Below are 55,915 nucleotides of genomic sequence, written 5' to 3' on the forward strand. Positions count from 1 at the left end.
AACAACGTGATCAAGGACAACAAGTGCAACAACAACACCGCCAGCGGCATCGATTTGATCTATGCCAACAACAATACCGTGAGCGGCAATACGACCAATAACAACACCGGATCCTTCAGTTGGGGTATTCTGGTGCGCAGCAACTCGAACAACAACACCGTGAAAAAGAACACGGCGTTCGGGAACGTGCCTTGTGACATCGAGAACCTAGCCGGCAACTCGGGCAACGTGTTTATTAAGAACAGCGCGGGCTGCACCAGCGGGTTCTAGGCCGCGTCGCATGGGGCATGGCGTTGGTAGAGAACAGGTAGAGACGAGTCGGCGACTCGTCTCTACAGATTTTATGGGCGCGAAGCAAATCGCTGCGCGCCCGTTTGTTGTTTTGGGCACACGCAGCGCCGGCGCTCTTTCAATCCCGGAGGGATGAAATGTGTCTAGCGTGCGTTCATCCGCTTTCGGCAAACTGCGTAAGAGTGAAATACGGATTGATCATAATGCACTTCCCCAAAACATTTCATGCCTCCAAAGTTCCGAGGGCTTTTGAATCGGCGAGCTATAAACATGGCACTCCGGAGTTTTTACCGCGCAATGCAAGCGCATGTTCATGAAGTGAATTTCGAAGATTGAGAATCGCGAATCGCGGAGCGCAATTCTCTATTTTCGATTCTCAATCCTCCAGCACACCGCGGGACACCAGCACGGGTCGAACTGCGCATGGAGTCAGCAAGAAGCTATGCTTCAGCCATTAATCACCAATCGGAGATTGTCATGCAACATGCACCGAAACGCTCTGCGGCTTTGCTCAGCGTGATAACGACTTTCGTCGTTGCGCTTATGTGCTGCGCGCCGGCTTTTGCGCAAATCACCGTCACCAATGCGACTTTCCCGAGCGCCGGCGATACGCTGAAAATGGCGGTGAATAACTCCCCTTCCGTCATCAATCTAATTTTCACCCCGCCGGGCGGCCCTCAAACTTGGGACCTCAGTGGCCTGAATGTCGATGCCACGCAAAATTTCATTTTTCGCGCGGCAAGCGAAGGTAGCGTGTCCGGACAAGTGTCCGGAGCCGAATTGGTCACACTTCCGCCCACGCCTCATGCGGAGGAGTATTACAATGTGACCGCCAACCGGTTTGAATTACAAGCCTATTATGGCATTGCGCCGTATGACCTCGTCTCAAATTCGCTCTTCCACTATAACCCGCCGCTGACGGAGCGCCAAGCGCCTCTGAATTTTTTCGACATCTACGCCAGCTCGTCCGGGATACTTGAAAGATTTCTGCCTTCCGCATTTAAGCCTGCACTCGTCGCGGCGCTACCCGCAACGCTTGACTCCTTACGCTATCGCATGGCGATTAGCCAAATCGATGTCGTGGATGCATATGGCAGCATGAGCATACCCGGCGGCACTTATGATGTGTTGCGGGAGAAGCGTACGCGGTACACGGAAACTCGCTTAGACGGCAAACATCCCATACTCGGTTGGTTGGATATTACCAATGACGCGATTCAGGCCGGCTTTCACGGTCTAGGCGTTGATACCACCGTTTTCTTCTATTTCTATAATGACGTGGCGAAAGAACCGATTGCCAGGGTAACTCTCAACGCCGCACAAAGCGCCGCACAGCAGACGCTGTTTAGGTACAACCCGGCGGTCACGAGCGTGGCGAGCAATGAAAGCAACATTCCCAGCAGCTATGTTTTACATGGCAATTATCCAAACCCGTTTAATCCCACGACCGTGATCAGTTTTCAGTTACCAGTGTACAGTGAAGTCACGCTGTCTATTTTCAACACAAACGGGCAGCTCGTGAAGCAGCTCGTCGCGGGCGAGATGAGCGCGGGTCGTCACAGCTTCACATGGGACGCGACGAACGAGCGCGGCGAGCGCGTGGCGAGCGGCGTGTATCTGTACGTGATCAAAGCCGGTGAATTCACCGCGCAACGCAAGCTCATCCTCATGAAATGATGTTCGAAGATTGCTGCGAGGGAATCGTCCCACGATTCCCTCGCAGCAAATCTCAACCTTCGCGATTTTGACCACAGGCAATAATGTCCAGCATTATCGCCTTTTTTGTTGCCGTGGTATTTGGCTCAAAGGGTTTTGGTGTTACGTTTTAAATGGCGCGGGAAGCCGAGCCTAATGCCAAACCGATTCGTATTTCCATTTCTTACGGCCATCAACCGACGCTTTGCTGCCCTTCTTTTCTTGCTTCTGGCGACGACGTCGCTGCACGCGCAGAACGAAGCCGCGCCACCGCTGCACTTTGACCACATTCAGAGTGAACTCGGCCTTTCGCAAAACAATATCACGTGCGTGCCACAAGATCACAAGGGGTTTTTGCGGCTCGGCACCTATGCGGGATTGTACCGCTTGCGTGGGCGCGAGGCGAGCATGGCGGGTGACGCGGAGATCGTATCTTTTCACCAGCCAATGCCCAAGGAAATCGATCAAACGGTGGCTTATAAGATTTTTGAGGATCGTGAAGGTGCTATTTGTGAAGATCCGTTCGAGCCGGAGAAGCATTTACGGCTCGGTACCGCGGGCGGCGGATTGAATCGCTTTGACCTCGCGACCGGGCAGTTTGCGCATTTCGCCCCCAAGAACGGCCTGCCCAATATGGCAACTCTACGCGATTCTGAGCGATGGGCAAGGCAACCTATGGACGAGCACCAATCATGGGCGGTCGCGTTGCGATCCGCGCGCGCGCGTGTTCTAGAATTTCGACGCGCGCGATGGTTTGCAGGACAACGAGTTCAGTGCCGGTGCCTATGTCAAGCGCGCCAAAGGTGAGCTGTTCTTGGGCGGCATCAACGGTTTCACTGCGTTTTACCCGGAAGCAATACAAGACCATCCGCACGCGCCGCCCGTGGTTTGGACGGACTTTCGTTTGTTCAATCAGCCGGTTGATCGCAAGTTGCCCGGAGGCTGTACATTTCAAGGTAACAGACCGCCAGCCCAACTTCTACAGTTGGGCATTCTGGGGCCGGTTTTGCCGGTCGGGTGCGGTCAACTCGCTCTTCTGTTTTCACATCCTTTGAAAAATCGCGAAAATCGCCGCGCAGTGAAGACCTGCCTCCCTGATTTCGCCCCTGGCGTGTGGTCACCAAAGGTGGAAATGCCTCGCGCAGTTCTGTCGCCACCCCGGTTTGGGCGATGAACCACACAAAGTCATCGATGAGATCCGTCAACTCAAACTTGTTGAGGCGATTCTGCCCACGTGGCAAGGTCAAAAAAACCGGCTGCCGTGCGTGCGTAAACCCGAACCCGCGCCGCAGGTCCTTTTGCAGCGACTGCACCTGACGCCGCTACATCGACTCACGAAGAATCGAGTATTGTAGTGAAGACTCCAGCCTATTCTTGACACAAACATTGAATTTAGCATATCCAACTGTCGATCTTGGACGGATGTTGGGCGTGCTCCAATCAGGCTTGCTCCATTTCGTGAAGATCGCCCTCCGCGTTTGCGAAAATTGGCCGGCGGTGATTTCATGAGAATCAACTTCCGTTGTTGTCGCATTTTTACGGATTAAACAAACAAGCGGATTTGTTGTTATTGTTCGCATGCTTTTTGGCCCTGAGTGGGCTGGATCAATTTTCAATTGCCAAGCAGAGGCGCCATGAAACTTATTTCCGTCAACGTGTCATCGCCAAAAGAAATTCAATACAAAGGGGAAACCGTGACCACTGGCATCTTCAAAAAGCCGGTGCCAGGGCGTGTCATGCTGCGCGAGCTGAATCTCGATGGCGATGGCCAGGCGGATTCAACCGTGCATGGCGGCATTCACCAGGCGGTATATGTCTATCCGTTCGAGCATTACGATTACTGGAAGCAAAAGCTTGGCCGTGAAGATTTGCCTTACGGCCAGTTCGGCGAGAATTTTACGGTGGTGGGGATGACAGAAGATCAAGTCCACATCGGCGACGTTTTCCGTATTGGCAGCGCGAGCGTGCAGATCACGCAGCCGCGCGTGCCGTGCTATAAACTGGCCATCAAAATGAATCTGCCCAAATTTCCGAAACTTTTCATGGCGAGCGGCCGCACCGGTTTTTATCTGCGCGTTCTGCAAGAGGGCGAAGTCGGCGCCGGCGATGCGATCGAGCGCATCGAGGTCGCTCCCGAAAAGATGACCGTGCAAGAAGTTTTTCATCTTGCCTTTGGCGATCACGACGATCGCGAGGCGCTCAACAAGGCGCTGCGAGTGCGCAGTCTTTCGCCAGGCTGGCACGGCATGTTTGCGGAGCGCTTGGCGGCGAGATAGCAAAGTGGGATGGACAGCTTCCATTTCAATTTCCATTCACGTCAAACCGAAAGTATCGTTTATTTGCAGGGCGAAAATGACCACTCGAAACTCTGAGCGCAACAATGCTGATTGGCTTGCCGCATTAGGCGGTGAAGGCTCGGCGGTACAGGAAACCTTGCGCGATCTCACCAGCATTCTGCGGCGCAACTTAAGCCGCGCTTTTCGGAATCGCGCCGGAGTCGACGACGCCATCGTGGAAGATTTTGTTCAGGAGGCTTTAGTGAAGATTACGAATAACCTGAACAGCTTCCGCGGCGACAGCCAATTTACAACCTGGGCGACGGTGATCGCCGTGCGCACGGCCATGACGATACTGCGCCGCGCGCATTGGAAAAATGTGTCGCTGGATCAGGTGGCGTTGGACAGGTTGGAACATGGCGAGTTGAGGCCGACGCAGGAACAAGACAGCCAGCGCCAGGAGGCCGTGGAGTTGCTCTATAAGTTGATCGAGAATCTGCTCACCTCGCGCCAGCGCGAGGCCGTGCTGGGTTCATTGGCCGGCGTTCCGCAAGCTATATTAATGGAGCGGCTTGGCCTCAACCGCAACTCGCTCTACAAGCTGGAACACGACGCGCGCAAGAAACTGAGAGCGGGCCTCGAACGAAACGGCATCTGCGCCGAAGATGTCAGAGAACTTTTTCACGAGTAGTCAGAAGAGAAAGAAGACAGCTTATGAAGCTTACCCGAGAAATACTCGATCGTCTTGCCCAAAGCCTCGCGGCTACTCATCCGGAAGAGATTGATTGCGACGAATGGCTCTCACGCGTTGGCCGGCTGCTAGAGATCGTGCAACGGAGAGAACCGGTGCCCGAGGAACTCGCGCCCGTGCTCCATCATATCGAGTTGTGCGCAGAGTGCGACGAAGAGTTCAAATTGCTCCTGGCCGCACTGAACGATGCGAAGTAGCCGGCGCATTATGCAAGTGTATTGATCGGCAGAACTCCTTCCGGCGGTGCTGAATGAAAATCTCGCTGCTCAGTGCTGCCAGTCTGGTTAGATTGCAAATTGGCGCTCTGGGTTACGACCTCACGAGGTAAGATATCTGCTCCTCACGTCGTCTATACAGATGACGCAGACAAAGGACGCGAGACCGCGCCCTCTCATCCCTCAACCAAAAGAAAGGAGCAAACATGAAACGCGTCATCACATTTTTAGCAGGCTTGATGCTATCCACAAATCTCGCCCTGGCGGGTGATCTCGTCAACGCTGATGCCCACAGCAGAATTGCGCTGCAGGGTTACGATCCGGTGGCGTTCCACACGATCGGCCAAGCGGCCAAGGGCAATCCGGGCATTGTGGCGGAATATCACGGCTACAAATATTTGTTCGCCTCCACGGAGAACAAAGCCACATTCGAGAAACAGCCGGAAAAGTATCTTCCGATCTACGGCGGCTATTGCGCATATGGCGTGTCCATTGGCCAGTTATTCCCGGTAGAAATCGATACCTGGGAGATCGTCAATGGCCGTCTCGTCCTGCAATACAACCAGGACATCAAGCGCGAATTCGCCAAGCATGAAGAGGCTAATTTTCGCAAAGCGGAAGCCAATTGGCCAAAGCTCGTGAAAAGCAACAAGAAGTAAAGTCGAAGATACCGCGCCCCGTTGCTCCGCAGCGGGGCCGGTTTGTTGAAGGGGAAGGAGAATAAGGGCAGCGAAAATCGGCTGAGCGATTCATGTGCCAAACAATGTGCGCAAATTGAGATTAGGCGTGCATTTTTTTATTTCAATTAGCTAACCGCATTTTCTGTTTGGATGAGTAGGCTATTCTGTCTACACGATCATCATGAAAACCTACTCACCAGATCTCCGTCAGCGAATTGTCAATGCGGTTGACAGCGGCATTGGCACCTTTTGTGAAATAGCAAGGTTGTTCGGCGTCCATGGATCATTCATTTACAAAATGCTGCGGCAACGCCAACAACTAGGCCATATTGCGCCTTTGCCTCATGGTGGCGGTGCTCACCAAAAACTTGATGATAGAACCCTTGACTTCTTGATTGATCTAGTGGAGCAAGTACCGTATATAACTTTGAACGAGCTTCGCTTGAAATGCCAAAGGCAGGCCAAGATCAAGGTCAGCGTCTCAACCATTTGGTATGGCTTGGAGAGACGCAAAACAACAGTAAAAAAGTCGCGATCAGCGCAAGAGGCTGATCCGGCAGATGGAGCCGCATTCAGCAAAAAGTAGGAAAAGATAGAGGCGCGGCGCACTTGTTTATCGATGAATATGGCACCAAAACGAGGATGAATCGTTCTCATGCGCGATCTGCCAAAGACAAAAGAGCACACATGTCCGAGGCCTTCGACCCTGCGGTCAGACTGTCAGTGATCAGTGCACTGTCTTTGACAGGCGTTGGTCCCACGCTCACAATCGAAGGCAGCGTTGATGGTCAAGTTTTTGAAGATTATGTCGAACATTTCCTTTCTCGCGAATTGACGCGCGATGACATTGTGATGATGGACAACATCAGGTTTCATTATAACCAAAGGATTCTCGCCAAGCTTCGCGATCTCGGAGCTCGTGTTGAATATTTGCCAGCCTATAGCCCGGATCCTAACCCCTTGGAGGAATGTATTTCAAAGATCAAGGCTATACTGCGGAAGAAACGCTCAACGACAAGAAAGAAACTTGAGACTGCTCTTAAGCAAGCCATCAATGAAGTGACGAAGAGTGACATTGCCGGTTGGTCCAGGTAGTGCAGATATCCCTCTTCATTCAATTAGAAAATGCCGTAAATCAATGATTGGTATTCCACAGGGCTCGCTCGGTGAAAGCCTTGCGTGAGTCTGAGAATCTTTCAAAGATTCGGGCGGTCGCGTTTCACCCGAAGAGATGATCAAATGATTCCAATAACCCCAAATGATCAAGATTGTCCGGAGCGCACGGCACGGACGTAGTTGGGGTCGTGCACGCCGCCGTGGGTGCAGGCGCCACCGTAGAAATAAACAACCCACGCCCCGCCCGACGCCTCTTTGTCCGCGGTCCAGATCCAATGTTGGTTCTTGTCAAACACCGGATCGATATAAAGATCACGATTCCTTTTCTCAGGCTCCATCAAAGACATCGCCTCCTCGAGCGTCGGCAAGCGCCAGTCATTATAGCCCGCAAACCTCTCGCGATTGAGTTGTTCGAGGTATTTCAACGCGTTTGCGAAGGTCATTAACTCTTCCGATCCACCTCGCTGCCAAGTGAGACCGGTAGCGTGATCAATCACCAGCTTTGCGCCATTCCGCTCGACGCTTTCATACTGATGCCGTAAGCCGCGGCCATGCTTGTTTATGTAGTAGTCAAAGAATCCCTTTTCCTTGAGCATGGCCGGCACTGCATCTGGGGAAAGATTCTCCACTGGTTTGAAACGCAGGCTTGTGACTTTCTGATTCGGCCGCAGAGACTTTGATGGTTGCGGGGGCGAGGGTTCTTGTGGTAACGGCTTCTGGTCGGCAGTTTTGGCTTTGGCCAGCTTGGGTTGGGCTTGCGGCGGTGGAGCAGTTTCTTGATTTGCAGTCAGCGGACCGTGCGGCACGGCGGCGACTGTTTCCTTTGCCGCGGTCTCAACCAAGGGTTGGGCATCCAATCCCAAAGCGCCCAGCAAAGCTGTTGTTGCTTTTGCAGCATCACGCAAATTGATATAAAAGCCTTGCTGGCCAAAATGCCCGGCAGTTTGGTGCCGTCCAGCAGGCAGGGAATGATCTTCTTCTTGAGCGAAATCGCGTTTTCCCATTCCAGCGCCACCCATTCCGATTCGCTCGCGGCCTGGTACCAAATCAAGAGCAGCGCGTCACACCGCTCGAGCGCATCACTGATGCGCCTGGGCAGGCTGTCGCCGCCGCGAATGCCGGCATGATCGACCCAAACCGCGGCGCCGGCCCGGCGCAAGGCTTCCTCCAACTCGAGCACCAGGGGCTTGTCCGTCCAGGAATGGCTGATAAAACCTTGGGTGGGTGAATGTCGGAAGCAGCCACGGTGAAATCCCGAAACTGAAAGCCCTTGCAAGCCCAAGGCGCGCTCTGGGAAAGCGCACAAAAACCTGCAGGGCGGAACAGCCGAAAGCGGAATGTTTTCCCAAATGTGCCTTGTGCCGGCGAAGATACAAACTGCCGCGGTGGAGTTCAAATGCTTTTTCCAGCCGCGACCGCGGCCGTGTTATCCGTCAAGCTAAACCAGGAAGGAGATGATCGAGCTGGCGGGCCGTCCCAACACACCACCGCCCGGGCGGTTCGGCATGCGCAAGAACGAGTTTCATTTGCCTTGGGCACGCTTCTAAGCCAAGCGCCCGGGCGGTTTCTTCATTTCTGGACTGACACTCTGGCACATCTACCTCGGCCTGATATATCTCCCTCCGCTACGGCGCATTTCAATCCTGAATAAGACTCTATAAAAACTAACCTTAAACAAGACACATTATATTTTCGAAAAGGCAAGTTTTCTCTTGAATGGTGAATTAAAGATCACTATAATTGATAAAAATGGTGTCTCTAAAATCACCTTCAAATGCTCAAGGAGACGCGATTATGCCGAAGCCATTGGAGCTGCCGAAGGGCCAAAGTGTGCTGGTGGAAGTCGATTTGCGCTATGCCGGCAGAGGCAGCCGGCTTGACCCATTTTTGATTCATTACAAAAACGAGCGCTACCGCATCCTGCGCGTGACTCGCCGCCAAAAGAAGATCATCCACGAACGGGAACACATGGTTTATCACATCAAGATCGAGCGCCAGCGCGAGGCGTATGATCTCATTCAGGATTTGAAAACCAGCATGTGGAGCTTGCGCCAAGCGATCAACCCGCGGTGAGCATTCCCGGCACCGGGCGGTGCCCTGCCAGCTTCGTGTTGCCATGGCAGGAGCGCGCGCCTCTTCTGTTTCGGGCAATCATCATCTCAATTTTCAAACGGGCATTGCCGACTTGGACTACAGCTCATGAGGTGAGAACTTGCGTGCCGAAGAAATAAACGAGATCATCGCCGTCACCACGGATTACCGCCTGGGCCGGGTGGTGCCGGTTTGCTTTGATTGGCAGAACCGGACTTACACGATCGCTCGCATTCATTTGCATTGGGAGGAAAAAGGCCTGGGCACGGTGAAGGAACATCATTTCACGGTTTCAGCCGGAAGCGCGGACATGTATGAGCTGATTTTCGAGCCGGCGGAAATGCGCTGGCGCCTCGGCCAGGTGCTCATGGAAGGATGAAGCTGAGATGGACCGGACGATTCTGCACATCAACATCCCGAACTTTGCGGTCGCGCTGGAATGCGTGCGTTTTCCCCGCTTGCACGGCCGGCCGGTGGCGGTCGCGGCTTTGGGCGGCGAGCGGGCCAGGTTGGCCTCGGTTTCGCCGGCTGCCGGCGCCGCGGGCATCGTGGCCGGCATGCCGGTTTATCGCGCCCGGCGTTTGTGCCGCGATTTGACCGTGCTGCCGCTGGATGAATCCTACTATTCCTCCGGCAACGCCCGGCTGGCCGCGATTCTGTTGAATTTTTCCCCGGTGGTCGAGCCGTATCGCTTCGGCCGCGCCCATTCCGATGTCACACACACCGCCCGCACCGCCGGCCGCGCGGTTGACATGGGATGGCAAACGCTGAAGGAAATCCACGCGCAACTGCGGCTCGCCGGCACGGCGGGCGTGGGCGCGAACAAATTGCTGAGCCGGATCAGCTCGCAAGTCGCTCCCGCCAATGCGGTGCAGGCCATCCGCCGCGGCCACGAGCAAAAATTTCTCGCGCCGTTGTGGTCGAATTATTTGCCCGCGGTGACCGCCACGGTGTGGCAGGAATTGCAGGAATTGAATCTGCTGCGCATCGGTGAAATCGCCCGGTTCGCCGCGCCCGATCTGGTGATGGTCTTCGGCAAACTGGGCGGCGTGCTGTTCGAGCAGGCGCACGGCATCGATGACACGCCGGTGGTGTCCCCGGACTCGGCGCGGGCAACCGAGATCATTCACGGCGCCGTGCTGGCGCCGGACGCCAATGACGCCGCCCTCCTGCAAACGCAACTTTTGCCTCTGGTGGAAAGGGCAAGCGAGGAACTGCGCCTGAAAAAATGCAACACCGGCAAGTTGCGCATGGAGATCACCTTCAGCGACGGCAAGAAGGCGATGGGCCAGACGCCCTTGCGTTCACCGGCGTTTCTGGCGCAGGCGCTTTATCCCGCCGCCCGGGAGTTGTTGTACCGCCTCACCCGGCGCCGGGTGCGGGTGCGCACCATTATTCTCGCGCTCGGCAAACTCTCGCCGCAAGCGCGGCAGCTCGATTTGTTTTCACCGCCCACGCCGGCGCGCGCGGAAAAGCTGCAACTGGCAATGGCGGCGGTGCGCGCACGCTGCGGGGAAAAGGCCGTGGGCTATGTGCGGGTGAATTGAAGAAAATCGCGAGGTGAAGCGATGGCTTTAACGCTGGCAGATTACGAACGCTTGATCAAATGGGGAAGCTGCAGTTGGAACTATCCGGTGGGATGGCAGGGCGTGGTTTATCATGACCACAAAAGTGAAACCGATTTGCCCTTGTTTCGCAGCCCTGCTGTCACGCCGCACGGCCTAGCCGGCACTGCCGTGATCAAACAGAAAAAAATCGGCGGTACTTATCGCGCCGACTTGCTGGCGCAATATTGTGCCTTCAAACCGTTCGCCACGCTGTGCTTTGACATGACGCATTACCGGCTGTTTACCGCCGGCGAGCTGGCGGAGTTCGCGCGCTATTTGACTCCGAATTTTCCGGTGGTGATCAAAGTCTGGCAGGGGCTTACCAAGATCGGCCATTGGCACAAGGCGGGCACCGCGACTTATGAGCGCCAGCGCAATGAAAATTTCCTCAATGCGCGGGTTTTTGCCGATCAGTTTCTCTCACCTTACCGCCGCGCCTTTGCCGGACACGCCGCCATGTTTCTGTTCGAATTCATGCGGCTGGGTTATTATGACACGGCACGGCAACGCTGGAGCAATCCTGACCCGCGCCGCTTCAACCGGGCCTTGCAGCAATTCTTTGCCGCCGTGCCCAAGGATTTCCGTTATGCCGTAGAACTCAGAGACCGCAACCTGGTCAATGCCGAATATGCTCAAGTCTTGCGTCAACACGGCGTGGCCCATTGCTTCAACCAGTGGGAGTCGATGCGGTTGCTGCGGGAACAATTCGCGCTCGTGGGCTTCACCGCGCCGTTCGCCGCGGTGCGGGTGTTGACCCCGCCGCGGGTGAAATATGCCGCGGTGCAAAAAGCCTATGCGCCCTATGATCGCATTCACCGCCGCCTGCCGGAGATGCGCGCAGACATGGAATTATTGATCGAGCACGCGCTGCAGCATTCGGTTGATCTCTCGCTGCTCATCAACAACCGCGCCGAGGGCAATGCTCCGGCTACGGTGCAAGAATTGGATGCTGCCCTGCGCCGGAAGCTCGCTGCGCCGGCGAAAACACCCGCGCCGGATCGCATACCGGCGCTTGCAACAAACATTTGAACCGCGAAAATGCGGCGATCGCCGCGCTGGAATGGAATTCTAACTTTTCTAAGCCAGATTTCAGACAAGCTGAAACCTGAAGCCCGCGGGCAGCAATAAGTCCGATTCGTACACTGTTGTCTCGCACGAGGTATCCACCACCACTGTCATCCAGTTGTCATCCAGTAAGGATCTTGTGAAGATTTGAGTACACCCCCTCGCCATTCACCTCACAAGCTCACCGCCGAGACGCGGAGACCGCCGAGAAGGACTCTCTTGATTTTGAAACTCCGCGCTCTCCGCGCCTCCGCGGTGCAAGCGGTTGCTTTGTGGTCAAGGATCTTTCAGAATTTTATTCTGACTTTGAGCGCCTGATGGCCTTATCACCACTGATCGCAACAACCCAACAGATAAAAAGCGCTTTGCGCAGTCGGGTTGTTTCAATCCGTTGAGAAATCTCCGTGCAGCGCGAAGGGCCAAGCGTGCAGCTTGTCTGAAATCTGGCGTAGCCAAGTGAGTCATCTGTTGTCTTCATTCGCAGCATCATTCTGCCGCCAATCATTCTCATTCATCCGGCTCAGTCTTGCTTCGGCTTGATGCAATCCTCGACCTCATTTTTCGGACTGTTGACGAGCGTCGAGACTTCGTAAGCCGTCAGCTCCTGCGCCGGATAAGGCACGAGCAGGCCTTGCAGTTGATCAATGTCTTCGCTCTTGAGCCAGGCCTCTTCAAGATCAGGCGGAAGGATCACCGGCATGCGGTCGTGGATCTGCTTCAGCAACGCGTTGGGCGTAGTGGTGAGAATGGTAAAGGATCTGATTTCCTTGCCGTCCGGCCCCTGCCACTTCGCCCACAGTCCGGCCATCGCAAAAAGCTGGCGCGATTTCAGCATGATGCGCAGCGGCTGCTTGGTTTTGCCGGTTTTTTGCCATTCATAGAAGCCATCGGCCGGCACCAGACAGCGGTATTTCTTGAAGGATGACCTGAAGACCGGCTTCTCCTGAATGGTCTCGCTGCGGGCATTGATCATGCGATTGCCAATGCTGGCGTCTTTGGCCCAATGCGGAATCAAGCCCCAGCGCATCATCTCCAGCCGCCGATGGCCGTTTTGATCGAGGATGAGCACGGGCGCGTATTGCGTCGGCGCCAGGTTGTAGCGCGGCACAAAATCCGTTTCCTCGGTGTCGAAATCAAAGCGCATTTGCATCGCGTCCAGGTTGGCTGTGTTGGTGTAACGTCCGCACATAACCACCTCTCTTGGCAGCTTGGTGAGATCCGGCAACGATTTTGACCGGCTAGTTTAACACCGCCGGCGGGAAAACTCAATCCTTTTCTCACCGGCTGACAGGATGATCCCGGGGCTGCGGGAACGAAAGCGCCTGTCCCCAGCGGGGACAAATGTGATAGCAAAGGGCAACGCCCTGGGAAACAAGAAATCGCCGGGTTTTATAGCCCGATCAGGGCGAAATGAAATTACGTATGCGGCCTCGCCTCATTCTATTTCGCGCCGTTGGCACTCCGAGTTTGGCTTGAACTTTATCTTGGGGCGTTGCCCCAAGCTTTCATAGGCCGCCCCATTGGGGCTTTTGCTTTCTCCCAAATACTAAACTTGACACCGAGGCCCCTCGTAGGGTATTGTGGCAACCGCGAATTTATTGACCTTGGCAGCCGAGCGGGGACTACAAACCTGCTCACCCAATTGAAAACCGCTGTAACCTTCGCGGGCAAACCTTCATGCAGTTTTATGCGGCTTTGCAAACCCACGCACTTACAGCATTTTTCAAATGCGTGTGCAGATTTATGGTCCTGCCTCCTGGTGGGGCACTGTTGCACCCGCGAATCCATTGGCTTCAACAGCCGCCCACAAGGGGCGGAGACTACAAACCTTTTGATTCAGTTGAAAACGGCTCTAATGGAAATCATGCAGCATGTTTCCCCTGCTCACCGCGCATTCCCATTACTCCTTTGGCAAGGGCGTGCCCTCGTTGCGGGAGTTGTGCGCCGCCGCCCATGCGCTGGGCTATGCGGCCCTGGCCTTGACGGACAGCAACGGCATTTATGGCCTGGTGTGGTTTTTGGAATTGTGCCGGGAGTACGGCTTGCAACCCATCATCGGCGCGGAGATTCAACACCGCGAGCGCGCCGTGTTGCTGGTTTACCAGCGTGCCGGCTACCATAATCTTTGCCGCATGCTCTCGGCCCGCCATCTTGACAAAAATTTCTCACTCACGCAGTTGTCCTCGCATCGTGAGGGCTTGATTGTGTTGAGCGACTCCCTGCCCTTGCTGGAAACGCTGGCGCAAGCGGGCGGCACGGAGAATCTTTTTATCGAGCTGCGGCCCTGGTCGAATTTCAGTGACGCGATGAGACAAAGCCGGCGCACCGGCATACCCGTGGCCGCGGCGACGGATATTTACTTTCTGCGCCCGGAAGATTTCAAATTGCATCAGTTCCTGGTCGCGATTCATGAAAACGCGGCGCTCAGCCGCGTGCCCAAGGATCATTTCGTCTCAGCCGAGGCTTTTCTCAAAAGTCCAGCCGCGCACGCGCGTGAATTTTCCGCCTGCCCGCCGGCAGTGGAAAACGCCGGCCGGCTCGCGCAGCAGTGCGCGGCCTTTCAACTCCACCTCGGAATGACGATTTTCCCCACCTATGACACCGGCGCAACCCACAGCAGCGTCGAGCTTTTGCGCGAGCTGTGCGAGCGTGGGGCGCGGGCACGCTATGGCGAAATGACCGCAGCCGTGCGCGACCGCATGGAGCATGAACTGCAGGTGATCATCAGCAAGGGGTTTGCGGATTATTTTCTGGTGGTGCGCGAAATCGTGCAGCAATCTCCGCGCACGTGCGGCCGCGGCTCGGTGGCGGCCAGCCTGGTGAGTTATTGTCTGGGCATCACCAACGTCGATCCCATTGCCCATAATCTCTATTTCGAGCGCTTTTTGAGTCCGGGCAGAAAAGACCTGCCCGATGCCGACATTGATTTTGCCTGGGACGAGCGCGATGACATTTTGAATTGGATTTTCGCGAAGTATGGCGAGGCGCAGGCCGCGATGATCTCCAATCACGTCACGCTCAAAACCCGCGCCGCCATTCGCGCCGTGGCCAAAGTTTACGGCCTGCCGCCCGGCGAAATCTCACGCGTCACCAAAAAACTTTCCGGTTGGGAAAGTGAGCGCATCGCCGAAATGGTGGCCAAGCATCCGGTGTACCGCCAGGATGATTTCCCCGAGCCCTGGCCGGAAATCTTCGCGCTGGCAGAACGTTTGCGCGGCACGCCGCAGCACCTGAGCGTGCATGCCGGCGGGGTGGTGATCGCGCGCGAGGGGCTGGATCACCATGTGCCCCGCCAGCGCGCCGCCAAGGGCGTACCCATCATTCAATTTGAAAAAGACCAGGCTGAGGATTTTGGCCTGGTGAAAGTCGACGTGCTGGGCAATCGCAGTTTGGCGGTGGTGCGCGATGCTCTGGCCGAGCTGGAGCGGCAACATGGCCTGGTTTTGGATTATCAAATCTGGAATCCGATCGACGATCAGGCCACGCAGGCATTGATCCGCGACGGCAAAGCCATGGGCTGCTTTTACATCGAATCGCCGGCCATGCGGCTGCTGTTTCACAAAGCGCGGCGCGGCGATTTTGCAACGCTGATCGCCCTGTCCTCGCTGATTCGTCCCGCCGCCAACAAATACATCAACATGTACGTGGAGCGCTTGCACGGCCGGCCGTACGCGCCGCTGCATCCCCTGCTGGCCGAGGTGCTCAAAGAAACTTTCGGCGTGATGGTCTATCAGGAAGACGTCAGCAAAACCGCGATTGCGCTGGCGGATTTCAGCACCGACGAGGGCGAGCAACTGCGCAAGGTGTTGACCAAGAAACACGCCGAGAAGAGGCTGGCGGATTTTCGCGAAAAATTCTTCAGCGGCTGCGGCCGGCGCGGCCTGGCTCCGGCCAAAATCCGCGAAATCTGGGACATGATTCTGAGTTTTTCCGGTTACTCCTTTTGCAAGCCGCACAGCGCCTCTTATGCCATGCTCAGTTTCAAATGCGCCTGGCTGAAAGTGCATTATCCCGCCATTTTCATGGCCGCGGTGATTTCCAATCAAGGCGGCTATTATTCCACCCAGGCCTATTTGAGCGAATGCCGGCGCCTGGGTTTGCAAATTCTCCCGCCGGATATCAATCGCAGCGACTGGCAGTATGTGGGAGAAGGCCAAACCGTGCGCGTGGGCTTGATGCAGTTGAGGGGAGTTGCAACCGCGGCAGTGCGCCAACTGCTGGAAGAACGCCGGCGCAACGGCCCTTATCAAAGTTTTTGGGATTTTCACCGGCGCGTGGCCCTGGCGCCTGCGGATGCGCGCCTCATGATCAAGGCCGGTTTGTTCGATACCGTCGAACCGGAGCTGTCACGGCCCGGCTTGATTTGGCTCCTGCGCTGCCTCACCAACGCCGGCACGCTCGCCGCGGGTGATGAAGCCTGGTATCAAGCGCAACGGCGGCAAGCCCGGCAACTCCAAGACTACAGTCCCGGCCTCCGGCGGCAGCACGAGTTCAATGCACTGGGCGTGCTTTGGAGCGGCAACATGCTGGAGCTGTTCCAGTCGCAGCTTGCGCCCCTCAAAAGGATCTTTGCCAAAGACCTGCCGCGCTCGGTCGGCAAACACGTGCAACTGGTGGGTTGGCTGGTGACGAGCAAGCTGGTGCGCACCGTGAAGGATGAAATCATGGAATTCTACAGCTTCGAGGACGAGACCGCGATTTTCGAGACGGTGTTTTTCCCGAGGGTATACCGGCAGTTTTGCCATTTCATGGTGCAGAATCACCGGCCCTTTTTGCTGCGCGGCTGGGTGCAGAATGACCGCGGCGCGATTGCGCTCAATGTGACGTTTGTACAAGCGGTGTAGCAAGATTTTGACTAAAGCGGTTTGCAATTGGGTGAGCAGGTTTTTAGTCCGCGCCCCTGGTGGGCGGCTGTCGAAGCCAATAAATTCACGGTTGCCACAGTGCCCCACGAGGGGGCAAGCCTACGATTCCTGCGCACGCATTTGAAAAACGCCATAACGCTCTTCTCCGCGCCACCCGAGGGCTTCCGCCTTCCGCTTGTCTGAAATCTGGCGCAGCGTATTCCTTTGGCAAAGCGAGCACGCCCGCGACGTTTTTTCCAGCTTGGTTCATTGGCAGTCCGGCAGACGGCGTTACGGAGGCACCGCGGGTAGACACGCTTGCAGCCGGAGCCGGCGCTGAAAAACTGCCGACCTCCCTCACGCGCCCGCAAGCGCCTCACTTGACTTTGATGACCAGAAACGTGACATCATCGTCTTGGGGACGATCACCGGCCCAAGCCTTTCCGCCCGCGACCAGATGCGCGATGATTTGCTCAGGCGACCGCTGCGCTGCTTCAGCAAACAATGCTTTCGCCGGCTCTTCCCCCAGCATTTCTCCTTGCGCGTCAAACGTCTCCATGAAGCCGTCGCTCATCAGAAGAACGGTGTCATCCTTATGCAACACGAGTTCTTGCTGCTGATATTGGAAATCCGCAAAACTCCCCAACGGCATGCCCTTGAGCATGACCTCCTCCACCTGGCCGGTGGCGGCGCGGTAGAGCAGTGCGAAAGGCATGCCTGCCGCGGCGATCTGCAAGCGCTGCTCTTTGAGCTTGATAACGGTCAAGGCCATAAACAGCTCGCGAAACCCCATGGCTTTGAGCGCTTTGGCAGCTTTTCGCAAAATCTGAGCAGGCTCGGGTTCCTCGGCCAGCGCGTTGAACAGACTCTTGGTTGCGGTGACCATCGTGCCCGCACGCAGGCCGTGACCGGTGGCATCTCCGAGGGCGGCGGTTAGTGTACCGTCCTCGTGCAGCTTGAAATCGTAATAGTCACCGCCAACTTCAGTGGCGGTTTGCATGTAAACGGCAATATTGCAATGTGGAAGCTGGGGAATGGTTTGGGGCAACATCGAAAGTTGCAGTTTCCGCGCCGCCTCCAACTCTTGCGTTTTGCGTGCATTCTCCGCTTCCAGAACCCTGGCCTGTAATTCGGCCGCTTCTGCGCGCAGCTTTGCTTCACGAAATGCCGAACGCTCACGCTCTTTGGCCAACAATCGCCGGCGCTGTATGCGATCGACCGCAAACACCAGCAGCCCGCATACCAGGGCATACCCGCCATAGGCCCACCAGCTCCGATACCACGGCGGCAAAATGGAGAATTGGTACGCAGCTTCCCGGCTCGCGTGCTCATACACGTTCTTTGCCCGCACGCGAAAATGATAGTTGCCTTCCGGCAGGTTGGTGTATTCCCTCTCGGTCTTGTCACTCCAGTTTGACCATTCTTCGTCGAAACCCTCCAGCCGGGTTTGGAATTGCAGGCGGCCGGCGTCTGCATAGCTGGTGGCGGAATAAGCAAAGCGAAGATTATTGTGAACGTATGGCAAAGCCGGGGCTTCCCGGCCGGGTCTCTCCACTCCTCCAAAGATCAACGAATCCTTCCCCATCACCACGCGCCGCACGAGCGCCGGATAATCCGCGTTATGGTTTACCTCGCGGTTCGAATCATAACGAATCAACCCATTGCCACCGCCCAGCCAGACGACGCCGTCGTCCTCGGCATAAATCGTCGAGACCAGTTCAGCCGAAAAACGCTGGAACGGCGCTGTCAGCCAATGATAGCCGCCAGCGGCTTGGCGCGTGCCCATCGCGATTCCTCTGCCCAACGTCCAAACACGCTGCTGCTGGTCTTCATAGAGCACCCAACCCGGTTGCGGCGGCGTCACCATGAGCGTGCGATCCACGACAAAGCGATGACTGGCGGGGTCAAAGCGATAAATTCGGTCGGGAGAGCAAAAGTAAGTTGTGTGGTTGATTTCATAGACTCCCACCCATCCGATCGGCAAGCCGTGCTCCGGGCCAAAGCGCTCGACCTGCACGCTTTCCCAAAGGGATTGGTCGCGCGCAGCAAAGCTGAAGCGCAGAAGGCCGGTGGCATATGTGCCCGCCCACAGCTTGCCGTCCTCTGTTTCAACAAGAGTCCTGATTTCATCCTGAACGCCCCGGGCACGCCCTTCCTCCCGCCAGCCGCCGTTTTCCCAACGCAGCGAAGCCAGGCCGTTGATGCCGACGAAGACACGCCGGTCATCCCATTGCGTGCTTTGGAATACTCCGGCGTTGAAATCATTATTGCGTGAGGGGCGAACTACCTGGGCTTGCTTGTCACGAATGGCGTACACACCGGCGTTCGTTGCCACCAGGAGCTGGCCGGCGCGCGCAAAAAAATCCCAGGACTGTTCAGTCGGCAATTGAATCGTCTTGAAAGTCGCTGCTGCAGCGTCTAGATAAGAAACACCGGCATTGGTAGCGACATAGAGCACGCCGTGGTGCCGCGTGATTTTCCGGACCGAGCTTGCCAGTCCGCGTTCGGCATCAAAGAAGCTGACCGCGCCAGTCAACTCCACGCGCGCAATGCCATTGTCGAGTGCCAACCACTGCGTCTGCGGCCTGGAAGGATCGGCATAGGCGTAATACACCGCATTGTCCGGCAAACCGCTGTTGCGGTCGAGGGTTTGCAGCAGTCTACCGCTATGCTCCAGCAGCACCGCGCCGCCACTGCGGGTGTTGAGCAGGAAGTTGCCGTTGCGCAGCGCGAGACCGGGCAAATAAAGGCCGCTATTCCGCAGGTATTGGTCGGCTTCCGTTTTGAAGGGCGTGAAAGAATGCCCGTCATAGAGGAATAGGCCTCGCGGATGAGTGCCGATCAGGATGGGGTTCGGCAGGACGATTTCACCTTTGGCGCTGTTGCTGCGCACACGGGCGTTGGCTTGGAGTGGAAATGGTTGGCGTCCCCTTCCCTCCGGCATGACGGATGAGGCGGAATCTGCAGGACTCACGGGAAACGGCAGCATCACATAAATGCGTTCATCGGCAAACTGCTCACCACCTGGAACGAGTTGCAGCGCGTCCGCATGCAAACGCAAGAGGCCCTTGCCCCGCTCGCGCACATAGAGGACACCATCGACAACAAAGCCCTGATGAAAGGTATTGGCCGGTTGCCAGATTTTCATCTCTCCCAACGGCTCGCCCTCCTGCAAGGGGGCCGGCGCAGGCGTCCAGCGAAAGAGAAAGTTCTCCGTCAGAAAATAGGTGCTTTCATCCAGCACTCGAGTCACCCAGACATCCGCGAAGTCCCGCGCGTTTTCCCTCACCTGCGGCAGAAGCGAAACAAATCGCAATTGTCCGATAGGGTCGACCGCCAAGTAACCGAAATCGCCCACTCCGCCGGCGTAAATGCGGCCCTCCGCGTTCTTATCCAGGGAACGGCAGATGCTCTTGTTGGGGAATGGCATGAGTTGCCAAGCGGTGCCGTCGTACTCGAGAATGCCACTGGTATTGCCGAAATACATCACCCCGCGGTTATCCTGGACGATCGCCCAGTTGGATGACTCTGCGCCGTAATCTTTCGGCAGCCAGGCAGTGAGAAAGGGTTTCCCCAGCTCGTTGCGAGTTTGGGCTGGTGTAACGCCAGGGAGCAGAGTGAAGAGGATAAGAATTGTGCCGGCCTTGAGCAGCCTAACCCAGTTGGTGGCAAAGCCTTTCGCCGGAAGCAGAGTTCGATTCCTGTATTCGATTCTGGCTGCGCAGCGGAAGCTCTGCCTTGGGATTGTCATGGGCATGCGGGCGCCGAAGGAAATTAAGGGAAGGAAGCCTTCTATTGTCGTTTGAAAACGGCAGCGGTTATGCGCGGTGGCATACAAAAATGACTCAATGAGTCTTGAGAGTTCTCAGCAAGCCGGTGCGGAGAAATTTGTGCCAAGCTTCTCTCAAGCGCAGCTCATGATAAGCTTTTCACGTTTCAAGCGCAAGCCCGGCCTGCCTCCCACCCTTTCGTACCGGCCTTCTACCTCGCGTTTCGCCAACCCGTTTGCCTGCTTGCCAATGGATTCGGAGATTCACCACCGCCAGGGCAACAGAATATTCCACAAGCTGCGGCTGGTGATCGCCTTGAGCGAGTAGTCAGTCCCAGCAATAATCGCGCGGGCTGCCAATAGCCCACTTTCCACTGCCGGGCCAATGCCTTCGCCCATGTCGGTTGTCGCCAGTCCCGCAGCATCGCCAACCAGAAACGCGTTGCCCATGCGGCCGGTTTGAATCTTCTGTCCGAGATAGTAATTGTACCCCCGCGGCTGAAGAGAATCGTCACCGATCAGTCCGAGGCGCGACAGGCTTTGGACAAAACGCTCCCAATGATCACGAATCGTCTCCCCACGCGCTTTGAGTTCGGCAAACTTGCCGCCGATTCCGAGGTTGAGATAGCCGTTGCCCTTTGGCACATACCACGAATACCCCGGCAGGTTGTGCTCGGCAAACCAGAGATAGCAGTTTTGATCCTGATACGCGCAGGCGAACTCCTGCTCCATGGTGGTGATCAGCAGCGCGCGCGGCCGCGGGTTGATCTGCTGGAAAAAAGCCCGATACACCGGACAGTTGGTGCCGCCGGCGCCCACCAGGTACTTGCAGCGATACGCGTCATCGATGACATAACCTCCCTGTTCAACGCGAATGTGTTGGGCAGTGTGCTGATACACCGGCACATTGGCGCGCTCGAGCAGCCAGTGATCGAATTCATATCGTCTGATGGAATACTGGCGGGTTCTGATCGCCAGCTTGCGCCGATGAATCCGGAAGTGCAGCCGGTCAAAGGTGAGCAGGCTGTGGGGATAGGTGGCCAAATCAATCTCGAGATCGCGGATGACTCGCGGCGTAATCCAGCCGGCGCACAGTTTCATGCGCGGAAACTGCTGCCGGTCGAGAATGATTGTTTCAATCCCAGCCTGCCGCAATTGCCAGGCGCAGGTCGAGCCAGCCGGTCCGCCGCCGATGATGATGACTTCAGAATCGATCATTTGCGTTTGTGCGCTCTGAGCTTCGGGCAAGTCTCGTGCAGCCAACGAGGAAATCTCAAAACACTCGAACCCACACCCTACTGACCTCTCCCTTCTCTCCTCTGCCTTCCTCTACAGCCGGCAGTTCGGTTGCCTGGTTCCGGGCTTGGTCATGACGACTTGCCAAAGCTGCGTGCCGCGCGAACGAAAGCCGCCGGCGCTGCTCAGCAAGTAATAGCGCCACATGCGGCGAAAGCGCTCGCCGTATTTTTCCGCCAACCGCGGCCACGCCTTCTCGAAATTGTCATGCCAGGCCAGCAAGGTCCGGTCATAGTCCGGGCCGAAGTTGTGCCAATCTTCCATCACGAACAGGCCTTCCATGGCTTTGCCGAGCTGCGCCACCGAGGGCAGCATGCTGTTGGGGAAAATGTATTTTGCCGTCCAGGCATTGGTGCTGGTCGTGCTGACATTCCCGCCGATGGTGTGAATGAACGCCACGCCCTCCTCCTTGAGCGTGCGGTCGACCACTTCCATGTAGGTGCGGTAGTTCTTGTAGCCCACGTGCTCCATGATGCCGATGGAAATCACCCGGTCGTATTTTCCGGTCACGTTGCGATAGTCCTCCAGCCGCAGCTCGACCGGCAGTCCGTGGCAGAGTTGCCTGCCCAATTCCACTTGTTCGCGGGAGACCGTGACGCCAATGACTTTGACGCCATGCTTGGCCGCGGCATAGCCGGCAAACGCGCCGAAGCCGCAGCCCAGCTCCAGCACCGTCATGCCCGGCTGCAGGCCGATCTTTTGGCAGACCAGCTCGAGCTTGGCCTCCTGCGCTTGGTCGAGAGTTTGAGCGTTCTTCCAATAGCCGCAGGTGTAGTTCAATCGGCGGTCGAGCATCGCCTGATACAGATCATTGCCCAGATCATAGTGCTGCTCGCCAACTTGAAACGCCCGGCGGCTTTTTTGCAGATTGAAGATCCTCGCTCGCGCCACCGGCCAGAGTACTTTCCAATTTCCTTTCACCTGCTTTTCCAGGCGCGCGCGAATGACTCGGTCGAAAAACTGATCGAGTGCGGCGCAGTCCCACCAGCCGTCCACGTAAGCTTCGCCGAGACCCAGCGCTTTTTCGTTGATGACGCGCCGGTAAAATCCGGCATGGTGGACTTGCGGGTCAAATGGCTGATCGCCGTTGATCGTAATGCCGGCGCCGGCCAGCAGTTCCCGCAGCAGGACTTCTGCATGATCTTTTGCCATCGCTCACCTCCTGCCGAAGTCTGACAAACCGCAATTAAAAAGAAGTGAAGTCTCAGAGAATCTCTGACGCTTACCGCCCGGTTGCCGGCGCATTCTTCAGGGATTCCCTGCGTATTTGATCGCCGCAACGGCGTTTCGAAATACGATGATGATCAAAGATCCAATTCAACAACTCGGCACATTTGCCACGCGCACGGAGATAATTCGAACTGTCGACTGGGGATAAACATTCGGGCTGGCAACCGCAGCCGTGAAGGCAGCACATTGATTTGTCATGCACCTGTGGCCGGGTACTTACCGCTCCCTTGCTTTGGCTGAGGAATCTCACGGCGCCAAGCACTTGAATCCTGGAGCATCCGGGCAAAAGGCCCTGTTTTGTCGAGTTATTCCCCGGGGGCAATACTCACTGGCACATCCGGAATATACCACACATCTTTCTTGAGATCGATGCCTCCACCCATCTGTTCCTGCACGACCCGGTCGACAATATGCACGCCGGTTCTGGCCATGTTCGAGAAAGAATCAATGCCATCATTCGGAAAACCTATTCGGGTCCGGTGGATGTTGTACTTCTCGGAAAACTTTTGGTGAAAGGCGGCTTCGATGCCGTCTTTTCCGATCATAAAACCCAACAACCCGCCCCAGGTTGCCGTCGGGTTGTCAGAGTCCCAACCGGCCAAGGCTCCGATTCTTATGGTCTCCTGAATATCGCCGGCACCATAGAACAGGCTCACCAGACTGGCCGCAAAATTGATCCCCGCCGCAAAACAACCGTTGCAATACTTGCCTTTTGAGGTCATGTCGTAGCCATCTGCCTGCTCGACTTGATAGCGTTGATAAAGTTCATCGCGCACTTGTTCCCAGGGTTTGTTCGCGGTGTATTGCTTCCTGACAAAATCATACATTTTCGCCGAGTAGGCATGATCCGGCAATCTCCGGCGCGCTTGATCGGCCATCCGAAGAATTCTTTCGTTTCGGGGAATATGCTCATCAAAATACGATGCCAGGGAGTACATGAGCACGTAAAATTCCGCGATCCACTCAGCATCATAGCGTGCCGTGGTTTGAATGGCAAGATGCGCCAGGGTTAGCGCCACCTCCGGACGCGCCGGAGCAAAAAGCCCAAAGATCTCGGTGGTGAGTTGCGCATCAATCATCTCGTAATCGGGATTATGATCCGGATGCCCAGTTGCGGGCGGAATCAGTCCTGCTTTCATCAAATCAAATGCCCGCTGATTCGAAACCCAGAGATAGTTTTCCTCCTCGGCGCGAATATGACGCAACCACCCGTCGCGGATCTGCTCCCCGGACAGCATCGTGGTCTTGCCGGCGTACAAAAGGTATTGATAAATGTATTCAATGTCGGTGTCGTCATCCGCTCCCCAAACCTCGCCTTCTTTCGCAAAAACAAAATCAATTGTTGGAGACAGCGGGCTGGGCTGGCCCTCACCCCAAATGCTCGGCTGGTCCGGCTTTCCCCAATCCTTCCGTGTGTAAAACGCCCCTGTCCGCATGTCGCTGAGGTTTCCGATCTTGTCCATTTCCGTGACCAAGCCGGTCCAATTCGCAATACACGCGCCCAGCCAAAACCCTTGCAGTTTGTTGAAATATTGCGCCCGGGAAATCATGCGATCGTCAGGCCGCGGCTGGTAGGCTTTGTAGTCAAGTGTGGGATCAGCCTCGACTGCGCGTGCTGCAGGTTTGCTTTTGCCGCATGAAAATAGAGGCGGGATGATGGAGAAGGCAACGGCGATAACCAAGGGGGCTCGGACGATATGCCGCACGGCAGGTCTTCCACGCTATGGGGTGTCAAATGATTGCGCTGAATGAATGCCTTGACTGCCAGCGCACAACTCGGAGCACGAGGTGAAGACGAAATAACCTGCAACCCTTGTCCGGCCGGCTCGGCTATTTCACCTTTTTCAGAGATCGATTTGTCTCCTCAAGGTTGAACTCCTCCGGATCAAATCGGCCGACCCACACCAAATAGGACTCGTGTTCTTCATGCTCGGGATCCGCAATAGCTTCAAGAAACCTCGCATATCCCCACGTTCCGCCCACGTCCTCTGGAGGACGTGCCCGCTTGCCAGCAATACAAACCGGATATTTGGCCGCCTGTTCCGGAAGCAGTATCTTCTCAACAAGAATATCGTGTTTCCAGCTATCGCCAAAGTCGTATTCGTATTGAAACCTCCGCTTGGTCGCTGGTGCCATGGCGGCAAGGGTATGGTCTCTCTCGTCAACAACTGGCTCCCAATCTTCTGGACTGGGAATGCTGTAGTATTTCCCGTCGATGAGGAATTGATGCAGGTGGTAATCGAGCCAGCCGAAAGCGGCCTGGATAACTCGATGCAATTGGTAGAGAGTGAAACCTCCAGGGACAAGAACGCGACGCCAGATGGGTGGGCGTATTTCGTGGAGGGTTATCTTGAGTTGATATATGGGGGCGTCAGCTTTGGTGATTCTTTTTGACATGACTGCTTTACCCTCCCGCGCACATCGCGCAGTCGTGATTCTGGCCCTCGCTTCGCCTGCCGGTCGCCAACGCCCGCGCGGACGAAGCGACCCACAGCATCACCTGCGTTCGATGGGTTTTTTGCGCCAGCTTGGACTCGAGGCATCGGTCATTGCAGATCTGCACCTGTCATTATGCCGGCAAAGTGCTAGCAATTACGGGCAAGGCTCATCAACTCGCCCTACTTCTCATTCTCTCGATAAATGATTGAGACATGTAGCGAACAAGTCGCCGTTTATTCACCGCACGGATTTGGTTCAACAGAATACAGGAATCGTTTTTCAAACCCCCTTCCGATGCTTTGACAAGTACCCGCACCGGCGACTGACTGGTGGTGGAGGTCAGCGGAGCGACAATTGTGAGCGGGCCGTGCTGGTTGCCGAAGTCGTTTTGAATGATCACTGCCGGCCGCGTCTTCTTGATTTCCATGCCCAGAGTTGGGTCCAAATTGACCAAGTGGAAAGCGCCTCGTCGTGGAAAGTGACTACGTGCTTGCCGCTGTTCCATGGTCACGCGCTTTCCTGCCCGTCCACCAACGTCGCCTCCCAGTCGGCCGCGATCTGTGCATCTTCTTCCGCATGAGCCTGATACCCACGCACGAGCGCATCCCGGAGCTTTTTCTTGCCCTGCTCTTGAATAAACCAGCGCGTCGCCTGGTCGATGCAGGCATTGCGAGAAGAGAAATTTTCCTTGCGCCACACCACATCGGCAGATTGGACGGTCTGCTCGGGCAGGGCGACCAGCACCCGCTTTTTCGCCCTTGTTGCCATGGCCAGCTTCCAGTTAGTCATGCCTGCTTCGAATATACACGACCAGTATACTCAAGAGAAGCTGCAAATGTCAACTACTTTTCTATGGGTCTGCAAGCTCTGAGGGTACAGATGAATCGCCGGAATCATGGCTTGGAATCAGCGGTTTCCCGAAGGAGTACACCCTCGGCGTTCACGAACGCTATGTTGGCCGGTTCAAGGCCGTCAAGCAAGATGAAAAAGCTGGCAAAGAACTCTTTCAGTCGCTTCACTGAGGCCATTGGCCCAGCTCCGGCGGGAGGCGAGGCCGGTATGCCGTTATCACCACCCCCGATATCCCCACCCCAACCTTGGTGCAAAGCTCAATCCAACAAGGAAGCGCTTCGTGCAACGAAGAATTATGCGGCGGCTCACACTGACCCAGCGCCAACGGCTCTTCTGAACGCATCGCGCCGCATGAATTCTTAGATCGTTAGGCATTTTCTAAATAGTGATCCTTTAGGCTGTTTGAGTGCCTAATGGATCGTCGCCATACTGATTGACGCCGTGTGTCCCTCGAACAAAACCGAGGTATCCGAAAAACCAAAGAACACCAACGATAGGAATCAGTAAGATTAGCGACATCCAGCCGGATTTCGAACAGTCATGCCAGCGCTTGGCATATACGGCGAGGCTGATCCAGATACTCAAAATGAACCAGCCCGCGTAGACTATCCAAATGACTATTTTAGGAAATCCTTCGGCTTCCGATGTAAATGGAGCAAAGCCAAGGATCGTGCCTAACGGAGACAAAATGCATAGCGATATCCAAAATGCTGATCGCGGTATACGGCCGGAAAAGGAGAAAAGGAGATCCATCACGTCGAGCTTCATGCGTGATCTACTCCAATTAGAAAAAAGGAATAATCCGAAGCAGGCCGTCCCGAATAAGACAAACAAGTTGAATACGTCATACCAACGGTATATCTGCTGCGCATTGTCCGAGTGCCGTGCGATGAGCGAGATAATCAGGAAGCTGGGCCACGTGATAAGCGTGATAGAAGTAGATGCGACCAGCCATTCCTTTCCAATGAGATTCTTGGCTGAACTCGCGAGGACAAGGGCGAGAATACTTGCCACGAGTGCCATCATAAGCTGAACATAGGGGAAAAATTCATTAACATTATTCATTTTAGATACTCCTTTCGCTTTTAGCCGTCGCGGTAGGGACACGGGTTTCCCCGTGCCCCCCGCACAGTTCCCGGCGTGCAGTTTTCCCGCACCGGGCTCTTCAGAGATACTCGCTTCCGCAATCCGGCTAGTGAGAGAATTGAAATCGTTGTTGCCCGTTGTGGATTTCCGTACTCCGTGACTATCCGATCCTATGGCGATTCATCAGCGCCCAGAAGGAAGCGCTTAGTTCAATGAAGAATGATGCGGCGACTCACACTGGCCCAGCGCCATCGGCCCATCTGAACATACTGCGTCGCATGAATTCTCAGACCGTTAGCAAATGTGTTCAGTCTTGCATTGGAAGCGGCAGATCTATTCCCACTCAACACGTAAAGTGTTCCAAGCAGTATAACCACACAGAGTAATGACTCGTCTATCGTCTGGATAATGCTTCCTTTTGTAAGCAAGCATCCTTTCGAGAATGTTTTCCCAGTCATCAGAGACAAGTTCTATTTTAATTGCTTTTTTGTTAATTGGAAAGCTCTTCAGTTGACTAGTGAGTTCGTTGTCAATCAAATAGTATGGTGATTTTGTATCTCGGTTCCACGCCACGTGAGCAAGAAACATCAAAATATGCATATGCTCAGAGTGAGCGTACCTCCTATCTCTAAGCCCTTGCATTGCAATTTCAATGATAATTTCAGATAGCTTTTTCATTGACTGATTTGTACTCCTGTGTTGTTGTCATTGTTCTTACCAAGCCGCTTATCTTTCGGAATTTCACGGCAGTCTGTCTTTACGCGAACGCCTTTTGATCGAATTTTGTGTCGCTGTAGAGACACGGGTTTCCCCCTCTCGTTGGTCTCCACAAATCACACTAATTCTGGTCGTTGAAAAGTATGCCACTTTATTGATACGCTGCAGCTAACTCACAGAAGCTGGTGCGTCATCCGAAGTCTGACGGTTGCCAGCTTGGCTTCTTCGGCGTGCTGCAAACCTGGGCGCGCGATTTGGCATATCATCCGCATCTGCACTTCATCGTTGCCGGCGGCGGTTTGTCGCCAGATGGGATGAGGTGGCTGCCGGTGCGGGGGAAGTTTCTCGTGCCGGTCAAAGCGCTGTCGAAGATTTTCCGCGCCAAGTTTCGTGATGCGCTCAAGAAGAAGCCCGAGCTGTTTAGTCAAGTGCCGTCAGAAACCTGGAAAAAGGATTGGGTCGTCGATTGCCGGCCCCACGGCTCCGGCGAACGCGCGCTCAAATATCTCGCGCCTTACATCTTTCGCGTAGCCATCAGCAACCGCCGCTTGTTGAGATTAGAAAACGGCAACGTCACGTTTCAATATCGCGACGGCGAGACCAAGCGATTCAGGACGAAAACCGTCGCGGCGGAAGAGTTCACCCCGTGAGATAATCATAACCCTGATTAAAAGGCTCCTCAAACATAGCAGTATCTCACGGGGTGAATTCGTCGTTTTTTACAGCACGTTCTGCCGCACCGTTTTGTTAAAGTGCGCTACTACGGCTTCCTGTCTTCGTCGCATCGGAAGCGTTTGGAGAAAGTCAAAGCACTGCTGAACATCAAACCCGTCGCGACAGAGCCAACCGACGTTGCCGGCACGGAAGCGCCCGAAGCGTGCGAAGCTCACGCCGTGCGTTGTCCCAAATGCGGCGGCGTCATGAAACTGGTTGGTGAAATAGAGCCCAAACGGACCCGATCGCCGTAATCGCATCAGGGCAGTGACTTGAAATTCACGTGTTGATCGCAGGGCAAGATTTGGGGTGTCACGGGAGAAGTACGCCCTGGACGTTCGTCAATGCCATGTCGGGCATGTAAAAAAAACGTCGGGCATGATGAAAAAACTGTCAAAGAACATTTCCATCCACTTCAAGCAAGTCCCTCGGCTCATCTCACCGGTGGCCTTGAACCCTTCGCCACAGCTCATCCTTGATTCAAAGCTCAAATAAATAGGAAAGCGCTTAGTTCAACGCAGAATTATGCGGCGGCTCACGCTGAGCTCATTCCGGAGGTCTGTGCTGGATATCGCGCCGCACGAATTCTTATCTCGTTAGCGCCGCCGGTTATCTTTCGTAACGAATTTAACATCTTTATTACGACAAAACTATATTTTTTATGTGCTTCTTTGGCTCCATCAATATCTGTTGAATTTTCTCTTCGCGGATTTTTGATTCCAGATTAAGAAACAATTTAGCGCGTTCGCCAAATAATCAAGATTTCCTAAGCGTTGTATCTAGTAGTGCCCATGCAATTCCTTCATACAAATCAGCGATCCAGTATGTTTCCTCCTTGTTGGCGCCCAACATAGATGCTCTTTGTGCCACTGCAAGCCAAGGAATTTGTTTTGGAATTGTCGGTTTTTCATTAGGGGCAAAAGGCACGTAATGGCCAACAAGCCCAAGTTCAGGTGGTGTGAGTAAATCTTCGTAGACTGGCACAAACTCTGACCAGACTTGCTGGGCTGACTCATTTGACCATGCGAGACCACATACAACAAGTTCGACTGGTGAATAACGATATGCATCTGGATTCCGACTAATGAAATCAGTATTGGAGTTGAACTTATATAAAGCTCCACCGGCAAACCGATTTATTTCAACAGAAATGGGGATTTGTGTAGAAGCTCCAACTTCAGCTAATTGCTGCTTCCGGGCAGAGGAAAGTGAAATATATAACCCTTCAAAAATTCCTCCTTTTAGGATTATTTTACGACCTAATTTTATAAACGTATTCTCAAACTTCGAATCAAGCGTAGACCGCTTACTTTTCTCAGAACGGCCCGAATTCATCGAGTAAATAAGAAGATTTCCATCCCATCGTTTTATTGAGGATAATTTGTTTTCCATCCAGACCCGCTTCATCCAGTGAAACCCTCGCCCAATCGCTCCCCGTAGATTCTGGTCAGCAACAAGCCAAGCTAATAAAGGAAGTGCTGCGAAATGCTGAAAGAGCAGAAAGCACAGTCCGAATAGAAACCCTGCGCAACCTAACGAAGCGCGGTGAATAGAGGCCTCATTTCGCCTCAACTTGCCAATAATGAAGAGGACTACATAAACTATGCCAGTAGCAATCAACCAGATCGTCTGCGCGAATAGCGTTGCTATACAGCAAAATATCAACACTACAATTGGCACCAACCAATGCGTGCGAATCTCCGAATTCGTCATTTCGCTGTCTAAACCCTCAATAGTCGAGAGCTGGTCAGCTAGCACGACGCCAAAAGGAATGGCCATGAGGCCCAACGGTGGAGAGATTAGCGAAGCGAACCCTATTGAAGCAAATACTGGTTGCATACTGTAGATCTTATCATTTAGTTCAAAATTCCTCATCACCAAAGGAAAGGCCATTACCAAAGGGGATCGTACGAAGGTGGTGATGCTCTCACACACGCCTGCACGTCTAGCGAGAAAACCAGTGCCTCCCATCACAAAAAGAGTAAACCACAAAGTGAAACTGTATGACCAAAGGAAAAGAGGAATTATCACGAGTCCGATTAGCAACGGAATTGGGTCTGGATATTGCAAAGAATGTTTTGAAAGAAAACGGGTGGTAAAGAAAGCCGTGGGTGAAAGGACAGCAATCAGAATTATAAGCGCCACATTGTATGGTAGGACACCAGATCGCTCAAGGATCTCTGCAAGATCAAACCAGAATGTAGAAAGGAAGATCGGAATCGAGATCGCAATGATCAACTGGAGCTTGCGTCGATTGAGAGTGTCTGGAACTCGAATAAGGTACAAAAGTGCAACTACAGCGCACACCACAAAATAAAGGCCCAACCCAAACGCGGAGGCCCTCATTATCGAGTTTCGTTGCAAAATGAGAAACGGCTCAAGAAAGGGCACACCGAATGAGGCTGCTAACAGAATGCGTGAAATAACAGGAGTTGGGTTAAAGCCAATAATGTAACCGATAAGCAATGTGACAAAGGCGACGACCATCTGTGGCAAAAAGTATTCAGAAATGAGCGTATCATACCATAGAATTGGTAATATGAATATCAAGAATACCATTATTGAAGGCCATTTCCCGAAGGTGTGCGAGTGCTTAAATAGGCTGCCAAGAAAGAAGCAGGGAACAAACACTGCGAGGAGGTAGATAAGCCAAGTGGCTATGTAGTTAATTATGTCTCCCATGATAGCCTATGACTCGGAAAATATCTATTGTGGATCGGTCATGTGAAAATGACTAACTTCAACTGAAACAATTGATGATCAAACACCTTGTTCTCCTACGCGACGCCGCAGAGTGAAATAGACGTCATCAGAGGTTTCATCTATTTGGTACACATATATTTGTAATTTCAAAAGACTAGGATAAGCCAGATGCCAAACCAAATTATGGAGCAACCAGCAAACACCATCTGTGCAGTTCCGATATCGCCCTGTGCAAACTGATCCATTCGAAAAAGATTTGCCGGAATATTCTGTAAAAAATTAGGTGACTCACCTATCTCTCGAATACGTTCGTAAGGATCCCCAAATCTCTTTTGAATAACCTCCATTCGACGCTTCCACTCCCTCTTCATCCATCGTGAGACTAAGAACAATAAAATCGCCCCAATCAGAGCAATGTGCTTAAGAGGACCCGTCAAAGTTCCAAGCATGACAAAAAACAAGATGCCCGTTATTATCAGTACAACGAATGCTAGTAACGAGAACATAACAACGCTCCTTGAAGTCTACCCAACTAATTTTTGGATCGCCGCTAACCTCAGCTTGAACGGCTTGGCGATGAGAGGGCAGGGCGCCCTGCTGCATTATGATACTTTTTTCGTCGCCAGCCCTTGCGGCCCCACCACCCGAGCCAAGGCCGTTCCAAGCTGCTGTTGAACGAAGCCCCTGGCCCTCGCTGCGAGCAGCTAGGCCGCTATGGTATTTCTACGGCCTGTTTTCCCTCGTTTATTGACGTTACGACGTGTCCGGCTGCCCGGCCACGGCGCGCATCGCCAGGCTTGGAAGGGGAATCGCCACTGGCCGCAGCGTGCCAATGCGGCAGTGGGGACACTTAGACTCGGAGTCATTGGAATCCTGCTCTCCGTCTGTGGTCATCTCGGACGTCATCCCCTCGTCGCTGCTCGCGACTCCCAAAGCCCGCCGTGCCATTTCCAGCTTTTTCTCCCGCACGTTCGCTGCCAGGAAGCCACCGTAGCGAATCTTGAGGAATCGTTTCGGCAGGGTGTGATTCAAGAAACGGCGAATGAACTCCTCCGCCGATAAGGTGATCACCTCCGGCCGGCCATTATTCCGGTAATCTTTCCCCAGCAACTGAATCTGGCCGTTGGCAATGCTCAAGAGACGATTGTTCGTCAACGCCACCCGGTGGGTGTAGCGGCCGACATACTTGATCACCTGCTCTGGACCGCCAAACGGCCGTTTCACATACACGAGCCAGCGATCATGAGCAAGATCATTGAGATAGTATTCGAACACCAGCCCCGCGACAAGTGGAGCCGGCATGCCGTGATCACGACCCTCCGCATCTCCACCTCAACCTTGATGCAAAGCTCAATCCAATAGGGAAGCGCTTGGTTCAACGAAGAATTATGCGGCGGCTCACGCTGTGCCAATTCCGGAGGTCTGTGTTGGGTATCGCGCCGCACGAATTCTTATCTCGTTAGTGCCGCCTCTCGCGACGCCGAGAGTGCCTTCTTGAGAATGACGATCTGGCCCGCATGGTACAGGTCGTGCTGAGGCGCGCCGCAGAACTGAATGTACGCCGGGTACTCGGAACCCAGCTCCTCTGAAAGGCGCTGGACGGGGAAGGCTCGCACGGCGCTCTGGAGCTGCTGATTCAGTTGCTCCAAGTTGTCCTGGCTCTCGCGCCAGGCCGCCGCACTAAACTCCGTCACTGGAGGCCACGCTTCCTCCGGCGAGAGCTGCGCACGCTCTCCGCGAACCCGCCGAAGAACCAGGTTGTACCCGCCGATCAGGTGAAGAACGATCTCCCAAATGCTGTGAGCGCCGGGTATCGGATGAGCTGCCGCGTCTTCCACCGAAACACCCACGAGCACTTCGCGCACCGAAGGCCCATGCCAGGACTCACCCCAAAAGGCTCGGCTGATCTGATCTGCGATGATCTTCATATCCAGCATCGATTCTCCGATTCAAATAGGTCGCCCTAACACTCAGGATTTTATGTGGCGTTGAGCAGGGGAGGCGCTCAGTAGAATCACCGGCCCTCATCCCCGTCGCAGCGCTCGATACGTGCACGGCTCAATGCCGCATAAAATCGGGTTGAACGTTGCCGGTTCCGCGCCTGCGGATATGGGTATCCAATCCGCGCCTTTATCTATTCACATGAGTCTTTTCGGGCGATATTTGCAGGTCATTCTGTCAATTCGCTCGCCCAGCATGAAATCGACCGTAATCGTCAATCTTATCTTCATTGCTAATGCCAGTTTTTTCAAAACAGGGCGTACTTCTCCGGCTTCCCCTACTTGGCCTTTTAAAAATGGGTTTTGCCTTCGATTCACACATTATTCCGCTCACGGAATCAGGATGAATTTGATCCGTCAGCGGATCAAACTCTATATGGTGAACGGCAAACAGTGAATCTTGGCCGAGCAATCGTGAGTGGCAAACTGCCGAGAAGGGAACGAGACCCTGGCTGGGAGGAGCAGGCGTGAAGCGGCCCTGAAGTGGCACGCGATAGGAAAAACTCTGACCCAAAGGCAACGATGGAGCATTCACGGAGGGACTCCTCGTTTCTGCCGGCATTCCGGATGGTTGCATGGGGCAGCCGCCTTATTTGTTGGCCGGAAGATGCAAAGACACTGAGAAAGAAGCAAGCCAGATTTTCAAATTCGCCAGGATTTTGTGGGGTTCGCCGGAACCACGTCATTGGTGATTCGCCGGGGCAGGAAGGTCGGTCTGCCGGACGAGAGAGGTATTGCTTTTTAGTTCGAAGACAGTCTCATCCCGGGGCGCAGTTGAAACAACGCGCCAAGGTATCGGTCTGAAGGCCGTTGATATGCTTGCCGTTCTTTCAATTCATCATGTTGAGGCAACGCTCGGCGATCAGCGAAATTTCTTCTCATCTCCCGCATTGGGTGGGAAGCGTGATACTGAACTCATGGCCTACCGTGCTTCGCACAACCACTCATCTGGCAGCGCGCGAGACGACGGGAGGATCGATCAAAAAGGCCGGCACTTCTGCGCGGGGGCTGTGGCCGCCCGTTGATTGCCAGTGCGTTTGCAACCAGGGCTGGCCGGGGCCTCCGCTCACGAAAAACGGAGCCCGCGACTTGTCCCCTATTTCTGGACATCGATTGAGTGACCGCGGCGGCACCGGTGTTGCGAGTCGTTGCAGGAGACTCATTTCGAACAGCGGCATCTCCAGAGGGGTTGCCGGCAGTCTGCCCTCCGGTACCGTCTTGCACGCCTGGTTGCGAGCCGGCTTGGTTGTTACCGTCGCCCTGTTGCCCGCCCGAGCCTCCGTTTCCACCTTGTCCGCCAGGCTGGCCACCTCCGCCACTCTGCTGCCCGCCCCTATTATCTCCGCCTTGCTGCCCCCCGGCATCACCGCCCTGTTGTCCTTGATCTGATCGGCGATTGGCATCTTGACGGGCCTGGTTGGCGGCGTTGAACAAATCACTGTCGTTGCTGGCCGGTGGTGTGCGGGGCTGCAGGGCCTGATCAAGGTCTGATCGACGCTGATCTTCACGCTGCACTTGGTCGGAGCGGCGTTGTTGGCGTTCCGTGGCTGCGGCCTGCGCTTCGGCCGCTGGATTGAGCGCATTGGCTTGAATGAGCTGGACGCGATCGGCGGCTGCCATGCGATCGAGCGGTAGGTAGTCCGTGCGAAAATTGAGATCCACCGAGGAATTCAAGTCCAGGTCGGTGTTGAGTTCCGAGGTGGTTTGCGAGCGTTGCGTATTGACGTAGCCGATGGTGTTGGTGATGGAGGCGCTCACTCCCCACGGGCCATAGCCAAAGCTGCCGGCGGCGCGCGATTGGTGTTGAAAATCGAACCGGCTGGCCTCATCCGAGGCGGCGGCGTCGCGCGTGTCGATGTGAAAACGCATCGAGGCATGAATTCGGCCGCTCTCGATCACGATGCGCTGCATGCCCATCTGCACCAGCGTGGCCAGCATCTGCTGCCGTTGGCGCGCCACGACCCGCCGTGCCAGCGGCACCAGCGTGCGCTCGGGATCGCCCGCCGGCACGGATTCGTCTTCCGCCAAACCCAGCGCGGTGCGCAACGCCTCCTCAGAAGGCGGTGTGGCGCCCTCACGCAGACGCACCATCCCGGGCGCAGCGCCCCCTTCTTCTTCAAAATCTTCAAAGCCGCTGTCAGCGCGGGCCAACTCGAAAGATTCGGGAAAGCGCTCCACCAGCCATTCGCGCGCTCGCGCCGGGCCGAAGTTGACGTCGGCGAAGCCACCGGCGCTGGCCGCGACGTTGTTGAGCAGTTCCACATACGAATGCATTTGCTGCTGGGTGGAACCTACGAGGGCTTTGAACACGCCGTTGATCAACTCTGCCACAAAGCGCGGAAATGACACCGCGTTGAGAATTTCCTGTGTACGCTGGCCCACTTGTGAAGCCGCCCGCCCCAAGCCGCCCTCAGCAGCAAGCGCCGTGGCCGTTGCAGCTTGCCGTCTGTCCTGCAAGGCTGTGCTCGGGCGTGCCAGTGCGGTATTCGCATTCACTTGTTCCTGGCTGACGATTTCCTCGCGGATGAGATTGGCAGCCGCCTGTCCGACTTTGACCATGGCTGCTGCCAACTGGCGCTGTTTGTCGGAATCCAATTCCTGAAAGGCCGGCGAGGCCAGCAGAAGCGCACGCACTGTTTGCCGAATCGCCGGCAGTGGATCTGCCATTCTGGCCTTATCGCCTGCGAGAGTTCTCTTTTCATTGGTAGCCGAGCTCATGGCAGCAGGGAAATTCCCAGAGTCTTTCATCGTGAACGAGGCAACCGCGCAGGGTTCAGATCGCTTATTGCTGGGTGGAAGAGCCGTTACGGTTGTGGGCACCATGGTCATCTGACTTCCGCCTCTTTGAGCGCAAGACTGGCCTGCAGCCAACTGGAAGCCGCCGCGATCACGGTGTCGTCTGGCCGCGGCGGAACCCCTGCTGCGCTCTCCAAACCAGGCAGTGCCTCAGCCAGCCACGCCAAAACCACCATGCCCGCCTGGCCGCGCCTGAGATGATTGGTGATGTCCACCGCCCCACCCAGATAGCGCTCAGAGAGTTCGCGCACCGCCTGCCAGACCGAACGTGCATGCAGCGCCCGCTGAATGGCGGGTTGCTTCAAGATCTCCAGCGCCTGCTTGATGACGGTGAGAATGTCGCGCGCCGCAAAACTCTCCATGCCGCTGGTGCGGAAGGACAAATTAGCGGCCAGACGGCTGACGGCGCTGCGCAACCGCACGGTCTGAATGGTGGAGCTGCCGGCAATCTGAAAAGACTGCTCTTCGAGTTTGAACAGCGCCTCGGTCAAATCGATCATCAGAGATTCGAATTCAGCGTTGGCCCCACCGCTAACGGCCAGGCTCGGTCCGGCGGGATTGCCAAACAGGCGCGCGAAGAAAGCGCGGCGCTCTTCCGTGCCGAAGCGCTCGTTGCGCGTGCGCCAGAAATCCATCAACCGAGGCGCGGCGGCGCCGAGATCGGACCTCAAGCCACCGCTGCGGAACAGACCGGCGAGCATCTCCACGGCGGGCAGTAGGAGGGCAGACTCCAGCTCCGAAGCGAGATAGAGCGGCGCCACGGCACGCAGCCGGGCTTGATCCGCCTCGTTGCCCGTCACCGGCGGGAGATCGATATCACCCAACTCGGCGAGACCCAGGGAGAGGGCGAAGGCATCAGCTTGGGCGACAAGCTCAAAACCCAACGCAAGCGCCCGATCGAGCTCAGCCGGTTCGATGACGCCGTTGTCATTATGAAGATGATATGCGTAATTGTCTTTGAGAGTCGGCATCTGAGTTGTCTTAGGTCAGAAGTGCCTGCCTATCTCACGAAATACGCCAGGAGGTTCTTCAGGTATTTCGTGTGTCTCGTGGTACAAATTCAAGCGTCTGGAGATGGAACCAACGTTGTATTGTTATGCCCCTTCCAGGCGCTTCTCCGGCGGTTGCGCATTGCCCTGGATGGCCGCAATCATCTGCGGACTCGCAAGTTTTTCCATGGGGAAGTAGTCGCTCTTGAAATTGACGCGCACCTGACCGCTCAGGCGTGCCTTGACTTCCGCCTTGGATTCGGAAGTATCATCGATCGAGGAGGACACGGTGGCGACATGATCGCTGCTGGAGCTGGAGCTGACTCCGCCGCCAATACCAAAGCCGCCGAACCAACCGCCGGCTGCGGCGGCCGCATGTGTCGAGCTGGTCTCCTGCCGGCGATCGTACATCGAGGCCCGGGCGCGCCGCTTTGCCATGTCCGAGGCACGCATGTCAAAGATCACCTTGGCATCGATGACGCCGTCGGTGACCACGATGCGGTTGATACCGAGCATGACCATGGACGAGAGCAATTGCTGGCGGCTGCGTGCCATCTGCGTGCGTGCGGCCAGCACCAAGCGCAACTCCTCGTTGGGATCTGAAAGATCAGTCACCGGCTTGGCCAGTTCCAGCAGTTGTGAAACTGTCGTGGCCGCCGCTTCCGGATCATCGCCCTTGGCCACCACCCGAGGTTGGGGCGGCGGCTGCTCTTCGCCCTCGGCAAGGCCGAAACTTGACTCGGTGGTTTCGATTTCCAACTGGTCTGGGAAACGCTGCGCCAGCCAATCGCGCGCGTTGTTCTCGGTGATGTTGTCTTGCGCGAACTGGTCGACGGTCTTGGCGACATTCGCGAGCAACTCGCCATAAGCGCGCATCTGCTCGATGGAGGAATCCACAATGGCTTCGAACACACCTTTGATGAGGCCGGAGACGAACTTCGGGAAATCGACTTTTTGCACGAGGGCGCCGAACTGCTCCACCCCCTCGCGCACGGCGCCGGCTTTGAATTCCTCACCGGTGGAGCCGGGCTTCTGGCTCAAACGCCGCTTGGTGGCCTCCACCGGATCCTCCTGCGCCTGCGCTTTCACCAGCAGGCCGCCATCCGGTGACAACTCCTTGGCCGCCAGCCCTTCGGGATTCGACATGTAGGACGCCACCTTGACCATTTTGCCGGCAATATCTCGTTTCTCTTGTTCTGAGAGATGAGAAAATGCCGGCGTCGCTTCCAGGATGCGGCGTACTTGAGGGCGCACGATCTCCAGGGTCTGGTCATCAGCCCAGGGAGTATCTCTTGTCGGTCTATGATCATTCATGGTTCTGCATTTGGAAAATGAAGGATTCTCCCTCGTCCCGGTTGGTTTGACCCGAAAGCGGGATGGAGTAATTCCCTACTGCCGTGCCATGACCCAGGGAAGCACGCCCGGCCTTTGGCGGAACCTGTGGTTACCACGGCCGCTGGCTCCCAAGATTGTGGCGCGGCGACGAGTTGGTTCATTACCTCGCCGACCAGCCTGCCGGGCGATAAATTACCCCGCGGGTGCCGAGGCTGGCGCCTGTGTTTGGGAGCTTGATCCACCGTTGGAGGGCACTCGTGGCGTCGCCTTGCGATTGGCTGCATCCTGAATCATGCCGATCTGGAACGAGTCCGCCATCTTCTCCAGCGGAAAAGTTTCGCTCTTGAAGTTCACGTCCACGCTGCCGGCCAGACTTGCTTTGGTTGAAAGCGAGGCATCGATGGACTCTTGCGTTGCGCTCGCCAGGGTCATTACTGGCTGCTCGGAGGTCTTGTAGATGCCCTTGGAATAATAGCTGGCATCGCGCCGACTGCCGGAGTAGCCGCTGTCTTTGTCATATTGATATGAACGCTCACCGCCCTGATAGTCGCTCTCATACTCGCCCTCGGAGGTGCGGGTCTTGAGTGTCGGATCATAGTCGAACTGGGTGGCGCTGCGGCGCAACTTGAAAGTGTCCTGCGCGCGGAAGTCATACATCACCTTGGCAGAAATCCTGCCGTCGGTGACGATGATGCGGTTGATGCCCATCAGCACCATGGTGGCGAGCAACTGCTGCCGGCTGGTCGCCAGTTGCGTGCGCGCGGCCTGCACCAGACGCTGCTCGGTGGCCTCGTCCTCGAGGTCGAGGCTCTTGAGCGGACCATTCTCCATGGGCAACTGGCTGTTGATTCTCTCCAGCGCTGCCTTCTCATCCACCCCCTCGCGCAAACGCACGCGGGGGCCGCCGCTGCCCTCGTCGAAGTCGCCGCTGTCCACGTCGATCATGAACGTGTCGGGAAATTGCTCCACCAAGTGGTCCCGGCCCTGGTTGGCAGAGACGTTCTCATCCCGGAACTGATTGAGCGATTTGGCCACGTCTGCCACCAACCGGCCATAGGCTTCCATCTGGCGGATGGAGGCATCGACAATGGACTGAAAGACACCCTCGATCAAGCCGCTCACAAAGGTGGGGAAATTCACCTGCTCCAGCAGCACACCGGCCACCGCTGCACCCTCGCGTGCACCTTGGGCCACAAACTCGCCCTCCTGCCGGCCGCCACGCGAGCGCCGCCGGCTGGAGGCGCCCTCTTCCATGCCAAAGGCATAGCGATCCTGTTGGGCTTGCTGCATGGCAGCCAGCTTGTTGCCGGGAATGCCCTCGGGCGCAGCGAGATAGTTGACGATCTCCACCGTGTTCCTGGCGATTTCGCGCTGCTTGTCCGGCGGCAGTGCACGAAAGGCCTGACTCTGCGACAGCATCTCCTTGACCTTCAAGCGCGCGGTGTCGAGTGCTTCCTTTGGCGAAATGACCGGGCTGGCAGTGTCGTTTGCTTGACTTGTGTTCATCGTTTATTCCTCTCGATCATGTCAGGCGAGTGCCATGCCGTTGCGCTGAGCAGCAGCGTCGTCGAGGCGCTGCTTGATTTCGAATTCCACCGGCCGCAGATAGAGACTCACGCGCGCCGGCGTGGTGGGTGTGACGCGCACGCTCAGCACCGAGAACCTGCCCGGCCAGCCATGTTCTTCGGGCGTGAAGGCCTGCAGCCAGGCGCGCAGGGCGTTGAGCTCCCGGGGCCGCTCTGCCAGTCCCAGTGACAGCAGCTCCAAAAACGAGGGAGGCAGATCCGGAATCATGGTGAGCAGCACCTCGAGCTTGAGCTCCGGGCCTTCGTTGGTGTCGGCGATCGCCAGCAAGGTCGACTGATCGGGCAGTTCGAATCGGCCACCCAAGGCCAAGCCGACAATCTGCATCACGCTGGGCAGTTGGTGTTCCATGTTCAAACGCGCCATCAGATCGCTCAGGTCCGCCAGTCGCAGCGGCCCGCGATGATAGAAAGTGATGCGCTGGCTGCCCTGGTGGCGCCGGCAGGCAATGGTGGTGAAGACCGGCACCAGCTCCGGCATGGTGAGAATCGCGTTGCGCACCAGCGTGCGGAGCATGGGCGGCAGCGCTTCGAGCTGGCTGGGCGTCATCTCGTAGTAAACCTTGGAGGAATGCAAGCCGTCACCATCATAGGCCGTGCCGAAAAAGGCGCCATAATGCAAGCCGGTGCGTGCGCCCATGCCGCGCCAGTCCTCGCTGCGCTGATCGAACCAGCGCAGGGCTTCCTGGCCGAACAATGGTCCCACCAGGCGCCGCATCTCGCGCGTAGCCTCGAGCTTACGGTCAACCGGCGAAGATTCCGGTCCCAATGGCTCGATGGAAAAGCGCAGGAGACGCGGCTCCTTTTCGGAGAAAGATGGTTCAAAGGGCGCTGCCCCGGGCGTGAGCGTGCTGGCGGCATAGCGCGCGTCGCCCTCCGGCAGATAAAATGTGCGGTCGAGCAGCGGCCGCACGAACGGCAGCGGGTCAGCCGCGCCCAGCGAGCGCGCTGCCTGCTGCAGCCGATCGGCCACCACTGTTGACAGGGGTTTGTTCTTCATGACTCATCTCCTCTAACGGCCGTAGGAGGCACGGTGGCCATTGGTCACTCCCGCTTGCACGCCCACCGCGCTGAGCACGTCGCGCGCGATGGAGGGAATCTGGATTGGTCGCGAAGTGATCACCGGCGCCTCATAAGGCTGCGAGTATTGCTCCACTTCCTGATCAGGAACGCCGTTGACCGCCAGCCACTGCTCGCAGGCATTGAACAGATCGTAGTCCGTGGGATCGACCGTGGGCTTCACATTGACCGGCCGCGGGATGGGATTGAGAATCTGCCGGCGGTCGATGACATCCACCAGCGAAGCGCCGGCCAAAAGATTGGCGCGGTTGGCGAGCCAGCGAATGATGATAGCGCCGGAATTGGCCATGGTGCGGTAGCGGATGCTGTTCTTGGCCCCACCCAATTCCATCGCCGCCACTTGATCGACCACCTGCCACATGTCGCGCGCGCCATAGGCGTTCTTGACCTCTTCATCGGAAAGCAGGTCGATGATCTCGCGAATCTGCTGCTGAAGCTCGGTCGCCGCAAAGTAAGCGATACCGTAGCCGTGCAGCGAGAGATTGGCGGCAATATCGCGTCCGGCCTTGCGCACTTGCTCCTGACTCACCGCTGCCGGCACCCGCGCGCGCAGCAAATCATCCACCTGAATTTGACGCACGTAGGACGACACCGAGGAGATAAAACGCAACCACAAGCTGTCGAACTCGCGATTGGGGGTGGTGGCGGTGTCATCGCCGCCGGGGAATCCGAACACGCGCGCGTAGAGATTGCGGCGCTCGGCTTCGGTGAAGCGATCGATGCTGCGTTTCCAGTAATGATAGAGAAAATCACCGGCCTTCCCCTTGCCCAGCGGCAGCATGCCGATATGAAACAGCTCCACCAGCTTCTCCACAACTTGAAAGAGTTTGAGCTCCTCCAGGGAGGAGGCAAAATAGAGTGCCTGCACGGCATGGAGGTTGTCTGCCACGATCTCCACGTCGGACTGCTCTTCGAGATCGGGCAGATCGATGCTGATGGCCGAGGAAGGTGCGCCATCGGTGGCGCCGTCCACACGCGCCAGCGCGGTACGCGTGCGCAGGGCCAGCAGATCATCGTCCGCGGCCACGCCTTCGGCCCGCAGGGCGCGCACCACCGCCACCCACTGGTCGGCGCGGATCTTTCTGGCGGTGGCTTCCAGCAGCATGATGGCCAGCACGTTCCTGAAGAGAGCAGCGCTAGCGGTATACTCACCCAACGCCACCGAAATCCTGGGGGTGAAGCGCTTGAGTTGCGGATTGGTGAGGTTGTCGAGCTCCAGAATGCCGAAGACCGCAGCCAGACTCTTTTCATTCTCCGTGAGATCGGGTGCCGGCGCGTTGCCCTGCTGGCTGGGCAGTTTGCCCTGATCATGGTCGCCTACACGGGGCGGGTTAAGGCTGCCTATGGTGTTGCGCACCGACTGGAAAAGCGGATCCACCACTCCTTGCGCAAGCAGACCTTTGATGTGATTCAACTCGGCCTGCAGCGCTGGCGGCAACTGGCCGAGCTGCCGTTCGAGCTGCTCCAATTCGAATCTGCGATTCTGCAAACGCTGCCGTTCATCATCATCGCGCTTTTTCATGTCGAGGAGAATGATCGGCTCACCGCCTACCCGTGCGGGTCTGCGAGTGTTCGGTTGCTCCCCTCCAGGATCGGCTGAGCGTGAGCTCGGGATCTTCAGATCGTCCGCACCTTGGGCTTTTTCCGTAGACATGTCGAATGTCCTCCGTTTGGGTTGATGAAATGTGTTTTCAGGTGAGGGTATTTTGTCCAATAGTTTGGCAAGCGAGAGTCTGATGTTCTCATGCGGCCTTTAGGCATGGCCGCCGCCGGCGGTGGTGCCGTCGATTTCACGATCGAGCGCACGCAGGGCTGCCAGAGCATCAAGCACGCCGACACCACAGCCTTCGCCACGGCCGAGTTTCCAGGCGCGTGCGGATTCAGCGAGAATGCGGCTGATGGTCTCGGCTGCCACCGGATGGGAGCGCCGGCGTGAACGGCTCACCAACAACGCTGCCGTGGCAGAAACAAAGGGCGCGGCGAAGCTGGTGCCCGTGACCAGTTGGTAGTCACGCAAGCCAGCAGAGACCACGCGATCGCCCGGTGCACACAGATTGACATGACTGCCGGTGGTGTTGAAGGAAGAGGGATTGCCCTCGCCATCCACCGAAGCCACGGCGATGACTTCGTTGTAGGCGGCGGGGACGTATTCTTCACTCACACCGGAGTTGCCGCTCGCCGCCACCATCAGGCAGCCGCGCGCCTTGCCGTAACGCACCACGTCTTCATGCGGCAGGGGGTCATCTTCGTCCAGATCGGCGACGCGCGTGCCAAAGCTCATATTGATCACGTGGGCGCCGAGATCAATGGCGGTTTTGACGCCCATGTCGATGTCCGCGATCGCGCCGATGCCAATGGCCTCGCTCTTGCCGGTAAGCTGGGCGGCGCCCAGCACGCGCAGCGGCAGCAGGCCGCTCGCACCGGCCAAGCCAGGCGGAATGCGGCTGCCCGCCGCACCCATGATGGCCGCGCATGAAGTGCCGTGGCCCACTTCATCTTCAGGATCGGTATCAACCTCACTGCGATCACCGCGCAGCAACAAACCGGTGGCGAGATCATGTGTGCCCAGTTGCACGGTGTCCAGTCCCGGCCGCAGGCGGTTCGCCAACTCGGGGTGCGTCTGTGCCACGCCGGTATCCACCACTGCGATGATGACCGCAGAATCGCCCGGCTCGTACGCCAAGGCTTCCGGCGCATTGACTTGAAGGCGCGGCAACCAAGCCTGCTCGAGATCGAACTCTGCCGGAGCCGGCTGAATGAAGGGGGTGGCGCAGACGTAGTAGGGCGACACTTGCTCCACGTAGGAGAGTTGGCGCAGAGCATCCACCAGGTGGTGAATGCAGCAACCCGGCAGCGTATCGATGCGGAAAGTGCGCGCCAGACCGAGTGCGTGCTCCACATCATCGAAGCCACGATGGCGTGCGCCCGGCAAGCCGAGAGACCTCGCAGCATTATGAAGCCGCGCCACCCGCACCGCGCCGCCGTGTTTGCGCAAGATGCGGTCGATGGCGCCGCCATCGATCTTGCTGAGGGGATCCGCCGCACCACTGCGTACGTCGAGCGCGGAAGGTATCCCCTCCGGGGCCTCACCAAGGGCGAGCTTCAAAGTCAGCCGGCCGGGCACACTGTAGAGGCGGTTGTGCCGTGACCACGGCATGATCAAGGATTTTGCGTTGGGATTCATCATGATCGTTCAACGATCTTCCTCAGGTTTTGCCAGTCCCATTGTTTCCGTTGAAGGCATAGGGATCATCGTTGCTCACAAGTTCCAAGTCGGTTTGCGCGATGCGACCCGGTGCCGTTTCCACAGCCAGCGCGCCGCTCAGCGGTTGCGCGGGCAACTCCACCACGAGTTCCTTCTCCGCGGCTTGTAGCAGCCGCAGAGGCTTGTCCCCGATGGTGATCTTGGGCTGCACCTTTCCGACAAGGTTGTTGCCGCGGATGCGCAGCACCGGTGCGGGCGCATGGCCGACTTGACCCGGCATTTCCAGTTGCTGCCTGATGACTTGGGTGATGAGCGGTTGCGAAGAGCGCTCGAGCGCCTGGCGCAGACGATTCACCGGCAGCCGTGTGACTTGCTGGAGGGTGTTTTGCACCATGTCCTCGCGCGTGCTGCGTTGCAGCGTGCGCAGTTGTTCCACACTGTGGATGCCGGCCCACTCCAGGCGCCGGCGCAGTTCTTCCCGTTCTTCCTCTTTGGCATCCTCACCGAAGACTTTGTCGAGCGAATCATCTTCCGTTTCAGCAATTGGCTCAACCGAATTCTCTTCGATCATCGGCCGAGTGACGGTGGTCAATGCCAGGTGGATGGTACTGGCCTGCGTCTCATTTGGCTCTGCCGGCCGCAGATGAACAGCGCTGTTCCGCACCTCGACATGCGTGCGCAGATCAATGGAGAGATCCTTCACCGCAAAGGTCAAAGGCAGGTTACGATTCTTGGCCTTGAGCGCCATGGCGGTCTGGGCGCGATCGAGCTGGCTGGTCAGCGCCTGAATGAAGTCCTCGATGGGGATGCCATTCGAACTGCTCACGGTTCCGGCTCTTCGTTTATGCGAAAGCGCAAACGCCCGCGCTGCTCCTCAAAACCTGATTGCCAGCGCCACAGCGGCACGTCCGCTAACAATTGCCACTCTCCCTGCACGCGCCGCAAGCGCACCTCAATGGGAATATCCAGACCTAGCGAGCGCACGCGCACCAGGTCTTGCGGCTCATCATCAAATCCCATGGCAGCGGCGAGATCAATCAGCGTTTCTGCCAGTGGCCGGCGCCCAGTACACTGCAGCCCCTCACTGTTTTTTTCGCAATCCACTGGCTCCTCCTTTTCTCACTCAAGCAGAGCCTTCAGTCGGTGCTGTTGTCGGTGCGTTGATTTGGCCCTGTACTGGTTGCTGGGCGGTGTCCTCGGAAACAGGCGCCTGCCGGTTTGCGGTCGTGCCATTGCTGCCTGGCTTCGGCAGTTGGCGGGCATTGCGTTGCAACAACGCCATTTGAGCTTGATCCACAAACCGCTCCAGCGGCAGCGTTTCGCTGACAAAATTGATTTCGACATTCCCGAAGAGCTCAGCCTTGAGGTCGGTATCGGTTTGCGCATTGACGCCCACGGTGGAGATCATGGTGGCGTGCTGGGCATAATTGGCGCTGCCCCGCCGTCCCCAAGCCGAGTTGGTGGCGGGATCCTGCGACACGGCGTAGTCCACCTGCGCACGGTCACTCGCCGCCGCGCGAAAACGCACGCGTGCCGAGATCGAGCCATCCTTGACGTTGATGCGGTTCATGCCCATCAACACCATGGTAGCCAGCATCTGCATGCGGCTCTCGCCGATGCGGCGCCGGGCCTCGGGCACCAGCCGCTCTTCCAGCAACGCATTGGAAAATTCCTCGCCTGCCAAACCGAACTCACTCAGCCATTCCGGTGGCTCGCGAAATTCATCGCCGGAGTTGGATCTGACCTGCAAGCGAGGCTCCGGCCCGTTAAGATTCAACTGAACGTCGCGCGCATAGCGCTGCGCCAGCCAGTCGCGGGCTTGATTCGCGGAGACATTGTCGCGCGTGAAGTCATCGACATTCTTGGCGACGGCACTCACCAGGTCCGCAAACGCCTCCATTTGGCGGATGGAGGCGTCCACAATCGCGTCAAAAGTGCCGTGCACCAAACCCGCCACGAAAGCGGGAAAATCGATTTCGTCAATGAGTGCACCGGCGCGTTCGGCGAGCGTCTCGGTGGCGGCCCGGCGCGGTGCGGGCGCATTGCCTTCCGTCGTTGCAGGTTCTTGCGCTGGCATCTGCTGTTCACCGCCGCGCTGAAAGTGGGAGCGCCGCCGGGTGAAATCCTCCGGAGTCTCGAGTGCAAAAGCGTAGGGGTCGCTGGCCGCAGGTACTGCTCCCGAGGTCTGAGTGAAGGTCCGGCGTATCTTTTCCAAATCGAGCAACAGCGATCGCTGCGTGGCAGCATCCAACTGCCTGAAAGCAGCGGACTGTTGAAGTTTGGAGGCGGCCTGTTCCGCCAGATCGCGCGCAGCCCGGATTTCAGGAGAATGGTCTTTCAAGTTCCCGGCTCTGAGTTAATTGGTTGGTTGTCGATGACATGCACTCGAATTCGGTCACCGACTACAGGCGAAAGACGATATCCTGCAGCCGGCTCGAGTCCCGCAGTCGCAGCAATCGTTGCTTTGCCACCCCCGTGGCAGCCTGCACGATCCGGCAAACCATCTCGTGCGGCGAAGGCAGCGGCAGCACGCCCCGCTCACGCAGGGCAGCCACGAGCGCGGCGTGGGTCTGCGGGTTGAACACGCCCTCAGGAGAACTTACTCCGGCAGCTCGCTGAAATCCGGAAACGCTGTCATAACCCAGCGTCCGCAGCGCATGCTGGCGTTGTGCCGCCGTGCGCAGCGGCCCGGCGGCCTGCACCACCCACCTGAGGCCGCCGCCCAAACCGCGCGTCACCACGCGATCGTACATCATCGCCAATCCGCGATCACTACTGAGGCTGAGACCGGCCGCGATGGCGAGCATGGGACGAAACTGGCCTTCGATGGCTTCTTCATTCTGCGCATTCTGAAACGCTGGTACTTCCCCGGCGCGCTGAAATTTTTCCACCCAGCTTTGACTCCACAACGGCGAGCCAGCCACCGGCAGCAACCGCTGCTCAGGTGTGGCAGCATTGGTCACGGCCAACAGTTCCTCTGCCTCCGGGCCGAAGATTTGTGCGAAGCGCCCGGCATCACGCTGCTGCATGAGTTGCAGCACTCGCCCCAGGCGCCCGGATTCCTGCGTGAAGAGCACGAGGCCGAACGCCAGCCCAATGTGCCGCTGCTGGTGAGAAGGATGGCCGGCAGTGTCGAACTCGCGATCGGCTGAAATGGCCGAATATCCCAGGTCACCGGAATCGGCCACTGCCACCTCGCGGATAATGCGATAGATCTGCTCGTTGCTGAGCTCGGCGAGGCCGGAAGCCTCGGACGGGGGCTGCTCGGGATCAGCGGCCGCACCGAGCTCCTCAGCGTAGCCGGGTTCTTTGAGCGAAATGGACAAGTCCGCTGGGACTTCCGGGGCCGGTGCGCTATCCAACGCGCTGGCAGCCGTCGCAACCTCCTGCACCACCTCCACCGGCGCTTCGCGATCAGCAGGCGGGGCGGACAGGCGAAACCCGCTGTTGCTTTTGCCATTCTTGGTGAGAGCGGTAGCGCTGTGGGCGTGCCCGTTCTGCTCGATCACTTCCACCGCCGCCACGATATCCTGCGGCGGCGCCGACATGCGAAACTCATTATGGCCGGATTTCTTGTTCTCTGCCATGGTTTCATTCCTCATTCATTCACTGCTGTCGACGGAAACAATCGCATGGGTGAACTGCGGCACAGCCTCAATCCTGGGTCCACGCAAAGCGCTGGCCGAAGGTGCCATTGCCGTAGAGAATCAAATCCGTGCGCGCCAAAGCATCGCTGTAGATCGGGCTGTCGAAGCGATAGTGGAACTGTAGCTTGATGGCGGCAAAGGTGGTGTTGTCCGGCGGCTGGCGAAAGGCACGACGATCGTCCATGATGTTGGCCTTAACCGTCAAGCCCCAGCCAACGGCATCGTTGGTGCGCACGGGTGTGATTAGAATGTTGCCCAGCGAGCGGCCATCATACTGAAAACTCACCTCGAAGTCGGCATAGATCGCATCCTGGCCGAACACGCTAGCCCAATGCGGCCCCGGCACATTGATGGTCATCTCCCGAACTTGGCCGCCGGCATTGGCGGCATTGTCATTGAGATGCTTGAAGCCCTGCAATTTGTCCAGCTCCCAGTGCACGTCGCCCTCATTGTCGAGAATGCGCGTCATGGTGGCGCCGACGATGGCCGAGGCGATCTCCACCACCTGCATCGGCTTGGAGGTTGCGCCATTGCCAGACATGCCCTTGGCATGAGCTGTGCGAGATGGCGATCCTGCGCCGATCATGCGCCCGCTGGTTCCGCTAGCATGCAGAATCTGCACGTTGACATTGCCCGGGCCGTTGGTGGTGGCGCGATTCTCGTACTCGCGCATGAACTCCCGAAAACCCTTGACGCTTTGGTGTTGCCCCTTGCCAGCAGGCCAGGGATCATTGTAGCGTACGAAGGTGCCCTCGGGCGTGCCGTCGCCATACACGCCGGTTACCGTCACCGCATGGCCGGAGGGAACCGCTACGCCGATCCACAACGGGCCATTGGTCTCCAACAGCCGGCGAAAGCCCTCGACGGTGTAGGATTGTGGTGGCTCTGCCACCAAACGCCACGCTTGCCCCAGCGCCGCATGGTCGCGGGGATAGAGGCCGGTGTGATACTCCTGCCATCTGCCCGCGCCCGCCGCGATCTCGGCAGGGTCGATGGAGAGGCGGTCGCGCCAGCCCACGACCATGGCCGCCGCCGCTGCCCAGCACGACATGTTGGTGAGCTGGGGCACGAGCTCGACTTCGTTCCAGTTGACATCGAACGATTGTCCCTGCGAGAGCGTGGCAGCGGCTGGCATTGCCACCTCCGTTTGAGCCGGAGCCTCCTGGCCGGCAGGTGCGCCATTGTGAGGGTCGCAGCCTCCGGCAGCAGCGCGGGATCCACCGAGTGTCGCGGTCTGCCGGGCGTGCGTTGTTGCTGTACCGAGCGCTTTGGTGCTGGCGCCGCCGGGATTCCCTACCGACCAGATCCAATTGATCTTGTCCTGCGTCAGGCGGCAACCTTGGTTGAGCTGGCGATCAAAACCCGAGACATGCACGCCGATGATGGAATGGGCCAGCACAGATTGCTGTGCTTGTTGATCATCATAGGCATAGACATAGAACACCGGCGAGCCGCTGTTGCCCGGCTCGGTGTTGATGTGATATTGGAAACGCTCCTGGTTGTCGGAGAGCGCGCGGATGGTATCGCCTTCCAGATTTTGCTTCTCCTCGTCTCCCGTGACCGCGCCGTAGCCGCACACGATGATGGGTTCGGGGATGGACATGTTGAGTTCTTCCAGCGCATCAAAGTACTGGCCATTCGGCGGCGGCGTATTGACGCGCAATACGGCGAGATCAAAATCAAATCCGCCGTCATAGCGCGGGTGGTACGCCCAGTCCGCGCGATTGACCCGGAAAGAGCCGAAGGGTTCTTTGTTGGCAGGATCGTTGGCATTGAGGCCGGGCGTAACGATGATGTGAGAGGCCTGGGTGCGCGTTCTCCAAGCGATGACATTGTGGGCGCAGGTCAGAATGCGATCTTCCGCGATGTAGAAGCCGGTGCCGATGCCGGGGCTCGAGCTGCCGGGCATGAAGATCTTGAACTGGCAAATTGCCGAATGCGGAAAGAACGTCGTGATCGGCACGCCCGCACGCCAGCGCGCATAGCGTTTCGTCCACTCCCAAATCATGTGGAGGGCGTCCAGGAAGCCAGTGGGCCGGTAATCCGGCTCCACAATTCGCATGGCGCGCGCGGCTACGGGAGTGGTGCCCGCGTTCCCGTTTTGCCCGCTGGGAATGGGAACGCCTGCGGGATGAGATTCATCGGTGCGCATTGCCACGCCCTGGCTCGAGGCAGCCGCTTTGGGAAAGCACGAGCTGCTTTGCACCAGGCGCATGTAGTAATCCCAATCCCAAACCGCATTGGGGCAGGCTCGATGGCTGGTGTTGGGGTCGGCCTCGGCGTGGCCGAGAATGTGTTGGCGGTCGAGCGGAATATTGTAGCGGTCCGCCAGCCAGCGCACCAACGCGGCGGAGCTGCGGTACTGTGCCTCGGTGGGATGCAAACCGCGGGTATTGGCATTGTGCTCGATTCCGATGCTGTCGGAATTGGCGCTGCCAGCGTGCCAGGCAACCCGATCGTGCGTCACCATCTGCACCACTTCGCCATCCTGCCCGACGATGTAGTGGGCGCTGACCTTTCTGGCCGTGCCGTCACGCTCCACGGGATTCTGAAACCAGCCAACCGTACCGTTGATATTGGCGCCGCCGTCGGTAATGTGAATGATGATGCGTCGGATTTCGCTGACGCTGCGCGTGCCGCCGAACCACTTGGCTGGAACAAAGCGGCTGGCTTGGGGGTACTCGGGATCGGTGCGTGACTGCGTCGCAGCCATGGCCTGGGGCTTTGCGTGCTCATCCGGAATGGGCCCCTCGATGGCATAGTCTTCGGCACTCATGGTCATGGGACCAAAGCCGTCGTCATATTCGAACGCTGCGCCAGTGCTCGCCGTTGACAGCATGGCTGGGCGTTCCGCCCCCGCCGTGCTGCCATTGGCCGGCGCAGGAGTCGCACCATTGGCAGGCCTTGCCGCTTGGCCGTTGATTTGTTCTGTGCCGGGCCGGGCGAGATCGCCTGCCCAGGTCAATGCGCCGTGGCTGGCCTGCCCATAGCCGTTGCCAGCCTCCGAGCGAGAACGCGGCAGGGTGCTCAACCGCCGGGCTGTGCGCCCCGAGAAGGTCTGGAGGCCGATGTAAGGGCTGGCGTCGGTGGGCGAGCTGATTTCAACAATTTTGCTGCCGCCGCCATCCGCGAAAGTGGCGAAGCCGTAGAAGAGCTTGGGTTGACCGGCGAAGCGTTGCAGCGCCGCCTGCGGCACCAGATAGACCGCCTGCCCGCGCTCGACCCGCAAGACGCCCTGCTCGCGGCTCGAGTAGAAATTGGCGTGCGTGCGCCGATTCTTCTGGTCAGCGCGAAACAAAGAGGGATCAGTGGCGAGGGCCACTTCAAACCAGGGGTGCTCACCGGTGGTGACGGTGAAGCCGAGCACCGAAAAACGATCGCTGACTTCCATGCGTGTAGGACGGATCATCGTTGCCATCCTGACCTCCTTGGTAAACTATTGTGGCCTGCAGAGCTGGCCGTGCAAACCCGCTCCACCCGCAAGCATGGGCGTTGCGTTCTTCCCAGCTCCGCAAGGCAGCTCGAATACATTCATGAATTCTGAAAACCGTAGCTGGCGAGCAGGCGGCGCCACGCCTGTTCGTCGTAGTTGTATCTTTGCAAGCGATAACGCGGATTCTCCGGCTCGCCCTGCCTTTCAATGATTCCCTCGCCCGCGAGACGCTCGAGAGTTCTCGCCAATTGTGCGACCTCCACCCGCAAGCGCTGGCGCATGATCCACCATTCCGCGATCCCTTCCAATGTGTCGGAGGCATCGGGGTTTGCGCTCAAGTAGCCCAACACGGCCTCTGCAATTTCGTTTTCCCGCAGGCGCGCGCACTGGTTAAGACGGTCGTCGGTCAAGTTAGCCTCCGCTTTGGGAACTAACCTCTACAAGCCGAATGCCAGTGCCGACTCTTTCCGGGCTACTGTAGACGCGTCAATGAGTTGCGTCCTGCGCTGCTGCGCAGCTCGCCGCGAAAGTGGGGGAACTTCGCCCCACCTGTTGTAATGCCAATCCTGCGCCGGCTGCCTGCGAATGCAGCAGTTGAGGATGGGGTCGGATCACCCCATCCCCTGGGGAGTATCCTCCCCCACACCTCCAGCCTTGGTTCGAAAGCGATCCGCCTTGATGCCATGTTTTTTCAACATGCGGTTGAGGTCCCGCCTGTCCTTGCCGGCAGTACGGGCCGCGCGGCTGACGTTGCCATCATATTCCCTCATCAGTCGCACGAGATAGGCTGTTTCAAAATCGGAGATTGCCTCTTGCTTCATCGCGTTGAAGGGACGAAGTTCGTCACTGTTGCAGCGGGAAGCGATCGGCGCTTTCGCTCCGGCTGCCATGGGAATATCGAGATGAGCATGAGTGATCTCAGTCGATCGGCAGTAGTAGACGCCGCGAATGATAGCGTTCTCCAATTCCCGAACGTTTCCCGGCCAGTCATGGTCTTGCAGGCTTGCCAGTGTTTCCGGAGCCAGGCGAAGATTCTTGCGATCGGGAGGGCTGTGCTTGTCGAGGAAGTGGTCCACCAGGGCAGGAATGTCCTCCTTGCGTTCCCGCAGCGGAGGAAGTTGGATGAAGAACACACCCAGGCGATAGTACAGGTCGGCCCGAAACACGCCGGCATGTACGAGGAGATCAAGAGCGGCGTTCGTGGCGGCGATGATGCGCACGTCGGCCGGCCGCTCGCGGTTGCCGCCCACCGCGCGATACTTCTTGTCCTGCAACACGCGCAGGAGCGTTACTTGCGCTCGAGGTGAGAGCGAATCGATCTCGTCGAGGAAGAGCGTGCCGCCGCTGGCCTCGGCAATGAGTCCTGCGCGCCTGGTGCGCGCGTCGGTGAAGGCACCTCGCTCATGACCGAACAGCTCGGTTTCGAGCAAGGAATCAGGGAGTGTGCCGCAATTCAGCGCCACAAACGGACCAGAGGCACGATTGCTGAGATAGTGCAGGGCGCGCGCCACCAGCTCTTTTCCGGTGCCGGTTTCTCCACTGATTAGGACGGAAGCGTTGCTCTGTGCCACTTCCGGGAGCTGGTGAATGGCAAGAATGAATGCGGGAGCATGTCCCACCAGCCGGGATACGCCGAGCCTCTCACCGAGGCGTTTGATCAGTTGCTCCATCTGTCCGCCAGTTCCCTTGCTCGCTTCGGCTTTTCCTCATCATTGCAGTCGGTCGAGCGGCAGCAGTCGCAGACGCCTGGGCGTATCCCCCCAAAGCGCGATTGACGGCAGACGCTGACTCGCTTGCGCATAGGATGCACAAACAGAAGCACGACATGGGCGGGTTGTGCCATGCCGCAAAAGTTCGGCACTGTGTTGCTGCTCAATAGCGAGTCTGGCAACAAGTCACACGAGATGAGTTACGGGAGAACCTTTGAGGGAGTCGCGCAAGGTAGAACCGCTACACCATCCCAATGGCTACAAATCCGGGTCGTTGCAGAGCTCTCGCCCCCAAGTGCAGAGTGTCTCAAATCGCCCATTTCCTCAAGCCGTGCAATTCATCGTGCCAACATCATAACAGACACCGGACAGGCAGCGGAATCTTTCGAAGATTTTGAAATCGGTCATTCTGGGGAAAGATACGGACACCTCATCGAGTCGATTCGGAGAACTCGTCTTGGAGTCTCGCGAAGGCAGAAGAAGTCATGAAATTTCGGTTCTCATCTGCTCCAAGTTTGACAGTTGGATATGCTAAGTTCAGTATCTGTGCCAGAAATGCGCCGAGGTTTTAGCTACAAGATTTGATTCTTCGTGAGTCGTTTTGGCGGCGTTGCGTTGATCGAGTTGGCCGAAAACCGGCGTTGCCCACAAGCCTGCTTGATGGGCACTCCGGCCGTGGCCGGCAACTTGAATTACAGATCACTGCTGGTTTACGTCTGCGGACTTCACATGGGCATTGAATTCGTGCTATCCTCGGGCATGCCGAAAGGCCGTCGTCTCCTTGGCAGTGGCTGTTGAACTTGTGCAGGTGCCTGCCTGGGGTGGTCGCGTTTAAAGTGCCTCAGAAAGCGAGTCGCGACAGACGGCAACTTGTTCTCAGTGCCGAATGCACTTGACCTAACAATTCACTATTGGAGCGCCCGGCTGACAACAATCCGTTGCGAACGATCGTGGCTCTCCATGTGAGCGGCACGCTCCACGACATATGTCTTCGCAAACATATCGTGAAATGCCTGGCGCTTCTGGTTGAACACGGCTATCAAAAAGCCCATAAAGAGCGGAAGAGCCGATACTATTTTCAGAAGATTTCGAAAGAGTGCCTGTTTGAGCGTGAGTGGGACTCCTGCTTCAGAAACGACCATGGCGCCGACAACCCGCTTGCCAAGCGTGGCGTGCATGCGCGAAGATTCCATTAATGTGCAGTACACAAGGTACACCAAAAAGCCGAGGTTCTTAAGGAGCTCCCTCTGTGAATAGAATCTGGCTCGGGCCTCGAGGTTACTTGTGTCCCTGAAGTAGCCACGCAAAACTTCATCGAATCCCAAGAAGAAGTAGGCGAGCGAGACCACTGCAAGCATGATGGGCACGGTATCGATCAAGTAGGCCAGAAGCCTTCTCCAAAATCCGAGGTATTTCATCTCAGCACCATTGCTCGTTCGTCTTTGATTGTGACCAAATGTGGATAACTGAACCCGTTCAGAGTGCCGCAGCAACGCCGATCGAAAGAACCGAGGATTTCACGACGAACCTTCAACTGCGCTTGTGTTTTGGCAGAACCTCGGTATTGGGAGGTTTGGCCACGACAACATGCGGCTCGGTATCAGTGTTGCCTATCATCAGGTTTGTCTTTCTCTGGTTTTGGCTCTGGTTTTGATTCGGTCTGTGGCGAGAGCGCGCTATACGTCATCCATCCTTCAAACGTCTCTATCTCGACTCTCGAGAATTCCCTGCTCACGGTTACCACCGCAGCTCTCTCATACGTCAGTCTTCTGCTGAGCGCTTTGAGTTTCTTGGTCGTGAGCCAGTGCCATAAGGCTTTGCGCTCAAAATTGAAGGTTGTACTGATCGCCAGAACCGCGGCCGGGATCGCCGCAACGGTCGCGGTTAGCCAGCCGGGAGTGAGCTGCACCGCGGCCAGAATTGTAGCAGCAATGCTGCCGGTGACGGCAACCCAGGCAACAATATGCGCACAGACATGGTTCGTCCAGCCGAATCTTTCGGTGCGTCTGGCTGCTCTACCGAGCTCCTCTATGAGAGATTGCCTCTCCTGCGTGGTAACTTCCAGGCCTTGGTTATCGAAATTTGGCATAGCCCACTATCCTTGGCCTTTCTTCCACATTGGCCACTCTGCCGGCACTATCGTCGTGCCGTCAAGGTGAGCGATTTAAGCTCTGCTGCAATTGTTGCATGTGCAGGAGACGTGCTCCCTGCTTGTTCAGGGCTGGCCCTTGCTTTCGTTCAATGCCATCGCTCAGATGCTGACCAGACTGTCAGGTCTCGGCCCTATCCTCAACCGAGAACTCCAGCCCGCCGACGAGCCGCGCGGCCAGGTTGTACAACCAACAAAACAACGGGACGAAGAGAAAACCAAGTGCGGCGTACAAGAAAGCAGGATAACAAAAAGCCAACGGACAACTGCTTCCCCTCGGTTCCGGGATTGAGCAGCGCGCTGAGCATCCCAAATGAAATGGCGAAAATGACGCCAAGCACGAAGTAGATGACGGCGGAGACTTTTCCCGCCTGCCAGGCACAATTCGAGAAAGACGCTTGACCACTGTGCCGATCCTTCCTTTCCCATTAGATTTGCTGCACTGGTTTGGGGCCCTCGCGACCAGTTTTCGATACTAGCCCAACTTCCGCAGATGAAGATTTTTTTGAAGCTTTTTGGGTAGCGGATCAAGGCTAAGCACTTGATTCCGTG

The 55,915-nt window shown here is 56.9% G+C and carries 46 protein-coding genes and 1 pseudogene; 15 read left to right on the forward strand and 32 right to left on the reverse strand.

The window, feature by feature from the left end; translation table 11 throughout:
* The 3 genes from L6R21_23975 to L6R21_23985 all read left to right on the forward strand — a co-directional run.
* On the forward strand, nt 1-270 hold a 270-nt coding region (locus L6R21_23975), incomplete at its 5' end, for a right-handed parallel beta-helix repeat-containing protein (GenBank protein ID MCK6562268.1).
* 498 nt (nt 271-768) lie between these two features.
* Nucleotides 769-1,968: a T9SS type A sorting domain-containing protein gene (locus L6R21_23980; protein MCK6562269.1), complete on the forward strand. Its 1,200-nt coding sequence runs from the start codon at nt 769-771 to the stop codon at nt 1,966-1,968.
* 174 nt (nt 1,969-2,142) lie between these two features.
* The gene (locus L6R21_23985) at nt 2,143-2,793 is read left to right on the forward strand and encodes a hypothetical protein (protein MCK6562270.1); all 651 of its coding nucleotides are present in this window, start codon (nt 2,143-2,145) and stop codon (nt 2,791-2,793) included.
* Nucleotides 2,794-2,894: 101 nt separating this feature from the next.
* Here the strand turns inward: L6R21_23985 and L6R21_23990 are convergent, their stop codons facing one another.
* Complete coding sequence (locus L6R21_23990) at nt 2,895-3,233, reverse strand: hypothetical protein (GenBank protein MCK6562271.1); 339 nt, start codon at nt 3,231-3,233, stop codon at nt 2,895-2,897.
* Nucleotides 3,234-3,620: 387 nt separating this feature from the next.
* Here L6R21_23990 and L6R21_23995 point away from each other — a divergent pair, with 387 nt between their 5' ends.
* From L6R21_23995 to L6R21_24020, 6 genes are all read left to right on the forward strand, one after another.
* Nucleotides 3,621-4,262 carry an MOSC domain-containing protein gene (locus L6R21_23995; GenBank protein ID MCK6562272.1) on the forward strand — a complete coding sequence of 214 codons (642 nt, stop codon included), beginning with the start codon at nt 3,621-3,623 and terminating at the stop codon, nt 4,260-4,262.
* 76 nt (nt 4,263-4,338) lie between these two features.
* Nucleotides 4,339-4,953 (forward strand): sigma-70 family RNA polymerase sigma factor, encoded by a 615-nt coding sequence (locus tag L6R21_24000; GenBank protein ID MCK6562273.1) that lies wholly within the window; start codon nt 4,339-4,341, stop codon nt 4,951-4,953.
* 23 nt (nt 4,954-4,976) lie between these two features.
* Entirely contained in the window at nt 4,977-5,210 is a 234-nt protein-coding gene (locus L6R21_24005; protein MCK6562274.1) for a hypothetical protein, read from the forward strand.
* Nucleotides 5,211-5,434: 224 nt separating this feature from the next.
* Nucleotides 5,435-5,887 (forward strand): YHS domain-containing protein, encoded by a 453-nt coding sequence (locus tag L6R21_24010; protein ID MCK6562275.1) that lies wholly within the window; start codon nt 5,435-5,437, stop codon nt 5,885-5,887.
* Nucleotides 5,888-6,089: 202 nt separating this feature from the next.
* Nucleotides 6,090-6,494, forward strand: coding sequence for an IS630 transposase-related protein (locus L6R21_24015; GenBank protein MCK6562276.1), 405 nt, complete (start codon nt 6,090-6,092; stop codon nt 6,492-6,494).
* A gap of 23 nt (nt 6,495-6,517) precedes the next feature.
* Nucleotides 6,518-7,003, forward strand: a complete 486-nt coding sequence (locus L6R21_24020; GenBank protein ID MCK6562277.1) for a transposase — start codon at nt 6,518-6,520, stop codon at nt 7,001-7,003.
* A 167-nt stretch (nt 7,004-7,170) separates the two neighbouring features.
* On the opposite strand, the gene L6R21_24025 is transcribed toward L6R21_24020, so the two are convergent.
* A complete protein-coding gene (locus L6R21_24025; GenBank protein ID MCK6562278.1) occupies nt 7,171-8,028 on the reverse strand; it encodes a DUF1566 domain-containing protein in 858 nt (285 codons plus the stop codon).
* A 790-nt stretch (nt 8,029-8,818) separates the two neighbouring features.
* Here L6R21_24025 and L6R21_24030 point away from each other — a divergent pair.
* The 4 genes from L6R21_24030 (at nt 8,819) to L6R21_24045 (ending at nt 11,751) form a co-directional block, all read left to right on the forward strand.
* A complete protein-coding gene (locus L6R21_24030; protein MCK6562279.1) occupies nt 8,819-9,097 on the forward strand; it encodes a hypothetical protein in 279 nt (92 codons plus the stop codon).
* A 139-nt stretch (nt 9,098-9,236) separates the two neighbouring features.
* Nucleotides 9,237-9,494 (forward strand): hypothetical protein, encoded by a 258-nt coding sequence (locus L6R21_24035; protein MCK6562280.1) that lies wholly within the window; start codon nt 9,237-9,239, stop codon nt 9,492-9,494.
* Nucleotides 9,495-9,501: 7 nt separating this feature from the next.
* Nucleotides 9,502-10,662 carry a hypothetical protein gene (locus L6R21_24040; protein MCK6562281.1) on the forward strand — a complete coding sequence of 387 codons (1,161 nt, stop codon included), beginning with the start codon at nt 9,502-9,504 and terminating at the stop codon, nt 10,660-10,662.
* Between the two features lie 21 nt (nt 10,663-10,683).
* A complete protein-coding gene (locus L6R21_24045) occupies nt 10,684-11,751 on the forward strand; it encodes a DUF72 domain-containing protein (protein MCK6562282.1) in 1,068 nt (355 codons plus the stop codon).
* Between the two features lie 556 nt (nt 11,752-12,307).
* Here L6R21_24045 and L6R21_24050 read toward each other — a convergent pair.
* Entirely contained in the window at nt 12,308-12,976 is a 669-nt protein-coding gene (locus L6R21_24050; GenBank protein MCK6562283.1) for an SOS response-associated peptidase, read from the reverse strand.
* 682 nt (nt 12,977-13,658) lie between these two features.
* Here L6R21_24050 and L6R21_24055 point away from each other — a divergent pair.
* Nucleotides 13,659-16,631: a DNA polymerase III subunit alpha gene (locus L6R21_24055; protein MCK6562284.1), complete on the forward strand. Its 2,973-nt coding sequence runs from the start codon at nt 13,659-13,661 to the stop codon at nt 16,629-16,631.
* 376 nt (nt 16,632-17,007) lie between these two features.
* Here L6R21_24055 and L6R21_24060 read toward each other — a convergent pair whose 3' ends face one another.
* The 9 genes from L6R21_24060 to L6R21_24100 form a co-directional block, all read right to left on the reverse strand.
* Nucleotides 17,008-20,118 carry a SpoIIE family protein phosphatase gene (locus L6R21_24060; protein ID MCK6562285.1) on the reverse strand — a complete coding sequence of 1,037 codons (3,111 nt, stop codon included), beginning with the start codon at nt 20,116-20,118 and terminating at the stop codon, nt 17,008-17,010.
* A gap of 546 nt (nt 20,119-20,664) precedes the next feature.
* Nucleotides 20,665-21,618 carry an NAD(P)/FAD-dependent oxidoreductase gene (locus tag L6R21_24065; GenBank protein MCK6562286.1) on the reverse strand — a complete coding sequence of 318 codons (954 nt, stop codon included), beginning with the start codon at nt 21,616-21,618 and terminating at the stop codon, nt 20,665-20,667.
* Nucleotides 21,619-21,729: 111 nt separating this feature from the next.
* On the reverse strand, nt 21,730-22,848 hold the full coding sequence (gene cfa / locus L6R21_24070; GenBank protein ID MCK6562287.1) for a cyclopropane fatty acyl phospholipid synthase: 1,119 nt from the start codon (nt 22,846-22,848) through the stop codon (nt 21,730-21,732).
* Between the two features lie 383 nt (nt 22,849-23,231).
* Nucleotides 23,232-24,608 (reverse strand): ADP-ribosylglycohydrolase family protein, encoded by a 1,377-nt coding sequence (locus tag L6R21_24075; GenBank protein MCK6562288.1) that lies wholly within the window; start codon nt 24,606-24,608, stop codon nt 23,232-23,234.
* A gap of 148 nt (nt 24,609-24,756) precedes the next feature.
* On the reverse strand, nt 24,757-25,323 hold the full coding sequence (locus tag L6R21_24080) for a plasmid pRiA4b ORF-3 family protein (protein MCK6562289.1): 567 nt from the start codon (nt 25,321-25,323) through the stop codon (nt 24,757-24,759).
* Between the two features lie 211 nt (nt 25,324-25,534).
* A complete protein-coding gene (locus L6R21_24085; protein MCK6562290.1) occupies nt 25,535-25,870 on the reverse strand; it encodes a type II toxin-antitoxin system PemK/MazF family toxin in 336 nt (111 codons plus the stop codon).
* Between the two features lie 2 nt (nt 25,871-25,872).
* Nucleotides 25,873-26,154 carry a hypothetical protein gene (locus L6R21_24090; GenBank protein MCK6562291.1) on the reverse strand — a complete coding sequence of 94 codons (282 nt, stop codon included), beginning with the start codon at nt 26,152-26,154 and terminating at the stop codon, nt 25,873-25,875.
* Nucleotides 26,155-26,610: 456 nt separating this feature from the next.
* Nucleotides 26,611-27,282: a DUF805 domain-containing protein gene (locus L6R21_24095; protein MCK6562292.1), complete on the reverse strand. Its 672-nt coding sequence runs from the start codon at nt 27,280-27,282 to the stop codon at nt 26,611-26,613.
* 354 nt (nt 27,283-27,636) lie between these two features.
* Complete coding sequence (locus tag L6R21_24100) at nt 27,637-27,981, reverse strand: hypothetical protein (protein ID MCK6562293.1); 345 nt, start codon at nt 27,979-27,981, stop codon at nt 27,637-27,639.
* A gap of 269 nt (nt 27,982-28,250) precedes the next feature.
* On the opposite strand from L6R21_24100, the pseudogene L6R21_24105 reads away from it, so the two are divergent.
* Nucleotides 28,251-28,988: pseudogene (locus tag L6R21_24105) on the forward strand (transposase).
* Nucleotides 28,989-29,490: 502 nt separating this feature from the next.
* On the opposite strand, the gene L6R21_24110 reads toward L6R21_24105, so the two are convergent.
* From L6R21_24110 to L6R21_24205, 20 genes are all read right to left on the reverse strand, one after another.
* Nucleotides 29,491-31,293: a hypothetical protein gene (locus tag L6R21_24110; protein MCK6562294.1), complete on the reverse strand. Its 1,803-nt coding sequence runs from the start codon at nt 31,291-31,293 to the stop codon at nt 29,491-29,493.
* 290 nt (nt 31,294-31,583) lie between these two features.
* Entirely contained in the window at nt 31,584-31,943 is a 360-nt protein-coding gene (locus tag L6R21_24115) for a hypothetical protein (GenBank protein ID MCK6562295.1), read from the reverse strand.
* A 247-nt stretch (nt 31,944-32,190) separates the two neighbouring features.
* Complete coding sequence (locus L6R21_24120; GenBank protein MCK6562296.1) at nt 32,191-32,739, reverse strand: transposase; 549 nt, start codon at nt 32,737-32,739, stop codon at nt 32,191-32,193.
* Between the two features lie 149 nt (nt 32,740-32,888).
* A complete protein-coding gene (locus tag L6R21_24125) occupies nt 32,889-33,374 on the reverse strand; it encodes a DinB family protein (protein MCK6562297.1) in 486 nt (161 codons plus the stop codon).
* Nucleotides 33,375-34,352: 978 nt separating this feature from the next.
* Nucleotides 34,353-36,104 (reverse strand): hypothetical protein, encoded by a 1,752-nt coding sequence (locus tag L6R21_24130; protein ID MCK6562298.1) that lies wholly within the window; start codon nt 36,102-36,104, stop codon nt 34,353-34,355.
* Nucleotides 36,105-36,262: 158 nt separating this feature from the next.
* Nucleotides 36,263-37,204, reverse strand: coding sequence for a hypothetical protein (locus L6R21_24135; GenBank protein MCK6562299.1), 942 nt, complete (start codon nt 37,202-37,204; stop codon nt 36,263-36,265).
* Nucleotides 37,205-37,327: 123 nt separating this feature from the next.
* Nucleotides 37,328-38,476, reverse strand: coding sequence for a hypothetical protein (locus L6R21_24140; GenBank protein MCK6562300.1), 1,149 nt, complete (start codon nt 38,474-38,476; stop codon nt 37,328-37,330).
* Between the two features lie 273 nt (nt 38,477-38,749).
* Nucleotides 38,750-40,063 (reverse strand): hypothetical protein, encoded by a 1,314-nt coding sequence (locus L6R21_24145; GenBank protein MCK6562301.1) that lies wholly within the window; start codon nt 40,061-40,063, stop codon nt 38,750-38,752.
* Between the two features lie 21 nt (nt 40,064-40,084).
* On the reverse strand, nt 40,085-41,140 hold the full coding sequence (locus L6R21_24150; protein MCK6562302.1) for a hypothetical protein: 1,056 nt from the start codon (nt 41,138-41,140) through the stop codon (nt 40,085-40,087).
* 12 nt (nt 41,141-41,152) lie between these two features.
* Complete coding sequence (locus L6R21_24155; GenBank protein MCK6562303.1) at nt 41,153-42,742, reverse strand: hypothetical protein; 1,590 nt, start codon at nt 42,740-42,742, stop codon at nt 41,153-41,155.
* 231 nt (nt 42,743-42,973) lie between these two features.
* Nucleotides 42,974-44,407, reverse strand: coding sequence for a S8 family serine peptidase (locus tag L6R21_24160; GenBank protein ID MCK6562304.1), 1,434 nt, complete (start codon nt 44,405-44,407; stop codon nt 42,974-42,976).
* A 19-nt stretch (nt 44,408-44,426) separates the two neighbouring features.
* Complete coding sequence (locus tag L6R21_24165; protein MCK6562305.1) at nt 44,427-45,251, reverse strand: hypothetical protein; 825 nt, start codon at nt 45,249-45,251, stop codon at nt 44,427-44,429.
* Nucleotides 45,248-45,529, reverse strand: coding sequence for a hypothetical protein (locus L6R21_24170; protein ID MCK6562306.1), 282 nt, complete (start codon nt 45,527-45,529; stop codon nt 45,248-45,250). The genes L6R21_24165 and L6R21_24170 overlap by 4 nt, the downstream gene beginning before the upstream one ends.
* Before the next feature lie 19 nt (nt 45,530-45,548).
* A complete protein-coding gene (locus L6R21_24175; protein MCK6562307.1) occupies nt 45,549-46,766 on the reverse strand; it encodes a hypothetical protein in 1,218 nt (405 codons plus the stop codon).
* Between the two features lie 61 nt (nt 46,767-46,827).
* A complete protein-coding gene (locus L6R21_24180; protein ID MCK6562308.1) occupies nt 46,828-48,012 on the reverse strand; it encodes a hypothetical protein in 1,185 nt (394 codons plus the stop codon).
* Nucleotides 48,013-48,079: 67 nt separating this feature from the next.
* Nucleotides 48,080-51,490 (reverse strand): N-acetylmuramoyl-L-alanine amidase, encoded by a 3,411-nt coding sequence (locus L6R21_24185; GenBank protein MCK6562309.1) that lies wholly within the window; start codon nt 51,488-51,490, stop codon nt 48,080-48,082.
* A gap of 113 nt (nt 51,491-51,603) precedes the next feature.
* Nucleotides 51,604-51,915, reverse strand: a complete 312-nt coding sequence (locus tag L6R21_24190) for a hypothetical protein (protein MCK6562310.1) — start codon at nt 51,913-51,915, stop codon at nt 51,604-51,606.
* A gap of 201 nt (nt 51,916-52,116) precedes the next feature.
* Nucleotides 52,117-53,175: a sigma-54 dependent transcriptional regulator gene (locus L6R21_24195; protein MCK6562311.1), complete on the reverse strand. Its 1,059-nt coding sequence runs from the start codon at nt 53,173-53,175 to the stop codon at nt 52,117-52,119.
* 947 nt (nt 53,176-54,122) lie between these two features.
* On the reverse strand, nt 54,123-54,632 hold the full coding sequence (locus tag L6R21_24200; GenBank protein ID MCK6562312.1) for an RDD family protein: 510 nt from the start codon (nt 54,630-54,632) through the stop codon (nt 54,123-54,125).
* Nucleotides 54,633-54,814: 182 nt separating this feature from the next.
* Nucleotides 54,815-55,303: a hypothetical protein gene (locus L6R21_24205; GenBank protein ID MCK6562313.1), complete on the reverse strand. Its 489-nt coding sequence runs from the start codon at nt 55,301-55,303 to the stop codon at nt 54,815-54,817.
* Nucleotides 55,304-55,915 lie beyond the last annotated feature (612 nt).

It is taken from the genome of bacterium (assembly GCA_023150945.1).
In the GTDB taxonomy this organism is placed as follows: domain Bacteria; phylum Zhuqueibacterota; class Zhuqueibacteria; order Zhuqueibacterales; family Zhuqueibacteraceae; genus Coneutiohabitans.

Excerpts from the sequence above, each read along its gene's own strand:
- L6R21_23980 (MCK6562269.1), top strand. The coding sequence starts at position 769 with ATGCAACATGCACCGAAACGCTCTGCGGCTTTGCTCAGCGTGATAACG.
- L6R21_23995 (MCK6562272.1), top strand. The coding sequence starts at position 3,621 with ATGAAACTTATTTCCGTCAACGTGTCATCGCCAAAAGAAATTCAATAC.
- L6R21_24145 (MCK6562301.1), bottom strand. The coding sequence starts at position 40,063 with ATGAACACAAGTCAAGCAAACGACACTGCCAGCCCGGTCATTTCGCCA.
- L6R21_24025 (MCK6562278.1), bottom strand. The coding sequence starts at position 8,028 with ATGGGAAAACGCGATTTCGCTCAAGAAGAAGATCATTCCCTGCCTGCT.
- L6R21_24180 (MCK6562308.1), bottom strand. The coding sequence starts at position 48,012 with ATGGCAGAGAACAAGAAATCCGGCCATAATGAGTTTCGCATGTCGGCG.
- L6R21_24060 (MCK6562285.1), bottom strand. The coding sequence starts at position 20,118 with ATGTATTTCGGCAATACCAGTGGCATTCTCGAGTACGACGGCACCGCT.
- L6R21_24125 (MCK6562297.1), bottom strand. The coding sequence starts at position 33,374 with ATGCTGGATATGAAGATCATCGCAGATCAGATCAGCCGAGCCTTTTGG.
- L6R21_24160 (MCK6562304.1), bottom strand. The coding sequence starts at position 44,407 with ATGATGAATCCCAACGCAAAATCCTTGATCATGCCGTGGTCACGGCAC.
- L6R21_24115 (MCK6562295.1), bottom strand. The coding sequence starts at position 31,943 with ATGTTCTCGTTACTAGCATTCGTTGTACTGATAATAACGGGCATCTTG.
- L6R21_24005 (MCK6562274.1), top strand. The coding sequence starts at position 4,977 with ATGAAGCTTACCCGAGAAATACTCGATCGTCTTGCCCAAAGCCTCGCG.
- L6R21_24095 (MCK6562292.1), bottom strand. The coding sequence starts at position 27,282 with ATGAATAATGTTAATGAATTTTTCCCCTATGTTCAGCTTATGATGGCA.
- L6R21_24205 (MCK6562313.1), bottom strand. The coding sequence starts at position 55,303 with ATGCCAAATTTCGATAACCAAGGCCTGGAAGTTACCACGCAGGAGAGG.
- L6R21_24000 (MCK6562273.1), top strand. The coding sequence starts at position 4,339 with ATGACCACTCGAAACTCTGAGCGCAACAATGCTGATTGGCTTGCCGCA.
- L6R21_24100 (MCK6562293.1), bottom strand. The coding sequence starts at position 27,981 with ATGAAAAAGCTATCTGAAATTATCATTGAAATTGCAATGCAAGGGCTT.
- L6R21_24135 (MCK6562299.1), bottom strand. The coding sequence starts at position 37,204 with ATGCCGACTCTCAAAGACAATTACGCATATCATCTTCATAATGACAAC.
- L6R21_24195 (MCK6562311.1), bottom strand. The coding sequence starts at position 53,175 with ATGGAGCAACTGATCAAACGCCTCGGTGAGAGGCTCGGCGTATCCCGG.
- L6R21_24090 (MCK6562291.1), bottom strand. The coding sequence starts at position 26,154 with ATGACTAACTGGAAGCTGGCCATGGCAACAAGGGCGAAAAAGCGGGTG.
- L6R21_24010 (MCK6562275.1), top strand. The coding sequence starts at position 5,435 with ATGAAACGCGTCATCACATTTTTAGCAGGCTTGATGCTATCCACAAAT.
- L6R21_24015 (MCK6562276.1), top strand. The coding sequence starts at position 6,090 with ATGAAAACCTACTCACCAGATCTCCGTCAGCGAATTGTCAATGCGGTT.
- L6R21_24130 (MCK6562298.1), bottom strand. The coding sequence starts at position 36,104 with ATGGCAGATCCACTGCCGGCGATTCGGCAAACAGTGCGTGCGCTTCTG.
- L6R21_24185 (MCK6562309.1), bottom strand. The coding sequence starts at position 51,490 with ATGGCAACGATGATCCGTCCTACACGCATGGAAGTCAGCGATCGTTTT.
- L6R21_24040 (MCK6562281.1), top strand. The coding sequence starts at position 9,502 with ATGGACCGGACGATTCTGCACATCAACATCCCGAACTTTGCGGTCGCG.
- L6R21_24150 (MCK6562302.1), bottom strand. The coding sequence starts at position 41,140 with ATGAAGAACAAACCCCTGTCAACAGTGGTGGCCGATCGGCTGCAGCAG.
- cfa (MCK6562287.1), bottom strand. The coding sequence starts at position 22,848 with ATGGCAAAAGATCATGCAGAAGTCCTGCTGCGGGAACTGCTGGCCGGC.
- L6R21_24030 (MCK6562279.1), top strand. The coding sequence starts at position 8,819 with ATGCCGAAGCCATTGGAGCTGCCGAAGGGCCAAAGTGTGCTGGTGGAA.
- L6R21_24065 (MCK6562286.1), bottom strand. The coding sequence starts at position 21,618 with ATGATCGATTCTGAAGTCATCATCATCGGCGGCGGACCGGCTGGCTCG.
- L6R21_24200 (MCK6562312.1), bottom strand. The coding sequence starts at position 54,632 with ATGAAATACCTCGGATTTTGGAGAAGGCTTCTGGCCTACTTGATCGAT.
- L6R21_24085 (MCK6562290.1), bottom strand. The coding sequence starts at position 25,870 with ATGGAACAGCGGCAAGCACGTAGTCACTTTCCACGACGAGGCGCTTTC.
- L6R21_24120 (MCK6562296.1), bottom strand. The coding sequence starts at position 32,739 with ATGCCGGCTCCACTTGTCGCGGGGCTGGTGTTCGAATACTATCTCAAT.
- L6R21_24050 (MCK6562283.1), bottom strand. The coding sequence starts at position 12,976 with ATGTGCGGACGTTACACCAACACAGCCAACCTGGACGCGATGCAAATG.
- L6R21_24055 (MCK6562284.1), top strand. The coding sequence starts at position 13,659 with ATGTTTCCCCTGCTCACCGCGCATTCCCATTACTCCTTTGGCAAGGGC.
- L6R21_23985 (MCK6562270.1), top strand. The coding sequence starts at position 2,143 with ATGCCAAACCGATTCGTATTTCCATTTCTTACGGCCATCAACCGACGC.
- L6R21_24080 (MCK6562289.1), bottom strand. The coding sequence starts at position 25,323 with ATGTCAAAAAGAATCACCAAAGCTGACGCCCCCATATATCAACTCAAG.
- L6R21_24155 (MCK6562303.1), bottom strand. The coding sequence starts at position 42,742 with ATGAAAAAGCGCGATGATGATGAACGGCAGCGTTTGCAGAATCGCAGA.
- L6R21_24045 (MCK6562282.1), top strand. The coding sequence starts at position 10,684 with ATGGCTTTAACGCTGGCAGATTACGAACGCTTGATCAAATGGGGAAGC.
- L6R21_24110 (MCK6562294.1), bottom strand. The coding sequence starts at position 31,293 with ATGGTATTCTTGATATTCATATTACCAATTCTATGGTATGATACGCTC.